At 63.1% G+C, this 56,027-nt stretch carries 57 protein-coding genes and 2 pseudogenes (1 of these 59 running past the window's edge); 22 read left to right on the top strand and 37 right to left on the bottom strand.

All coding sequences use genetic code 11. From position 1 onward, the window contains the following. The 12 genes from AB0O52_RS20390 to AB0O52_RS20335 all read right to left on the bottom strand — a co-directional run. On the bottom strand, positions 1-609 hold the 5' portion of the coding sequence (locus AB0O52_RS20390; protein WP_364541556.1) for a PDDEXK nuclease domain-containing protein. The gene continues 441 nt to the left of window position 1, outside the view; 609 of the gene's 1,050 nt are visible here — the first part of the coding sequence; its start codon is at positions 607-609; its stop codon lies beyond the left edge, outside the window. Between the two features lie 178 nt (positions 610-787). Beyond that, positions 788-1,225 (bottom strand): DUF4913 domain-containing protein, encoded by a 438-nt coding sequence (locus tag AB0O52_RS20385; protein WP_364541553.1) that lies wholly within the window; start codon positions 1,223-1,225, stop codon positions 788-790. A gap of 11 nt (positions 1,226-1,236) precedes the next feature. After that, on the bottom strand, positions 1,237-3,006 hold the full coding sequence (locus tag AB0O52_RS20380; RefSeq protein ID WP_364541550.1) for a TraM recognition domain-containing protein: 1,770 nt from the start codon (positions 3,004-3,006) through the stop codon (positions 1,237-1,239). Continuing rightward, a complete protein-coding gene (locus AB0O52_RS20375) occupies positions 3,003-4,595 on the bottom strand; it encodes a DUF87 domain-containing protein (protein WP_364541548.1) in 1,593 nt (530 codons plus the stop codon). Before AB0O52_RS20375 ends, AB0O52_RS20380 begins: the two co-directional genes overlap by 4 nt. Then, positions 4,595-6,103, bottom strand: coding sequence for an SCO6880 family protein (locus AB0O52_RS20370; protein WP_364541545.1), 1,509 nt, complete (start codon positions 6,101-6,103; stop codon positions 4,595-4,597). Before AB0O52_RS20370 ends, AB0O52_RS20375 begins: the two co-directional genes overlap by 1 nt. After that, positions 6,090-7,355 carry a hypothetical protein gene (locus tag AB0O52_RS20365; RefSeq protein WP_364541542.1) on the bottom strand — a complete coding sequence of 422 codons (1,266 nt, stop codon included), beginning with the start codon at positions 7,353-7,355 and terminating at the stop codon, positions 6,090-6,092. Before AB0O52_RS20365 ends, AB0O52_RS20370 begins: the two co-directional genes overlap by 14 nt. Position 7,356: 1 nt before the next feature. Then, positions 7,357-8,112: a hypothetical protein gene (locus AB0O52_RS20360; RefSeq protein WP_364541539.1), complete on the bottom strand. Its 756-nt coding sequence runs from the start codon at positions 8,110-8,112 to the stop codon at positions 7,357-7,359. A gap of 27 nt (positions 8,113-8,139) precedes the next feature. After that, positions 8,140-8,409, bottom strand: coding sequence for a hypothetical protein (locus AB0O52_RS20355; RefSeq protein WP_364541536.1), 270 nt, complete (start codon positions 8,407-8,409; stop codon positions 8,140-8,142). After that, positions 8,406-9,032, bottom strand: a complete 627-nt coding sequence (locus AB0O52_RS20350) for a DUF6668 family protein (protein ID WP_364541533.1) — start codon at positions 9,030-9,032, stop codon at positions 8,406-8,408. Before AB0O52_RS20350 ends, AB0O52_RS20355 begins: the two co-directional genes overlap by 4 nt. A gap of 33 nt (positions 9,033-9,065) precedes the next feature. Further along, entirely contained in the window at positions 9,066-10,586 is a 1,521-nt protein-coding gene (locus tag AB0O52_RS20345) for a chromosome partitioning protein ParA (protein ID WP_364541530.1), read from the bottom strand. 43 nt (positions 10,587-10,629) lie between these two features. After that, on the bottom strand, positions 10,630-11,172 hold the full coding sequence (locus AB0O52_RS20340; protein WP_364541527.1) for a hypothetical protein: 543 nt from the start codon (positions 11,170-11,172) through the stop codon (positions 10,630-10,632). Continuing rightward, complete coding sequence (locus tag AB0O52_RS20335; protein WP_364541524.1) at positions 11,169-12,248, bottom strand: CHAP domain-containing protein; 1,080 nt, start codon at positions 12,246-12,248, stop codon at positions 11,169-11,171. The genes AB0O52_RS20340 and AB0O52_RS20335 overlap by 4 nt, the downstream gene beginning before the upstream one ends. 515 nt (positions 12,249-12,763) lie before the next feature. On the opposite strand from AB0O52_RS20335, the gene AB0O52_RS20330 reads away from it, so the two are divergent. From AB0O52_RS20330 to AB0O52_RS20300, 7 genes are all read left to right on the top strand, one after another. Continuing rightward, a complete protein-coding gene (locus tag AB0O52_RS20330; RefSeq protein ID WP_364541521.1) occupies positions 12,764-13,096 on the top strand; it encodes a helix-turn-helix domain-containing protein in 333 nt (110 codons plus the stop codon). An 877-nt stretch (positions 13,097-13,973) separates the two neighbouring features. Beyond that, positions 13,974-15,788 carry a helix-turn-helix domain-containing protein gene (locus AB0O52_RS20325; RefSeq protein ID WP_364541518.1) on the top strand — a complete coding sequence of 605 codons (1,815 nt, stop codon included), beginning with the start codon at positions 13,974-13,976 and terminating at the stop codon, positions 15,786-15,788. A 604-nt stretch (positions 15,789-16,392) separates the two neighbouring features. Continuing rightward, a complete protein-coding gene (locus AB0O52_RS20320) occupies positions 16,393-16,620 on the top strand; it encodes a hypothetical protein (protein WP_172465678.1) in 228 nt (75 codons plus the stop codon). Between the two features lie 180 nt (positions 16,621-16,800). Then, positions 16,801-18,120 carry a replication initiation protein gene (locus AB0O52_RS20315; protein WP_364541515.1) on the top strand — a complete coding sequence of 440 codons (1,320 nt, stop codon included), beginning with the start codon at positions 16,801-16,803 and terminating at the stop codon, positions 18,118-18,120. 1,398 nt (positions 18,121-19,518) lie between these two features. Further along, positions 19,519-20,346: a ParA family protein gene (locus AB0O52_RS20310; RefSeq protein WP_364541512.1), complete on the top strand. Its 828-nt coding sequence runs from the start codon at positions 19,519-19,521 to the stop codon at positions 20,344-20,346. A gap of 128 nt (positions 20,347-20,474) precedes the next feature. Then, on the top strand, positions 20,475-21,038 hold the full coding sequence (locus AB0O52_RS20305; RefSeq protein WP_364541509.1) for a hypothetical protein: 564 nt from the start codon (positions 20,475-20,477) through the stop codon (positions 21,036-21,038). A 259-nt stretch (positions 21,039-21,297) separates the two neighbouring features. After that, positions 21,298-21,816 carry a hypothetical protein gene (locus AB0O52_RS20300; RefSeq protein ID WP_364541506.1) on the top strand — a complete coding sequence of 173 codons (519 nt, stop codon included), beginning with the start codon at positions 21,298-21,300 and terminating at the stop codon, positions 21,814-21,816. 19 nt (positions 21,817-21,835) lie between these two features. On the opposite strand, the gene AB0O52_RS20295 is transcribed toward AB0O52_RS20300, so the two are convergent. The 7 genes from AB0O52_RS20295 to AB0O52_RS20265 form a co-directional block, all read right to left on the bottom strand. Continuing rightward, on the bottom strand, positions 21,836-21,985 hold the full coding sequence (locus AB0O52_RS20295) for a hypothetical protein (RefSeq protein ID WP_364541503.1): 150 nt from the start codon (positions 21,983-21,985) through the stop codon (positions 21,836-21,838). Positions 21,986-22,011: 26 nt separating this feature from the next. Continuing rightward, complete coding sequence (locus tag AB0O52_RS20290; protein ID WP_364541577.1) at positions 22,012-23,265, bottom strand: DUF4113 domain-containing protein; 1,254 nt, start codon at positions 23,263-23,265, stop codon at positions 22,012-22,014. A gap of 19 nt (positions 23,266-23,284) precedes the next feature. Beyond that, entirely contained in the window at positions 23,285-23,734 is a 450-nt protein-coding gene (gene umuD, locus AB0O52_RS20285; protein WP_364541500.1) for a translesion error-prone DNA polymerase V autoproteolytic subunit, read from the bottom strand. 84 nt (positions 23,735-23,818) lie between these two features. After that, a complete protein-coding gene (locus tag AB0O52_RS20280; RefSeq protein WP_364541496.1) occupies positions 23,819-24,595 on the bottom strand; it encodes an SOS response-associated peptidase family protein in 777 nt (258 codons plus the stop codon). A 581-nt stretch (positions 24,596-25,176) separates the two neighbouring features. Then, positions 25,177-25,302, bottom strand: a complete 126-nt coding sequence (locus AB0O52_RS20275) for a hypothetical protein (RefSeq protein WP_364541494.1) — start codon at positions 25,300-25,302, stop codon at positions 25,177-25,179. A 458-nt stretch (positions 25,303-25,760) separates the two neighbouring features. Continuing rightward, positions 25,761-26,069 carry a hypothetical protein gene (locus AB0O52_RS20270; protein ID WP_364541491.1) on the bottom strand — a complete coding sequence of 103 codons (309 nt, stop codon included), beginning with the start codon at positions 26,067-26,069 and terminating at the stop codon, positions 25,761-25,763. A gap of 108 nt (positions 26,070-26,177) precedes the next feature. Continuing rightward, positions 26,178-26,372 (bottom strand): hypothetical protein, encoded by a 195-nt coding sequence (locus AB0O52_RS20265; RefSeq protein WP_364541488.1) that lies wholly within the window; start codon positions 26,370-26,372, stop codon positions 26,178-26,180. A gap of 465 nt (positions 26,373-26,837) precedes the next feature. Between AB0O52_RS20265 and AB0O52_RS20260 the strand changes: the two are divergent. From AB0O52_RS20260 to AB0O52_RS20230, 7 genes and pseudogenes are all read left to right on the top strand, one after another. Then, a pseudogene (locus AB0O52_RS20260) lies at positions 26,838-27,319 on the top strand (IS110 family transposase); the annotation flags it as partial. A 132-nt stretch (positions 27,320-27,451) separates the two neighbouring features. Further along, positions 27,452-28,879: an IS1380 family transposase gene (locus AB0O52_RS20255; protein ID WP_364541485.1), complete on the top strand. Its 1,428-nt coding sequence runs from the start codon at positions 27,452-27,454 to the stop codon at positions 28,877-28,879. Then, positions 28,876-29,274, top strand: coding sequence for a hypothetical protein (locus AB0O52_RS20250; protein ID WP_364541580.1), 399 nt, complete (start codon positions 28,876-28,878; stop codon positions 29,272-29,274). Before AB0O52_RS20255 ends, AB0O52_RS20250 begins: the two co-directional genes overlap by 4 nt. Positions 29,275-30,077: 803 nt before the next feature. After that, positions 30,078-30,308 (top strand): hypothetical protein, encoded by a 231-nt coding sequence (locus AB0O52_RS20245; protein WP_364541482.1) that lies wholly within the window; start codon positions 30,078-30,080, stop codon positions 30,306-30,308. 436 nt (positions 30,309-30,744) lie between these two features. After that, the gene (gene dprA, locus AB0O52_RS20240; protein WP_364541479.1) at positions 30,745-31,653 is read left to right on the top strand and encodes a DNA-processing protein DprA; all 909 of its coding nucleotides are present in this window, start codon (positions 30,745-30,747) and stop codon (positions 31,651-31,653) included. 563 nt (positions 31,654-32,216) lie between these two features. After that, the gene (locus tag AB0O52_RS20235) at positions 32,217-33,242 is read left to right on the top strand and encodes a DUF4192 domain-containing protein (protein WP_364541476.1); all 1,026 of its coding nucleotides are present in this window, start codon (positions 32,217-32,219) and stop codon (positions 33,240-33,242) included. Positions 33,243-33,425: 183 nt separating this feature from the next. Continuing rightward, a complete protein-coding gene (locus AB0O52_RS20230) occupies positions 33,426-33,575 on the top strand; it encodes a hypothetical protein (protein ID WP_364541473.1) in 150 nt (49 codons plus the stop codon). A gap of 164 nt (positions 33,576-33,739) precedes the next feature. Here the strand turns inward: AB0O52_RS20230 and AB0O52_RS20225 are convergent, their stop codons facing one another. The 11 genes from AB0O52_RS20225 to AB0O52_RS20175 all read right to left on the bottom strand — a co-directional run bounded on the left by AB0O52_RS20225 (position 33,740) and on the right by AB0O52_RS20175 (position 41,779). Then, a complete protein-coding gene (locus AB0O52_RS20225; protein ID WP_364541470.1) occupies positions 33,740-33,928 on the bottom strand; it encodes a hypothetical protein in 189 nt (62 codons plus the stop codon). A 386-nt stretch (positions 33,929-34,314) separates the two neighbouring features. Continuing rightward, positions 34,315-34,941: a 3-isopropylmalate dehydratase small subunit gene (gene leuD / locus AB0O52_RS20220; protein ID WP_364541468.1), complete on the bottom strand. Its 627-nt coding sequence runs from the start codon at positions 34,939-34,941 to the stop codon at positions 34,315-34,317. Positions 34,942-34,989: 48 nt separating this feature from the next. Then, positions 34,990-35,304, bottom strand: coding sequence for a hypothetical protein (locus AB0O52_RS20215; RefSeq protein ID WP_364541465.1), 315 nt, complete (start codon positions 35,302-35,304; stop codon positions 34,990-34,992). A 69-nt stretch (positions 35,305-35,373) separates the two neighbouring features. After that, entirely contained in the window at positions 35,374-37,020 is a 1,647-nt protein-coding gene (locus AB0O52_RS20210) for a CocE/NonD family hydrolase (protein WP_364541462.1), read from the bottom strand. A gap of 48 nt (positions 37,021-37,068) precedes the next feature. Next, positions 37,069-37,359 (bottom strand): antibiotic biosynthesis monooxygenase family protein, encoded by a 291-nt coding sequence (locus tag AB0O52_RS20205; RefSeq protein WP_364541459.1) that lies wholly within the window; start codon positions 37,357-37,359, stop codon positions 37,069-37,071. A gap of 47 nt (positions 37,360-37,406) precedes the next feature. Then, positions 37,407-37,772 (bottom strand): hypothetical protein, encoded by a 366-nt coding sequence (locus tag AB0O52_RS20200; protein ID WP_364541456.1) that lies wholly within the window; start codon positions 37,770-37,772, stop codon positions 37,407-37,409. Then, on the bottom strand, positions 37,769-38,713 hold the full coding sequence (locus AB0O52_RS20195) for a hypothetical protein (RefSeq protein ID WP_364541454.1): 945 nt from the start codon (positions 38,711-38,713) through the stop codon (positions 37,769-37,771). The genes AB0O52_RS20200 and AB0O52_RS20195 overlap by 4 nt, the downstream gene beginning before the upstream one ends. A gap of 51 nt (positions 38,714-38,764) precedes the next feature. Continuing rightward, a complete protein-coding gene (locus AB0O52_RS20190; RefSeq protein ID WP_364541452.1) occupies positions 38,765-39,577 on the bottom strand; it encodes a citryl-CoA lyase in 813 nt (270 codons plus the stop codon). Then, the gene (locus tag AB0O52_RS20185) at positions 39,574-40,788 is read right to left on the bottom strand and encodes a CaiB/BaiF CoA-transferase family protein (RefSeq protein ID WP_364541449.1); all 1,215 of its coding nucleotides are present in this window, start codon (positions 40,786-40,788) and stop codon (positions 39,574-39,576) included. Before AB0O52_RS20185 ends, AB0O52_RS20190 begins: the two co-directional genes overlap by 4 nt. A gap of 53 nt (positions 40,789-40,841) precedes the next feature. Then, entirely contained in the window at positions 40,842-41,234 is a 393-nt protein-coding gene (locus tag AB0O52_RS20180; RefSeq protein ID WP_364541446.1) for a nuclear transport factor 2 family protein, read from the bottom strand. Further along, positions 41,234-41,779, bottom strand: a complete 546-nt coding sequence (locus AB0O52_RS20175; RefSeq protein WP_364541443.1) for a flavin reductase family protein — start codon at positions 41,777-41,779, stop codon at positions 41,234-41,236. The genes AB0O52_RS20180 and AB0O52_RS20175 overlap by 1 nt, the downstream gene beginning before the upstream one ends. 274 nt (positions 41,780-42,053) lie before the next feature. Between AB0O52_RS20175 and AB0O52_RS20170 the strand changes: the two genes are divergently transcribed. After that, positions 42,054-43,265, top strand: coding sequence for an acyl-CoA dehydrogenase family protein (locus tag AB0O52_RS20170; protein ID WP_364541440.1), 1,212 nt, complete (start codon positions 42,054-42,056; stop codon positions 43,263-43,265). Between the two features lie 76 nt (positions 43,266-43,341). Here AB0O52_RS20170 and AB0O52_RS20165 read toward each other — a convergent pair whose 3' ends face one another. The 4 genes from AB0O52_RS20165 to AB0O52_RS20150 all read right to left on the bottom strand — a co-directional run bounded on the left by AB0O52_RS20165 (position 43,342) and on the right by AB0O52_RS20150 (position 49,205). Then, positions 43,342-44,670, bottom strand: coding sequence for a helix-turn-helix domain-containing protein (locus AB0O52_RS20165; RefSeq protein WP_364541437.1), 1,329 nt, complete (start codon positions 44,668-44,670; stop codon positions 43,342-43,344). Between the two features lie 127 nt (positions 44,671-44,797). Next, the gene (locus AB0O52_RS20160; RefSeq protein ID WP_364541435.1) at positions 44,798-47,266 is read right to left on the bottom strand and encodes a site-specific integrase; all 2,469 of its coding nucleotides are present in this window, start codon (positions 47,264-47,266) and stop codon (positions 44,798-44,800) included. Next, a complete protein-coding gene (locus tag AB0O52_RS20155; RefSeq protein WP_364541432.1) occupies positions 47,253-48,350 on the bottom strand; it encodes a site-specific integrase in 1,098 nt (365 codons plus the stop codon). Before AB0O52_RS20155 ends, AB0O52_RS20160 begins: the two co-directional genes overlap by 14 nt. A gap of 231 nt (positions 48,351-48,581) precedes the next feature. Beyond that, the gene (locus AB0O52_RS20150; protein ID WP_364541574.1) at positions 48,582-49,205 is read right to left on the bottom strand and encodes an ATP-dependent DNA ligase; all 624 of its coding nucleotides are present in this window, start codon (positions 49,203-49,205) and stop codon (positions 48,582-48,584) included. Between the two features lie 354 nt (positions 49,206-49,559). Here AB0O52_RS20150 and AB0O52_RS20145 point away from each other — a divergent pair, with 354 nt between their 5' ends. The 7 genes and pseudogenes from AB0O52_RS20145 (at position 49,560) to AB0O52_RS20115 (ending at position 51,822) form a co-directional block, all read left to right on the top strand. Next, complete coding sequence (locus AB0O52_RS20145) at positions 49,560-49,826, top strand: glutaredoxin family protein (protein ID WP_364541430.1); 267 nt, start codon at positions 49,560-49,562, stop codon at positions 49,824-49,826. Then, the gene (locus AB0O52_RS20140) at positions 49,826-50,026 is read left to right on the top strand and encodes a hypothetical protein (protein ID WP_364541429.1); all 201 of its coding nucleotides are present in this window, start codon (positions 49,826-49,828) and stop codon (positions 50,024-50,026) included. Before AB0O52_RS20145 ends, AB0O52_RS20140 begins: the two co-directional genes overlap by 1 nt. A gap of 14 nt (positions 50,027-50,040) precedes the next feature. Next, a pseudogene (locus AB0O52_RS20135) lies at positions 50,041-50,560 on the top strand (single-stranded DNA-binding protein). A 71-nt stretch (positions 50,561-50,631) separates the two neighbouring features. Next, on the top strand, positions 50,632-51,237 hold the full coding sequence (locus tag AB0O52_RS20130) for a DNA-binding protein (RefSeq protein ID WP_364541427.1): 606 nt from the start codon (positions 50,632-50,634) through the stop codon (positions 51,235-51,237). Next, positions 51,234-51,506, top strand: coding sequence for a hypothetical protein (locus tag AB0O52_RS20125; protein WP_364541425.1), 273 nt, complete (start codon positions 51,234-51,236; stop codon positions 51,504-51,506). The genes AB0O52_RS20130 and AB0O52_RS20125 overlap by 4 nt, the downstream gene beginning before the upstream one ends. Positions 51,507-51,517: 11 nt before the next feature. Continuing rightward, the gene (locus tag AB0O52_RS20120; RefSeq protein WP_364541423.1) at positions 51,518-51,679 is read left to right on the top strand and encodes a hypothetical protein; all 162 of its coding nucleotides are present in this window, start codon (positions 51,518-51,520) and stop codon (positions 51,677-51,679) included. Next, complete coding sequence (locus tag AB0O52_RS20115; protein WP_364541421.1) at positions 51,676-51,822, top strand: tudor domain-containing protein; 147 nt, start codon at positions 51,676-51,678, stop codon at positions 51,820-51,822. Before AB0O52_RS20120 ends, AB0O52_RS20115 begins: the two co-directional genes overlap by 4 nt. A gap of 1,121 nt (positions 51,823-52,943) precedes the next feature. Here AB0O52_RS20115 and AB0O52_RS20110 read toward each other — a convergent pair. The 3 genes from AB0O52_RS20110 to AB0O52_RS20100 form a co-directional block, all read right to left on the bottom strand. After that, the gene (locus tag AB0O52_RS20110; RefSeq protein WP_364541419.1) at positions 52,944-54,029 is read right to left on the bottom strand and encodes an ATP-binding protein; all 1,086 of its coding nucleotides are present in this window, start codon (positions 54,027-54,029) and stop codon (positions 52,944-52,946) included. Positions 54,030-54,095: 66 nt separating this feature from the next. Further along, on the bottom strand, positions 54,096-55,085 hold the full coding sequence (locus AB0O52_RS20105; protein WP_364541416.1) for a hypothetical protein: 990 nt from the start codon (positions 55,083-55,085) through the stop codon (positions 54,096-54,098). Positions 55,086-55,370: 285 nt separating this feature from the next. Next, on the bottom strand, positions 55,371-56,027 hold a 657-nt coding region (locus AB0O52_RS20100; RefSeq protein WP_364541413.1), incomplete at its 5' end, for an IS30 family transposase.

The following is a 56,027-nucleotide window of genomic DNA, read 5'->3' as shown; positions in this document are numbered from 1 at the left end:
GAGGGCCAGTTCGAGGTCTCTCTCGGCAACAGCGCCGGAGAGGCCCAAGAACTCGAAGTTGTACGGATCCTTGGCGATTTGCTGGGCGAGTTCTGAGTCCTGCGCAACAAGCTGTTGCGTAAAGTTCGACGGCGCGGTGCCGGTCCTTTCCAGTGTCCGGTTCATGATCATGTTCAGCAGGACGTTACGTGACCACCCGTGTTCGACTGCTGCCGCCGCGTAGGAGAGTCGGCTTTCCTGCTCAGTGAGTTTGTCCAGCAGGACGGTGATGTGGCCCCACGGCAATTGCGCAACAGGCTGTTGCGCAATTGGGCTGTTGTGCCAGGCACCGGCGAATGTGGTCATGTATTGAATGTTCCGGGCAGATAGGCCTTTCATGTCGGGGAACTCCGCCCGAAGGTCCTCGGAGAGGCGGCGGATGACACCGCTACCCCAGCCTTGGTCCCGTTGTTCCTTGAGCACACCGCGGCCGATGCTCCAATACAACTCGATCAGCTGAATGTTGACTGTTCGAAGTGCTCTAGTTCTTGCTCCTCGAACGGTCTTCTTGAGCTCCTTGAGCAAATGGGCGTAGCCGCCTGGCAGGTCAACATCTCGGGAAACAGTCACAGACTTCATCCTAGGTATAAGCATTCGAAGGAATAGGGATAGACCTCCCCACTTTTAGTAGAGCGAGATAGTCAATCGTGTCGCGGAAATCCTGAAAAGTTTGGGCCGCTTTCTAGCGGCTCATCTCAATCCTTCGTTCCGGCTCGGATCGACCTTCCGTACGGTCGGCCGGGTCGGGTCATGGCTGGATGGTCCGGACATCGGGGAACCAGCCTTCGGGTGCCTTTTTGGGTTCGAGGTGTTCGGGGTCGCGGTGTTTTTGCATGTCGCATTTGTAGAACGGGCCGCGGGGGTCCAGGAGCACGTTCATGTGGTGGTCCGCGTGGTCCCTCCACCAGACGCTGATGCCGGTGGCGCCGTCGAGTCTGAGGTGTTCCCAGGCCCGCCACAGGGCTTCCACGCGGGAGAGTGCTTCGGGGTGGAAGTACCATTCGATGCACCATTTGGCGGCGCGGCCGTCGACGTCGCGGACGTAGGTCGGCAGCAGCTGTTCGTGCAGGAACTCTTCGGCTGAACCGTAGACGAGTTCAGGTGGTTTCTGCTCTTCCGCCGGCCTCTCTGCAGACGCCTCCGTGCCGCCGTTTCCGAGGGCTGTGCTGAATCGTCCGATATCCATGACAGAGTCTCCTAGGTCGTGACCCAGGGATTGGCTACCGGCCCGGCAGCTCCCGGTATCTCCGGTTCTTCGGTGCGGGGGCTGTGGGTCGTGATGGAGGCTTCGACGGCGTCCTGGTGGGGGCCGGTGTACCAGGGCATTGTCCGGACCAGGGTGGCGGGGGCGCCGGAGGCGAGGACGACGGCGCGTCCGCGGTCGAGTTCGGCGAGGTTGGAGACGTCGAAGATGCGTTCCTTGGCTTCCTGGCGTGAGCGGCTGGACCCGGTTTTGCCGGAGGAGATGGAGATGTTGGTGTAGCTGTAGTCCCCGATGAGGTCCGAGAGTGCCCGGAGGAAGCCTTCTTCGGCGACGCCGCCGCCGTAGACCTTGACGTTCGCGGCGGACCAGATTTTCCGCATGTTCGCCTCGCCCCAGAGTTCGACGCCCTGGGACCAGGACTGCAGGATGGCCATGACGATCAGGCCCTTGGAGCCGTAGTGGCTGAACTGGTCAGGGAGCCCGGCCCAGCGGACGACGTTGGCCAGCTCATCGAGGGCGAACAGTGCAGGTTTGGGCAGTCGACCGCCGCTGCGCTCGGCCCGTTCTTCCATGGCCTCGGCGATGGCGACGGTCAGGGCCGTGGTGAGCGGGGCGGCCGAGCCGGCACCTTCCTTGGAGAGGATGTAGATCGTCTCCCGGGAGGCGGCGAAGTCGTGCGGGTTGAACCGGCGGCGCGGATCGGTGGCCACGGAGGCGCCGCGGGCCGGGGCGACCCAGCGCAGCGTGTTTCTGCTCTTGAGGCACTGGATCATTTTCTCGGCGGTGCCGAAGATACCGTCGCGCTGCTTGTCGGCCAGCTTCAGCGTGGACTCCAGGCCCTTGTACTGCAGCTCGTAGTCGTTCTCTTTGAGGATTTCGATGGGTTCCTGGCTGACCTGCTCCGTCACCCACAGGTACACCTGGGTGATGGGCAGCTCCCCCAGCGCGGCGGCCAGGAAGTACGAGGAGAGGATGTCTTCGGCTTTGGGGTCGAAGTACGCATCCGGTTTGGACCCCGGAAGACGCGAACCGACGGCGAAGTGCTGGGTGAGTTTGTAGGCCTTCTCTTCGTCCGTGACGTAGGAGAGCGGGTTCCACCACCAGTCCGGTTCCTCCTGGGCGATCTTCTGGGGATCGAACACCCACACCGGAGCGGACAGAATCCGGACGCCGCGGGTGCCGTCGACGACGTCGCGCTTGTTTGAGGTCGAGACCACGGCACCGGGTGCGTCCAGGATCGCGGGCATGACCCGTGAGGTCGACTTACCTGTCCGGGGCCCCCAGATGTCGATGCTGAGGTCTTCCCAGGACTGGATGAACGTCTGGCCGGTGGAGACCACCTTGCCCACGACGATGCCCGGGGTGTCCTTCACGCCGAGGCGCTCGGCCGTCGCGTGTGCGCCCTTCTCGGAGAACGCGGCCAGGGATTTGCCGCGCCCGAGGTACCGTGCGGCCTTGTCGACCCGGGCCCGCTTGGACGCGCCCTTCTTCCAGGCCAGCAGCACGACGACGGCCAGGACCAGGACCGTGCCGGCCATGAGGGCGGCGGCGACGGTCGACTGGACGGGCCAGGGCACCCGGCCCTTGAGGAGCCCGGCAATCAGATCAATGGGCTGCGCCGGGGGTGCGGCGATGCCGGCCATCCAGGAGCCCAGGTGCGCGGCCGCGTAGGTTCCGCCGCCAAAGACGACGATGAAGCCAATGGCCAACCACACCAGCAGAGCATCACCGAGGCCCATTCCTTTGCGGTTCGGTGCACTCACGGTGTGCCTCCTTCCACGGGCAGAACAGGAGCTGCCGGCTCCATGAGCGTCTCGGCGGGTTTGTTCCAGCGGGTGTTGGTGTCATTCAGTCCCTCGTCCTGTTCGATCGAGGTGAGCCCGATCCGGACGGGGATCCCCGGGCGACCGCCGACCTTGATGAGGAACTTCCCCCGGCCCGGGGGTTCGACGTCGACCCCGCGCGAGTCCCACGCGGGAGGGTCCTGCCAGGAGATGAGTTTCTGCTGCTCCTGGCGGGAGAGGGGGATGGCTGAGGTCAGAAGCGGCATCTCCGAGGCGGGCAGACCGCCGCAAATCACCATGCCGGAACGTTCCACGAATCCGCGGGCCTTCATCCGGTCCTCTTCCGCCGGCAACGCCAACAGATCGGACATGGTGTGGGAAATCATAATCTGCCCGACACCGACCGAACGGTTCAACCGGGTCAGGGCGTCCACCCGGTCCACCATGCCCTTACCTGCGCGCAGCGCCCGCCACAGCTCATCCAGGACCACGAAGTAGTTCCGCCGCGGCTCCAGGCCGGCGTCTGCCAGGGCGTTGGCGACGTTGACCGTCCCGAAGCCGAAGGACCAGCACGCCAGAAGCACGGCGGCCTGCAGGTCCGTCTCGGTCTCGTCGATGCTGGAGACGTCGAAGACCACGGCGCGGTCCCGCCGCATGGGGTTGGTGGTCTGGGCGGAGAAGATTTCCCCCAGCTTCCCTCCCCCGGTCAGGCCCAGCAGGGTTGCCTCCAGCGCCCGGGTTTCCTGCAGGTAGACGGCCATATCCCCGCGGTCCAGGGCGACCTGGCGCAGCTCATCCGGGGCGGAGACGATCACGTCCAAGAGGTCCTTCAGGACCGGGATGCCGTCGAACGTGTCATCGAGGACCCGCAGGGCCCGGTCCAGGATCGTCTGTTCCTGGTCCGTGGGCGGGTTGTTCCGGCTGATCGTGATCAGCGAGACGACCATGTTCAGGCGACGGCCGTGGGCGTCGGCCCGGACCCGGGTCGCGGCGTCGTGGTGGCCGTTGGCCTCAAGAAGCTGGGCGACCTCGACGGCCTGGCCGGGATCAAGAATGTTCAGGTACCCCACGCCGCGGCCCAGAGAAATGACCTGCCCGCCGAGAGCCTGGACCGCCTTGATGTGCTCGCCTTTCAGGTCCCCCAGGACCAGGGGGTGGACGCCCTGGGCGGAGAGCCCCAGGAACATGCGCCGGACCAGGGTGGACTTCCCCAGGCCGGGCTTGCCTAGGATGAACGCCGAGGGGTTGGAAATGAGCCGCGCCCGCTGGAACCAGCTGATCGGGTCACAGCAGACCGTCGCCTGGGTTTCCTCGTGGCGGCCGAGCGGGACGCCGATCATGGGCGAGGACGCACCAGAGGAGAACGGCCACAGCCCGCAGACCTGCACCGTCGTTCCCCGGTACTCCGTCACTGACGGGACGAGACCGGCCATGCCACCGCCGCGCCCTGCCCAGCCCCGGGAACCGGGCCCGGCCTCCCGTGGTTGCCGCCCCGCCGGCGCCGCCGTTACCGCTGTCCGCTCTGGTGCTTTCCTGGACGGGCGGGTGAAGAGTTTCATGCGGGCCATTACAGGGCGTTCTTGATTTCGGAGGGCAGCATGCTGTGCTTGGGCAGGACCAGCCCCACCGGCAGGGAGGCCGCGAACGCGGTGTCCTGCGCACCGTAAGCGCGTCGCAGCAGCACCCGGGCGGTCCCGGAGGTCTGTTCAATGGCCGCGACCGCATCAGGCAGGCGGTCCTTGTCGGTCACGGTGGCCGTGACGACCATCCCGAAGTTCACCAGCCCGGCGCCCCGCGCTTCCTCCTGGGCGGTCTGCACGGCGGAACGGGCATCGACCAGGGCACGGGCGGAGGGCCGGGTCCCGGAAGTGATACGGACGTTGGCGTTGTTCTGGTCCCGCTCGACCACGGCAGCTGCCCGTGCGGAATCCATCGGACGGTACAGCAGCGAAACCCGCTTCCGGTCAATGTCACCGTGCGGGGCCAGCAACCGGGACAGGACCGAGGAGTTCACCGACCCCCGGGGTGCGCCGGTCATGGTCCAGGAGACCGAGAAGGCGCTGTCGTGCCGGTAAGTATCCCAGCTTGCCTGTGTCGCGGTCGGGCCGACCTCCCCCCAGGCCAGGGACACCGGGGACCCGGCGGCGTGCGCTTCATCGATGATCAACGCCGCGGGCGGATCATAGGCGATCCGGACAACTTCGCAGAGTTCCTGCGCTGACATCGGGCGGGCGATCCCGGCGCCGGTGGATTGCAGCCGGGCCGACAGGCCAGGGATCCGGGAGGCGAGATCCCGGGCAACATCTTCGGGTGAGCGTCTCTTCGACCCTGCCCGGAGGGAGGCGTTGAACGTCAGGGACACCCAGGCGCGAACCGTGGCCGATCCTTCCGGGTACGTGTTGACGACCTCGCGCAGAATCGCCTGGGCAAAGGCCGGCGCGTCCGGGTCGATGTTCATTTCCACTTCGTTCCGCAACCGGTACCCGGAATCCGGGGCGGTCTCCACCGTCACGGCCGCGGCGTCCAGGCCGGCCTCATCCGCCAGCCCGGCGAGCCAGCCGCCCCAGTTCGCCACCCACGCATCAACCTGCTCAGGGTCCACCAGTGAGGCCCCGTCGGGTTCGGTGGAGAAAATCACGGTGAAGTGGCTGGTGGCCGGCACGTGCAGCAGCGCGAACGGGCGCTTATAGGAGTCCGTGAACTCGTACAGGGTCGACTTCGCGGCAAGCCCGGGCAGCTGGTAAATGCCCCAGTCCGTCACGCCCAGGGGGCCGGAACGGTAGAGATTGGTTCCGGAGGACCGGGAGATCCGGAAGCTCATCCGTGTGGCGAACCGGTCCACAACGGACTGGCCGTGCTTGTCCTTCACGGTCAGCAGGAGGGCGCTGACCCCGGCGACGGCCAGGACGGCCAGGCCCGGGAACAGACCCCAGATGGCGAAGCTGATGATCCCGGCCAACAGTCCGGCCATGACAATCCCGGTGCCGATGGCGCCGAGGTTGCCCAGCCCGGCCGAGCGCGGTACCCGCCAGTTGCCGTAGGACGGTTCCTTGTACTCGGTATTAATTGCTGCCACTGGGGCCCTCCTGCGGTGAATCATGCCGGGTTGAATCCTGCGCGGTCTGCTGTGCGGCCTGCGAAACCTGGCCGGCTATCTGTGTTCCTGCAAGGACGGCGCCTCCTACGGGACCGGTTCCTGCTCCTTTGCCCGCTCCGGTGGCCGCCCCTGCGGTGCCCGCGGTTGTGGTGGCTCCGCCAGGACCAACTGGACCTGTCGAGGCTGGTGTCGGCTGGCCGCCGTTTCCCTTCTGGCCAGGTGTTCCGTTACTGCCCTTCGGGGGCGTGCCTGGCTGGCTGGTTTGCGTGCTCGCCGGGGTCGGTGCGGCATTGCCCCTGCCGCTGCCGCCCCGGCCCAGGGACACGGCACCTGTAGCCATGGCACCCACGGCCGTGCCTGCCCCGGCTCCCCCGCCGGAGGCGACGGCCCCGACCATCGGGGTCACGAACCGCATGAGTGCCGGCAACGCGAACAAGGCAACGATCATCAGCGTGAAGCCCGTAATGGAACCGGTCAAAGCGTCCTTCCCGGTGTTGTTTCCCATGAGGAGGAACGCGACCGAGTAGACAATGGCCGCAGCGGGCTTGTAGAGGAGGAAGGCAATGGTCCAGCCGACGGCTTTCTGGAACCACTGCTTGCCCATCTCCGTGTTCGTGAAAGCGGCCGTGGTGGGCAGGATGCCCGCAAGGATCACCAACATGCCGCTGCGCACCACCATGAGGACGATCTGAACGAGGGAGGCAAGCAACCCGATCAGGCCCAGGACAATGAGGATGAACACGCCGACCCCCGTCTGGCCGGTCACGACCAGGATCTTCATCGACTCAGCGAAACCCTTCCCGTCAGTGGAGCGCTGGATGATGGCGGCGGAGAAGGCATCTGCCGCGATCACCAGTATCGAGATCACGCCCAGGCCCAATCCCGTGGCGAGGGCGAGCGTGACCAGGGACCGCAGCAGGTCCTTCAACGGTGCTCCACGTTGTTCCCAGATCATCCGGATGCCACCGAGAATGACGGCCAGGACCGCCAGCGTCAGAGTCCAGACCATCAGCTCGTTGTTCACCATGGACACGACGGGGCCCGGCGTCGTTCCGTCCTCACTGGCCAGGTTCACCGCGGGCATGGACACCCAGAAGGTCGACAGTGTCGTCACCATTTGGCTCATGCCCTCCATGATGGACTTCGCCAGATTCGTGATTGCGTCGTTAACGGCTCCGGCTGCGATGTTCCCCGCGACGCACGTTAGCTCCCCCCACTTGCACTCAGCCATCTCAGGCGCCTGACCAGAGGATGAAGCCGCTCAGATCACTGAGCTGGGAGACGCCGCTGAAAGTTACTCCGTCGTCAGCCGGCTTCACTTTCCAGTCACCGTCCATCCAACGCATCGAAAGGATCGTATGGACCAGGACTCCTTTGTTTGTCTCGAAAGCTAGGTCCACATTGGCCTCCGAGGCAGTGTAGGACTTGAGGGAGAAGCCCTTTACCTGAATGGTCGTGGCGGATCCGGTGGAGGCAGTCGAGCTCGCGGCCTCGCTCATAGCAGCGTCGCGTCCCTTGCCCGGAACGAGGAGCTTGTCTGCCAGCTTCACCTCAAGCGGCGGCGAGCCCGCCGAACCCAGTGCGCCAATGTTCATGGCGGAATAGAGCGCGCCCGTCGGTGAATGCGCAAAGCAGGACCGGAATCCGTCTGAGTCGGTCAGTCCCGGGCCAGCAGTCAGGGGATCGGTGGGAACGGCCATTTTTCCGACGAGTTCCCATTTGGACTTCGGTGCTGTTCCCAGGGCTGTCTCCGTGCTTGAGGGAAGACCGCAGATGCTCCTTCCTGCCGCGTCTGCTGACGTCGTAGGTGTCGTGGAGGTGCTGTGCGGCGATGGCGCGGGGGCTGCGTGGGTGTTGTCCTGTCCTTTGGGGAGCAGGAAGATGACGAGGGCTGCTGCGATCAGCGCGACCACCAGCGCGGCAGCAAGGATGAAACCGGGTTTGGTGAACGGATTGCTTTCGGTGGTGCGCTCTGTTGACTGGCTCATGGTGAACCTCCCGTTGTTGGTGCTGGTTTAGACGAAGGCGCGGACGATGCCGGCGGAGCTGGTGATGATGATGCAGCCAAGGAGGACCCAGCCGAGTTTTGCGATGGCTTGGGCGCCCTCGCCGCGTTGGAGCTGGATGACCATGCCGATGCCGACGATGATGACGCCTAGGACGCCCAGGACCAGGCCGATGCCGGAGGCCCAGTTCAGGATCGTGAGGAGCCCGCCGGCCTCCGTCGGGACGACCGGGGTGGGGTTGGGGATGACGCTTCCGTCAAATACGGCGAAGGGGTTCATGGTGAGACCTTTCGGTTGATGGTGCATGGTGCAGTGTCGGTAGCCAGGACGGCCAGGTCGGTGATGAATCGGTGGTACTCGCCGGGTAGCGGTGGTGTTGTGGAGTCCCCGTGCCGCCAGGCCTCTACCCAGGGAAGGGTCCAGAGCCGGGGCGCTCCCCCGCCGACGATGGCGGCGAAGTCCCGGAGGGCTTTGGGGGTCTTTCCCGGCGCGTCTGCCAGGACGGCGAGGCCGAGCAGGTCCAGTTTCGGTGCCGCCCCTGATGCCCATTGGGTCAGGGCGTTCCTGGCGGTTGTCAGGCCACGCATGTCTGCCCGGCAGACCAGCAGCACCCGTGGTGTGCTTCCGTCCGGTAGGACGGGCCAGCAGTGATCGGTGACGCGTGCCCCGGGCAGGAGTTCGGCGATCCGGTTTTCACCGGCTCCCCCGTGGGCGCCGGTGATCCAGAGGGCCGCGGAACCTGGCATGGTGCGGCGGCCCAGGCGGTCTGCTGCGTCCGGTTGAACCATTCCCTTCAGGGGTGCAGTGATCACCGCCGCGGGCGGCAGGTGCGTGGCCGGTGCTTCCTTGTCCGCACTGTCGGCGGCGTCTCTGGTGATCCAGGGGTTCAGGGGCTGTTGCATGGTTCCTCCTTCCAGAGCCTGTTGGTGGGTGTCTTAGAAGCCGGCGGCGACGGCTGCTGCTGCGGCCAGCCATGCCCGCCGGGTGGCGGGTTGGAGGGCTTCGTAGCGGATCGGGCCGTTGACCAGGGCCGGGTCGTAGGGGATCCGGACGACGGCGCGGACGAACGGTTCAAAGCCGTCCGCGATCCGCTGCGCCTCGTCTTTGGCCCGTTTGAGGGCTTCGCCGGTCATGCTGCGCTTGGCGTCGGTGGATTCGGAGACGATGACGACGGCGTTGCGGGCCAGTTCCTCGTTGTGGCCGCCACGGGATTCGAGGGTCTGCAGTGTAAGCCGGGCGGCTTCGGCGCGGTCTTCGATGGCCGTCACGGGGACGACGAGCTGGTTGGTGTGGTCGATCATGCGGCGCCAGTTCGCTGCCCGGGCGGTGTTGCCCGAGTCCATGACGACGAGCCGGTAGTAGCGGGTGAGGACCTGGTGGGCGATATCGACTTCCTCGGCGGTGACTTCGTGGTCGCCTTCTTCGTTCTCGTCCGAGCGCAGGACATCGAACTTGTCGGCGGTCTGGTGATGGACGAACTTGGCGATTTCGGCGGCGTTTGTTGCCGGGGAGAGGAGCTCGGTCGATGAATCGATCAGGTCCAGGACGCTCCGGTCGTGGGAACCCTTTTCGGTGCGCCAGCCCAGGGTGCCTTGGGATTCGTTGTTGTCCCAGGCGACGGTGGCGGCGCCGCTGTAGCGGGCGAGGATTGCCGAGAGCATCACGACGGTGGGGGTCTTGTTCGCTCCGCCCTTGCGGTTGACCACGGCGATGGTGCGGGGACCGGGCCAGTGCTGGCTGACGGTGCGGATGTCCTCCCGTTCGGAGAGTTCTTCCGCTGAGGGGTCCATCCGGAATCCGAGGCGTGTGAGTGTCCCCCTCCAGCCCTGGGTGGCCGGTTCCAGTACCGGGGCGCTGACCAGGAACGAGGTCTCCTTTAGGGTCCGCCGGGTCGGAGGCGCTTTCTCTGCGACGGTAGCGGTCTGCGGTTCCACGGGGTTGGCCGGTGCCGGCGTTGGGCCGGATTCGACGGGGTGGGGCGGAGAGGGCTGCCCGTCTGGTGCCGCAGCAGCGGGGACTGCTGGGGGCTCTGAGAGGGTGGCTGCGGGTCCTGAGAGAGTGGCTGCGGGTTCTGTCGGGGCGGCTGCCGGCTGGGGTGCACGAGCCGGGGCGGTATCGGTCACGGCCGGGGCGATGGTCCCGGGCGTGGTTTCGGGAGCTTCTGCACGGCGGCGGGCGGGGCGGGGCTCGTAGGAGACGGATTCGATCTTGTTGTCCGGGTGCACGATCAGTTCACCGTGCCCTTCGGGGTCCTCGATCTGGACTCTGACGGGGCGCTTGAGTGTTTGTGCCTCGCCCACGACGAGGGCCAGGGCGTTGTTGCGCAGGTCCTGCAGGGTTTCCCCGGCCGGAACGATCCGGGAGTTCCCGGCGACGATGACCTCGGCGGTCCGGTTTTCGCGGACGATGGCGCTGATCTTTGGAAAGGCCAGGACCTCGGTTGGTGCAGTACCCATGAACTTCTTCCTTTACGTGTGTGCGGTGGCAGAGGTGCGGCGTTTAGGACGTTGGAGGTGTGAGCCGGTTGACCTTCCACGGGGCGTCCTTGCCCGTGCGGAGCAGCTGGACGGTGTAGGCCCCGGCGTTGGTGGGGACCGCGGCTGTGACGCCGTATCCGTTGGCTTCATCGACGGACAAGGTGGCGGCCCCGGTGACGTGGCTGGCCGGGATGTTGGCCGGGTCCACCGCCGAGTAGTCGGCGGTGGCCTGTGGTGTCAGCCAGCGGGCAAGGTCGTTGGCCCATTGCTTTTCCTCCACGGCGGGCCGGGCGAAGTCGGCCATTGCGTTCTGGGCGGTTTCGATAGCTTTGTCTTTGCTGGCCTGGTCCCAGGTGATGCCGGTGGCGGCCGGGGCTGTTCCTCCGGGCGCCTGTGGGCCGCTGCCGGCGCTCAGGGAGACGGGCGCGGACGCGACAGGGGTGGTGCTGGCTGATTCTGCCGGTGCCGTGTCCGCTGCCGCGGCGCAGGAGACGCAGAGCAGGGCCACGGCAGCCAGGGCGGCGGTGAGCAGGGGCACTGTCAGCAGGTTCAGGGGCTTTTTCACTTGTTCTCCTCTTGGGCGGGCAGGTACAGGAAGGCTGAGGGGACGTTGTTGGCCACTGTCCGGGTGTAGTAGCTGTGGTCGTTCGGGGGCGGGTTGCCGTTGTAGCCCTCTTCGACGTAGCTCCCGTTGTCCTTGACCTCTTTGACGACCGCGACGTGGCCGAATGTCGGGTCCGCTCCCCCGGCTCCCGGCGCGTACCAGACGACCGCACCGACCCGGGGGGTGCTGCCGGTAGGCCAGCCCTTGGCGTCCCATCCGGCCTTCCACGTCACCGCGGAACCCAACCGTTGCCCGTCCGGGCGGAAGGTGCCGTTGAGGAACCTGAACGGTGCGCTGGTGGAACCCATCTGCTGGTTCACCCGCCATAGCGCGAAGTCCACGCACTCCCGGTAGTACATGTCCAGCGGCGAGGTGCTGGCCTTGTTCACCCCGACCTGCATCCAGGTCGGGAAATTTTTCCACGGGTAGTCATCCCCGGCCCCGGACTGGCCAGGGATGGCGCAGCTGCTGTCGTCCGGGCTGAATTTTTGGTCGGACAGTGCTTGGACGAGTTTGACCGCCCCGGGCCAGTACTTCCGGTAGTGGTACGGATCGGCGTTGCGCTGGACCTTGTTGGCGGCGATGGTCGGCTCCATTAGTTCCCAGCCGGGAACGGCCTGCAGGGCCTTGATGAAGTTCCTCGCGCTGATGGCGGGATTCATTCGGTCCGCGTAGGAGCCCCACGCGCCGTTGCCGCGTTGCTGGAACAACCCCCGTGAGTCCGGGCCGGGCCCGTCGCCGGTATCCAGCACCCGCAACCCCGACTCCCCGAGGGCGACCATGACGCTGATCATCTGACCCTTGACGGACAGGCCCAGCGCCTTTCCTGCACCCATGATCGCCCCGGCGTTCTTCAGCTGCTCCGAGGTGTACCCCTCAACCTTGGTGTCGGCGTCGATGACGACGGAAACACCCGGGCCACAGCTGGCCACCGCCGGCTTCGCAGGGGCCAGCAAGAGCAGCATCGTGAAGATCAGACCAAGGAACAGCCCGGGGATGGCAAGCAGCGCCACCAGGGCAAGTGACTTACGCTCCATCAGAACAGTCCCCGGCCGGCGGCTCCGACCGTCAGGACAACACCACCCGGTCGTACCGGCAGAACTACCCGCGGGCGGCCATCCTTGAAGGCCCCGGCCTCCCCGTGGAAGGTCACGAGGCCCGCGCCCTTCGGAGCCGGGAGGGCATTCCGGAAGGCGTCCCCCAGACCTGTGCAGCGGGCGAGCCCAACCGGCGTCGCGGGCCACCGCACCCCAACGGGCACCACCCCACCCATCTCCAGCACCTCCCCCTTTTTGCCCCGTACGGTCCCATTTCCTTCCAGCCCTCCACGACAAAATCCATCGATTGGAGCCGTGCAATCCTTACGCAAACCGGCGGTATGTTCTTGTCACATCCATTGAAGAGACCCATCTCACTTCCTGAGTGACATATATCCGTCATAAAACAGGTCAACCGGTATGGTTGTTTGCGATTGAAGCGTAGCGCATAGTTTAACTATGCGCTACGCTTCTGGGTATGACCAAGTTCAAAAGGTTGGGGCAAGATATAACTCATGCCCCGCTATGTCCGACCGAAAGCGCCAGCCTCCCTGGAGGCGGCAATTGATGCGTTCGGCGGCAATCACGCGAAGGTTGCCGTCCTTGGCTTCCTTACAGAAAAGGGCCCCGCCACGGCGGCCGAGGTTGCCGACGGCACAGGGCTGGGTCGGCCGACAGTCAAAGCACACCTGTATCAGCTCGCGGACGCAGGGGTGGTCGTTGCCGACCCGGCGCGAGTGCTTCCCGTCCAAGACCGCACCGGGCGGCGGGTCAAATATTCCGTGGTCACGGATGAACTCCGCCGCCACTACGAGGCCCTGGGCAGGTCCTTCGGGCTGGTCGATTAGCCGGGATTCACCGCATGATTTGAATCGCGTAGTCGAGCAGGTCCGAACTCAGATGGGCAGCACCGAGACGTCCAGCCAACTTCAGCTTCTCCGACGGCCGGTAGACGACCATGCCATCATTGGCCGTCGGCGTGCTCAGGCGGGGCAGAGCCGGAGTGACCGAACGAGGCTAACTCGCCACTGGAGGAGACACGAGGACTTGGTGCGGCTGATGTTGATTTCGGTAGAGTGTTTCTGTTTCAACACGCCGAAAGCTGTTTCAGTTTCAATGCCGGGATAGATCACTCCCCGGTGATAGTTTCGGTTTCAGAGATGCCGAATTACCCAGCAATTCGACTCTCAGGGCCCACTAAGACATTCGGCCCGACCAATCTATTGAAGCAACGGCGGCTTCCACTGCCGAGTTCAAAGGACAGGGATGATGGCACCTATAACCCGCACAGGCAGGCGCTCCAAAGGCGACCGCAAATTCGTCGGATTCCGCATCGCTACACCGAAGGCAGACGCAATGGACCTCATTGCCAAAGCGGAGGGGTACCAGTACGTAAGCGACTGGCTGTCCGACTTGGTCGACCAACGTCTGGCCAACACTAACCTTCACGCAATAGTTCAGCAGGAGGAGTTGCCACTTAGGCGCTTAGCCTCATAAAAGAAGAAGGCCCGCAATTAGCGGGCCTTCGACGAAGATTGAGACTTACTTTCTGGATTGCTGGCCGGCGAGACAGTAAGTAAGTCGAGTGGTTGACCCTCACAGGCCCACCTTTTTGCTGCTATAAAACCAGTCTGGCAGGACTGGCCCTTTGTCATTCCATTCGACAGGAACAAAGTTATCGTACCCCAGCACGCTCTCGTGCTGCCAGCTGCCCTCGGCGTTGGCGTGTCGCGCGATTCAGATGACCCCGCAGAAGTGTGGGCTGCACTTGCACCCATGCTTGCAGGCCAGCCGCGCATGCGGCTCTCACGGGACGCAGGAAGAACCTACCCGCAAAAGCACGAACGGAACCTCACCGAAACCCTCCCGTCGTTGCCTGCAGCAGTCCGGATCTTCGGTAAGGACGGCACCTGCGCCGCGATCTTCCTTGACTTCGACTCCTCGGTCGCCGGCATTGATTGTGTCCTGGCTGACGTCCGCGCCGTTCAGACTTGGCTGCACAATTGCGGGGCTCGCTGGATTGAGGACCACTCCCCTAGCGGCGGCCGTCATGTCTACATCCCGCTGGCCGAACGCGTGACTTTCTCGGAAGCGCGCGACTTGGTTGAGGCACTCGGCACACGGTACCGGACGCTGGATAAGACCCCGCACCAGAACATTCTTCACGGTTGCATGCGCACGCCCGGGTCCCCACACAAACGTGGAGGCCACCAGGAACTCGCCATGTCCCTGTCCATGGCTTACGACATTGCACGCCGACCCAATTCGGTCTCGGTCTGGTCCGCGATGAACGATGACCTGGCCAGCGAGATAGCCGCAGTTCGGGCGCTGCGCCTCGAGCAGGATTTCACACCCGCGGCCGACGATCCACTAAAGGTCCAGCACCCCGCAGGCCGGATGTCACGTGCCATGCAGCAGATGGCCCTCACCGGGCTTTACGACGCGAACCGGTACACCTCCGATTCCGAGGCCAGGCAGGCAGTTCTCACCGGGGCCGCAGCTGCCGGTATGGGGCTGGCCGAAGTCGAACGGCGGATTCTGCAAGGGATCTGGCCAGGGCTTGCATCCTTCTACGCTCGGTACGGTTCCCGACACCGGCTGTCGGCGTTGCGCCGTGACTGGGTAAAGACAGTCGACTATCTGAGCAAAAACAAGGAATCTGCGGACCGAAAGAACAATGCCCGTATATTCCCCACAAGCCAGCCAAATACACAGCCCCAGGGGATCCAAGGTATTCCGACTACGTCGAGTTCCGATGCAGAGCATCGGTTCATCAGAACCTGGCAAAATGCTCTCCGTTTGAAAGAACACGCCTACACGGATTCCAGGACGGGACTTGCCCGCCGCATGGTGTTGCGAGCTTTGGGGGAGGCGGCCCACAAGACAGCATCACGTTTTGTTGAATTCGGCGTCCGGTCTATTGCGGTGGCCACGGGCCTGGATCACACGACGGTCGGGTCGCATCTGAGAGCCTTGCGCAGCGAAAAAGATCCTCTGGTCACCCTGGTGGAAGAAGGCCGTGGTACCAAGGGTGACCTCTATATGTTGACGGTCCCTGAAGATGTAAAGCTGGCCGCGGAAGACCTGACATGGCGTAAGGGCAAAGTCCATGCCCTTCGTCCTGTCTTCAGGGAGCTGGGGTTGCCGGCGGCATTCGTCTACGAAACCCTCGAGCAGTCCCCCGGTCTGTCAACGGCGGACCTCGTCCGGATCACCCGACTTTCACGTACCGCTGTCAGCGAAGCGCTCGAAGTAATGGCCGCCTGGAACATGATCGCCCGGGACACCCGCAAAGACTGGTCAGTGGTACCGACAACTTCGCTGAAGGAGCTTGCCGAACATTTCGGGGTTCTTGAATCCGTCGCCGTCCAACTGCAGAAGTACCGGACAGAAAGGATCATCTGGCGGGAGTGGCTGTCCAGGCACGTCAATACCGCCGCCGAGCTCCTGTCACCGGGTGAAGACTATCCGTGGGAGTCGTTTGAAGGGCCTCCAGACGACTGGACCCTGTCACATTTGGCGTTCACGAGTGTCCCATGACGTCCCGGGATGAAACCACGCAGCGCATCTCAGTCATCACCCCGAAGGTTTTAACACTGATGGGCCACAATCCGACACGCCGACACGCCGGATCAAAAAATGATCTTCGAACCCCTCGTCTTCATCCAGCGGACACCAACCAGCCCGCTCTCCCTGGGAGCGCGGCAGTTCCGGTTCCCAGACGCGAAAAAGGTTCCTTTATCGGAAATGGAACCATTCCACTATTTGGACTTGAAATGCTCTTTCAATGACCCGGAAAGTCCGGAAAACCAATGGTTCCATTTGCGCTAAGACCGATATTGGTACCTCGAAATACCGCGTCCGTTCAGATGCCCGCGCGGCCCTACTCCCCCGTCATTCGGGCGATCAAGACCGGGAGGCTACAAACTTTTTCAGCCTCCCGGGACTCGGCTTTAACCGGTGGTAAGTTCAGATGAACCGGAAAAAGTTACAGGAAATCGTGAAAGCGGAGTCCTTAGCTTGGACCACCCGGTCCGGTCCGGCAACAAAGTTCCAGAACATCGCATTAGCATCTGGCCAGCCTGCTAAATCCATCTTGGAAGCCCCAGGCACCAGGCACGAGATTCGAAGGACGTTGGATCACATGGCTACCTCAGGAAACCGTGGAGGCGGACAGCGAAGCAAGGGCGACCGCCGCTTCGTTGGAAGCCGCGTACCGGTGGATGTTTACGATCGGCTGGCCCAGACAGCTAAAGCAGAAAATCTGACGGTCAGCGAGTTCGTGGCTGCCCTAATCGGCGAGAAACTGGGTCCGGAAGGTCCCAATTCCCTACGACTGCAAGGAGAGCTGCCTATCGGCCGCATCGCCTAGACACAAGAAGGCCCGCACTAGGCGGGCCTTCCGATGAAATCAATACTCTGCACCTGACTGCTTCCCGGCTACCCAGGCGCTGAGCGAGGAATGGCTCTTTTGAGGGCTATTCCCTAACAGAAACCCCCGAAAGGGTCCTTTGTTATGCCTGTCAGTCTACACGGGCAGCTGGACTCTTCAATGCGTGGAATTCGGCGCGTCGCCACCGGCGCACCCGATTCCGCACGCCCTGAGGACCTCCACCATGCCGTAAAACAAGCCATCGTCCGCCACCACCGCATTCATGTTTTCCGCGGCGGTCCGACCAAGCATTCCGCCTACCTACACCGTGGTCTCGCCATGGCTCATTTCCAGTTCATCCAGATCAACCCCGGAGACTACCTGAATTTCCTCGTCGTCGACGTGGACCATGACGACGCCCTCGTGCGGCTACTGCACCCTGCCGTGCCTGAGCCGCACTGGATCATCGAGAACCCCGCCAACGGCCACGCACAGGCCGGCTGGATGATCGAGCCTGTCCTCCTTGGACAAGGGGCACGGCCACACCCGATCCGGTACGCACAGGAAGTCCAGCGCGCCCTGGACCTGCTGACCGTCAACGATGCCGCTTTTACACGCTTCCTTGTCCGGAACCCTGCTGCCCACTCCCCCGCGGGGGATGTCCGCTTCGGCCGCCGTGTTCAGCCATACTCCCTTGGTGAGCTCCGGCTTCACATGCAGAACTATCGCGACCCGTTCGACGAGGAGTTCTCGGCCTGGCCCTCCTCCCCGGCCGTGGGCGCTCCACAGAGGCCCCCAGAGGCTGACGCTGCCATCGGGAGAAACAACGCCATTTTCTACCGCACCAGGAGCGAGCTGTGGGGCCGCTACCAGGCCACCGGAAAGTTGCCGGCTCTGGAGGAATCCCTCGATTACGCAAGTTCCCTCAACAGTGCACTGACCACTCCCCTCCCCCACCGGGAAATCCGCGATCTAGCAGCATCGGCGGTGCGCCAGGTCGCCAACGGCAAGGGCCGGTTACGCAGCGGCGCAGTCAATACGTGGTTCGCAGCAAAAGGCAGGAAGGGCGGGCAGTCGACGACCCGTTCCAAGCGTGCAGCAGCCGCGGAGAACGCCCTCAAGGGCACCCAAGCGCGTACGAGCCAAGCCGATACCGGAGCGGCCAGGGCAACAGCCCTAAGGTCCCTGGGACGGACTTTGGCAGATATCGCCAAGGAGATCGGGAAGAGCATCCGGACGATTCAGCGATATCTGTCGCGAGCCCGCAAGCAGGACGACATTACCCAAGCATCAGGTAGTAACCCTCAGCCCTCCTCTGACTCACGATCGTCATCGCAGCCGACCTGGAACCACTCCCCCACCTTCCACCCAGCTCCTTCACGGCGTCCTCAACTCCGTACATACCTCCCCATGCTGCCCGCCTTGTCGCCCGGACCTCAGATGAACGGCTTTCCGGCACTTCTTTACTTGGCGCAAATGCCCCCATTCTGGCTGGCTTAGCCACGACCTCCGGTCTTCCACTTCCCCTCCCCTGTGATGTTGAGGTTTGAAAACTGGGACGCAAAAAGGTTCTATTTGCGGACATAGCCGGAATGGTTCCATATGCGTCCATTGATCCTTAGGTTCCGTTCGGTTCAAGCTCCGCAGGCACCTATTGCTCAAATGGCACCATTTGAGCAATAGGTGCCTGCAGGGGAACCATCGTGCGGGATGTAGAGACTCACGACACAACGAACTACAGAGAGACCTGTAATGGCTGGCGGCAGGTCCTGTCTGATGCTTCTGGGCCACTCGTAGACGCCAGACGCGTCGCGTCAACCGCAACATCGATTCCCAGGGAGCTCAGTCCTTCGCTGGTTGCCACGACGAAGTGGTTCACCAAAGGTACGTAGCCGGGCGCATCCCGGTGTCGGGACGGGGTACTCGCAGGGCGCCTGGGAGATGAGGCTTGCGGGGGCAGCAACGTACCCAAATGGCACCATTTGCGCAGCGGGTGCCGGTTGTTTCAGAAGTGGGATTAGCGTAAAGGGCACCTTTTGCGGATTCAGTACTTTACGCGCAAAAGGTTCTATAAGAGTATTTGGTGCCTTTTGCGTAAACAGAACCGCTCGGCCCACTCAGGACCATTGGCGCATATGGAACCTTTTGAGCATGTGCCACCATTGCGAACCGGGCGCAAATCCCACCATATGTGCATGACGGCCCGAGTCGAGCCCTCGACGCAAATCCCACCATATGCGTAACTGTCACTGGGGGCCTCGTGGCTGATCAGCCAGGTTTCATTGGCGCATATGCCACCATTTGCGTTACCCGGTCCACCACGTCTTAACACGAGTGCGCTACCAAAAAATAGAACCTTTTGCGAATCCTTGTGTTTACGGGTGCTTAGTTCCTCAATGTTGATAGCTTGTCAAAGGGAAGGGTTCGGAGGTGATCCAGTTGGAAGAGCAAATGGAACCATATTCTCTTCGGGATGTTGACACTACCGTTGATCCCGGGGAATTAAACGGAACTATATGCGCAAGGTCGGGACTGCTCGTCGAGGCGACACGGTCCGCTCAAATGCCACCAATGGAACCATTTGAGCAAAGGCCTTCACGATCTACGTAGTGCGCAAAGAGAACCCAAAGCGCATATGCCACCTTCGGAACCTTTAGCTCAAATAGAGGGATAAGAGCCGTTCGCGCAAACGACGCAAAAGGTGGCATATGCGCACAAGGCGGCATTGGCTCCAATGGAACCATTTGCGAATTGGGGCTCTTCGGGCGTGGCGTGCAACCATCCGGCAGGGTGCCAGTTAGGGTTAACCCATCGGTGCCGGCCCGATGCTTCCCGCCACACGTGGGCCTTCCGCACCGTTCTCTGTCTTTGAGTAGTGCAACGGAAGGTACCCCAGTCATGTCGGCAAAGATCATCGCCGTTTGCAACCAGAAGGGTGGCGTCGGCAAGACGACCCTGGTCACCGGGCTGGCAGAGGTGTTTTCTCGGGTCCTCGGCTTGAAGGTCCTTGTCATTGATGCGGACCCTCAGTACAACGTGACCTCTGCCTTCGGAATCAACAGCCCTGATTTCACACTCAACGACGTCCTGTACGGCGACGAATCGAACAACCAGAAAATACTGCCTGGTGTTGCGGCTGACGCCATCATGGCCGCAGGGGAGGCTTGGCAAGCCAAGTCCGAGAAGAAGGAAAACTTCCCGCAGCTCGATTTGATTGCCGCAGAGCGCAACCTGGCCTCCCGTGAACGGGATTCCATGATGGCCAGGGAACATCGTCTCCGTATCTCGCTGAAGGGTGTAACTGACGACTACGACATCATCCTCATCGACTGCCCTCCGTCCTTGGGGCTCTTGACGGTCAACGCGCTAACGGCCGCAACACATGCACTATTGGTGACTGAACCCCGGGTCGCCTCGGTGGAAGGACTTTCCGAGATTGTCACCACCATTTCGGAAGTCCAGGAGAACTTGAACGAAGACATCGAACTTCTGGGTGTCGTTATCAACAAGACCAAGAAGAACCGCCCGGATCAGGTGCACTGGATCGAGAAAGTAAACGTCAACTTCGGGGACCTTGTACTGGAGCCGATGATCCGCGATGCAGAGGTCTTCGCAAAAGCCCAGGCCGCTTCGCTGCCGATGCGTGCATACGGATCTGAAGGTTCCGAGCACCGAGCAGATCTCATCCAGCTGGCCACGGTCGTTTGGAAGGGCGCGAACGCATGAGCCGCCCCGGACCGGCTCCCGAACGGGGAGGAACGCCTGATGCCCTGGCGAATCTTCGCCGTGGTGGCCTGAAGAAAGCACGAGCGACCAGTGTGATCGCTGATATGACATCGGCGGTGGAACCGGATATGAACGCCGAGCGTCAGCCCGAACGACTGTATTCCGTGCCGGCTCCCGCGCCGGAGGTCACAGCGCCCGTACAACAAATCTCTGTCCAGCCTCCGGCTGCCCAGGCACATGCAGAGGCTCAACTTGGAGCTTTCCAGCCCCAGCCCGCCCAGGTGCCCGTTGAACCCCAACCCACGCCCGTGCAGATGCAGCCGGTGCAGACACCTGTTGCGCTGTCCACCCAGAACGCAACACAGCAACAGCCCGTCTACACGCAACCTTTTCAATACGCTCCTCAGCCCGAACAGGCACCGGCCCAGGTCGCGCCTTCCATGCAGGAAGAAGAACCTCCGGCGAAGAAGGTGTACCGGAAGACCAGCTTCTTCCAGTCGAAGGAATCTGGTTCACGGATGCGGGCAGCCTACATGGCGACGCGGCACCTGACGGGTTCCCGTACCCTTTCGGACTTCATCCTGGCTGCGGTTGAACGGGAGGTGGAAGCTCTTGAGCGGGCCCACAATGGCGGGAATGAATTCGCTGTCGACCCCGGTGGCGTACCTCGCGGACGGCCTCTGGAAAGCTAGGGGGCGGGGTGCTGTGCGCAGGAGGCCACGACTGCGGCGCTCTTACCCGTGTCTTGCCATGGACAAACCGAACACCTATTTCGTCGTGGAACCTGCGCGGCGGTTTGAGGTTCTATGTTTGGTCGCGATTCCGACAGCGTCGGGAGACCCTGCACCAGACATGACGTGTGGGCGGCCATCACTTCATCTGTGTCGCGTTGTGCCGCCGGGAATACCATGAAGAAAAGGCGGAAACACCATCGCCGCCCAGGATCACATCATGGCACCTCGCAACGACATCGACGGTAGCAACCAGGGCAACCGCACCCACCTTGCGGGCGCGCCCCGCCTCGGTCACCGCATCCGGGAAATCCGCCAACAGCTCGACCACCGGCACCACGTTTTGACCCGTTACCAAGTTGCCCGGACTTCGCTGCATCCTCCGTCTGGCCGGGCGCTTCTGGTGTCTGTGACCTCCGACGACTATCAGGCGCGCCTCTACAGCAGCTCGCGCGGCAGCAGCATCGGGGTCAGGCTCTCGGCGGTCCGTGAGGCCATCGCGACTTCCCCCTACACATGGGAAGACCTGGCAGCCGACGGTGTGAAGGAATGGGTGGAGGAGTCCATCGAGGATGATGTGCTCCTGGCTTCCGCGCTTGAGTCCTTGGGAGAACTCGAACCCGCCGAGCGCCCTTACCTGGGGAAGTTCACCGTGGAGAGGATCTACGAGATACTCACGAACGCGGAAGCGGCATACTGGCGCCGGATGTACTATGGCCGGCCCCGGAGCCAGGACTAACCCCTGTCCGGGAGCCGGTTCAGTCGGTGTGTTTGCGGATGACGATCTGCCGGTACCCTTCCGGGACGAGTTTCGTGGCCTTGGCCAGGGCGTCTTCGTAGGTGGCGCCGGGGGCGCTGACATGGCTCTGTTCGGCGTTCGGGCTTTCGATGGTCAGTTCAACTTCCACGGCTCCAAGTTTGCCTGATGCGAAGGTTAGGAGGCTTTCACGACGGCGAGTTCGTCCCAGTGTGTGGTGGCTCTGGGGGAGAGGGAGTCGCGTTTCATCTGCCAGGAGGGCCCGGGGCGTAGCCCGCCGTAGCCGAGTCCGACGAGGCCGCGGCCGTGCCGGCGGTTCACGTTCTCGATCAGGGAGCTGATGCTCTGGTCTTCGTGGGCGAAGCGGAACGGCTCGAAGGCCTCCTGCCCGGTGGCGGGGGAGAGGGCCGTGAGCATGATCCCTGCCCGGACGTACTTCACGCCTTCGGCCAGGTTCGGCAGGAGCTGCTGGCCGGCCTTCGCCAACACCACCGGATCCGACGTCGGTGCCGGCAACGGCACCAGCACGGACGGGAAACTCTTCTCGTGGGCGTTGTAGAAGCTGGTCCCGGCGAACGCGGTGAGGATCTTGGCCTTCTGGTGGTGTTTCTCCAGGCGCGCGGATCCCTGCTGCGCGTAGACGGAGAGCACCTGCCGCATGGCCGACCGGGTGGTGATCGGGGTCGCGAAGGACCTGCTGAAGATCAGCTGTTCCTTGCCGAGCTTTTCCTCTTCGAAGTCGATGCACGGCGTGCCCTGCAGTTCGAGCACGGTCCGCATCACGACGACGTTGAACCTGTCCCGGATGGCCACCGGGTCGGCGGCCGCGAGGTCCGCGATCGAGAAGATCCCCATCGCGCCCAGGCGGCGCGTCAGCCTGCCCGCGATGCCCCAGACCTCGGACACCGGCAGGCCCGCGAGCAGCTGCGCACGCCATGCGGGCCTCGTACCTTCCCAGACGCAGACCCCGCCGAACACGGGCATCTTCTTCGCGGTTTTGTTCGCGAGTTTCGCCAGGGTCTTCGTTCTCGCGATGCCGACGCAGACCGGCACGCCGACAAGGCGCCGGATCTCGTCCTTGATCCGCCGGCCCATCGCCGCCAAATCATCTTCGGTTGCGCGGGGGCCGAGTCCCAGGAATGCTTCATCGATCGAGTAGATCTCGATCCACGCGCTGTGCCGGGAAAGGATTTCCATGACCCGGCGGGAAATGTCGGCGTAGAGCTCGTAGTTGCTGCTCTTCTGGATCAGCCCCCATTCCTTGGCCCGCGGGGCGAGCTGGAACCACGGCACTCCCAGCGTGATGCCCAGGGCTTTTGCTTCCGGGCTGAGGCTGACCGCGCACCCGTCGTTGTTGGAGAGCACGATGACGGGTTTGCCCTCCAGCGAGGGGTCGAAGATCCGCTCGCATGAGACGTAGCAGCAGTTCATGTCCACGTGGGCGACGAGGTCATGCACTTTGTGCCCGGCGGTGATCGACCAGGTAGTGAAGGCTCATTTTCACCACCCCCCACACTTCCATTTGTGCCAGTTCGGGCACCCTGATGTCCGGGAACGCAGGGTTTTCCGGGCGCAGGATCACCCCGTGCCGGTCGATGATCAGCCGCTTCACCGTCAGTTCCCCGTCCAGCACGGCGATCACGACGTCGCCGTGTTTCGGGGTGAGGGAGCGGTCAACGATCAGCACGTCACCGTCGCTGATCCCGGCGCCTTCCATCGACGGCCCGGATACCCGGACAAAGAACGTCGCGGCCTGGTCCGTGACCAGCTCGCGGGTCAGATCAACGGGTCCGTCGTAATAGTCCTGCCCGGGGCTCGGGAAGCCGGCCTCGACGCTCACCGGGGCCATGAGGAGCGGTCCGGTGAGCGTTCCGGCTGTGCCCAGGACCGTCACCTGCATGGCCCACCATCCTCAAGGGTTATCGAATATATGTTCGATAATTGATTGTACGGCCGGGACCGACAACCGACCTACCCAAGAGGTCTAGGCGGCCTCAGACGAGGGGATTATCCACTGTTTCCAGGCGCTGCCGTCCGTCCTCGTCCTTGACGAGTTCGACGGGCCGCAGGTCCCAGTCTGCGGCGACGTCGTACGCCTCGCCGCGCACGAGATCCAGCAGGCCAAGGCCGTCCTTGTCCCGCGGGTCCAGCCAGGCGTCAATCGTGCCGGCGGCCAGCGGGATGGGCAGCCGGTCATGCAGCGCGCCCAGCTGCGCCAGGGCGGGCCTTGCCCGGAGTCCAGCGGGGGAGCGGGCATGGTCAGGATGGTGCAGGACAGCAGCCAGGCGTCCGGGTGCGACTCGTCCTCCACGGTTGGGTTGCGCCAGGGCGCATACAGCCCGGCGAAGGCGATGGTCCCGCCGCCGTCGGCAGGCGCGATCTCGTAGCGCTGCTTCGGGTCCGTCCTTTTGGGCCCTGACTTCTTCCACTCGGCGTAGGCGGTGGCCGGAACCGCTGCCCGCCACCGCGGAACAGAGGCCCTGAATGTCGGCTTGTCGCCAACGTCCTCGCTGCGGGCGTTGAAGGTAGCGAAGTTGGATTCAAAAGCCTTGGCGAAGGTGGGGATCATGCCCCAGAGCCCAACGGACAGTTCCCGGCGGACCGTGCCATCCTCGCCGAGCCGGGCCTGCAGGAAAGGCACCTGCGTTGTGGGGCGCACGTCCAGATTCGGTGCGGACTCGCGGACCCCGCCACCTAGCTGTGCGCCGAATTCGATGCCCAGCTGGTTCATGGTCTTGACGTTTGAGTAGCGACCGCACATGCAGATCCTCTTGGAAGGGACTTTGTTGCACTTGATCCCTTGGCCGCGGAACGGCTCTCGGGACGAAAGGTCCCGTCTGATGGGGACCAGACGGGACCTTCCAACGATAACAACGCAGAGCGGGGAACTTGCAGCGGCGTCTTATTATCGCCTTGGCGTCAAGGGGTAATCTGGACGGAATTCATTCAGGAAAGGCCCCCCGGACGGAAGGCGGTATTCGGGAGCGTGAGCCTGAAAGACGAGTGGGACCGGCTCGATTCCGCGACCCGGACATGGCTTCTGGAAAATCCGGCATGTCTTGTCCTGCCGCCCGCACTGTCGGCCAAGATCACCAAAGACGCACGCCCGGAGATTGCGTGTGACCGGCACGGGCGGGTCGTACTCTCCCCGGAGGACCACGATTTCATCCGTGAGAAAGCGAGGCCGCCGGAAAATCGATGCGCCTTCCCGTGAGGGAATACCGGTTCTTCGACACTGCTCCCTTACCGGTCATCAGGTCGGCGCCGTCCGGAAAGCGCGCAGCTTCGCCGGATGAGGCCCATCCATAGGCGTGCGGTCGCGGAACGCCCCGCCGGTGGCTGTCAGTGTCCGATCAGTTGCCACAGATCCAGACCCATCCGTGCCGCCGTCAGCAGCAGCGCTGCAGCTGCGATCCAGACGCCCGCGATCTGCCAGACGCTGGCCCGCGGCCGCTGTTGATCCTCCATGCTTCTCCTTCTCCCTCGCCCCGTCGGGGGATCCATCCTAGAAGCCAGAAGCGACAGCCTTGCGGCCACCTCGTTCAGGCGTGGGTGCTTATGCACGCGTTGCCCACAGTCTCCCGCGCCCAGCCGCCCGCCCCTGTGGACAGCCGGCACCAGACCATCCACAGAAAAGACCCGGCGTGCCGCCATCTCCCGGGCGAGTCGCCAGCCACACCTGCCGTCGTGGCCGCCAGGAACCGCGCAGGGAATGGAGACAGGCCCCTTGACCGGCTGCGCACCATCGCCTGGGGCGCCGGCAGGAACGGGTTACACCCAAGGGGGACAGCTTTGAGCTGCGCGAAGGGCTCCACCTGACCTCCAGTGGGCATAACCCGTTCCCAAGGCCAACCAACATCGTGAACTTTTACGCTGTCACTGGTGAACCGGCGGTGTTGGTCCTGGACCGCCGGGGGCTGCACCGCCTACTGGTCTGCCGACCGTGGCCTCTCCGGTGCTGCTGCCCCGTCTGCGCGGTAGTGCCTGAGCGCGGCAGCCAGAGCCCGGACGGTGGCCGGATCTTCTTCCCAGGAGGAAGTCCCGTTCCGTGTGCGGGCACGGAAGCTGGTCGCACCGGCCCCTTCGGCCGCCTGGGCAAATGCGGCCCGGGCCTGTTCCAGCTCTGCCCGCTTCTCCGGCGTCTGTTCCCCGTGCTCCGGCCCGATCCGCGCGGCCGCGGGCAGGCTGCGGTCCGCCCTGGCCCTGCTTTTCCAGAAAATGTGTCGTAACCCCATCGGGGTGTGTCCCCTCCGACCTTGGCAAGAGTCGTGACGGCTTCGTCTTGCCGCAGCGGCAAGACGAAGCCACGTAGTTCACCCGATGCCCTGCCAGAACAGACGCGATCATTCGGAACCGTCGATCTTACGGAACCCCGCGCGGAGTACGGCGTCCGCATCGTCGTAGGCGTTCCGGTTGCACTGACGCGCCTCGTTAACCGGCCTCATCATCCCGGCCCGCCCACGTTGGGCGTTGGTCAGCGCAATCGCCAACTCATCCCGTTCCAGTGCCAATTCTTCATCGTCAGTCAGGTCACTCATCGTTCTTCCTTCACTGCCGCAGAGAGAACCAACCGTCCTTGTTCGTAAAACCGTTTGGTGAATCCGGAGGAGACCTTTGCCCATTATCAAGCACCTGGTTTGCGCTGCGCTTCAACCAGTATTGGGGCGTCCGCTTCGCGGCCGGCTGTCGAGTCCAGGGCGCGCCGTCGCAGAGCTCCGAACCCCCTGCCCCTGTTTGTCTACGACGTTTTCTGGTTGCTGTCCTTATGTTGTTACCGGGTTCAGTTCCGCGGCCGTTGTAGGGTCGTGGCTACCCAGGGGAGGCGAGTATGGCTCTGGTTGCTGTGCCGGACGGTCTCGTGACGGCTTCGAAGGATTGGCCGCCCGCCACCCCCCGCGATGACCCGACTGCTGATTGAGAGACGCGACATGATCGCCGGATAAGGACACGACGGCGCGGTTATCTGCTGGGCCCTTACTCATCCGACAGACTGGAGGCTGTTCTTGGTACACCTTTGGGCCGGCATCGATGCCGGCAAAGCTCATCATCACTGCGTCGTGATCGACGCCGACGGAAGCCGACTTCTCTCGCAGAAGGTCCCCAACGACGAACCAGCCCTGCTGGACCTCATCGTCAATGTCCTGAAACTGGCTGAGGGCGGCGAGCTGGTTTGGGCGATCGACCTGAATCACGGAGGGCCGGCGCTGCTGATCGCGTTGCTCATCGCCCACGGACAGGACATCCGCTACATCCCCGGCCGGACCGTGCACCACGCCTCCCGGATCTACCGCGGCGACGGCAAAACGGACGCCAAAGACGCCGCCGTCATCGCCGACCAGGCCCGGATGCGACGTGACCTGCAGCCGCTGCGGGCCGGGGACGAGACCAGCACCGGTCTGCGGATCCTTACTGCCCGCCGGGCCGACAAATCCGCGGACCGGGTCCGGGCGATCAACCGCCTGCAGGCCCAGCTGCTGGAATACTTCCCCGCACTGGCCCGGCGTTTTCATGAGGGTTGGCTGTCTGGGGGCGTGTTAAACGACGAAAGGTGCTTCTGAGCTGGGAAAATAGTGTTGTTGACGCACTAACCACCCTGGCAGAAAGAAGCACCTTTCTGATGTCCAAGAATACCGGAGTTTTTCCCTCTGTTGCCGTTGCGCTCACGGGCCAGTCGCTGGTCTCCCACGCCGGCCTGAACGTGCTGACCTCTTTCGTTGATGCACTCGGATTCCGGGGCTTGTGCGAGGACCGGCTGGGCCAGTTCGTCCCGTCCGGGGCCAGGCACCGGCCCGGCAGCCTGCTCGGCTCGCTCGGGGTGATGCTGGCCGCCGGCGGCGAGCACGCCACGGACCTGGACATCCTGCGGTCCTCGCCCGGACTCTTCGGCCCGGTGCCCTCGAACGCGACCGTGTCCCGGTTTTTCGAACGCACCGTCGCCAACCCCGAACTGTTCAGCCACGGCTACGAAACCCTCACCCGGGAACTGCGGGCCAGGGCCTGGGACGCGGCCGGGAACCGGAACCCTGCGGCCAGGGCCACCGCGGCCGATCCCTCGGTCCTGGACCTGGATGCCACGCTGGTGACCTCCCACTCGGACAAGGAAAACGCCGCCGGCACCTACAAGGGCGGATACGGCTTTGCCCCGTTCATCGCCAGCGTCGATTACGGCACCTCCAACGGCACAGGGGAAATCCTTGCCTGCCTGCTGCGGCCCGGCAGCGCGGGCGCGAACAGCGCCGATGACCACATCCGCGTCTTCGACGCTGCCGTCTCCCAGCTTCCCGAGGCGTTCTTCCCCCAGGGCAGGCTGGACGGGCAGCGCCTCCTGGTCCGCACCGACAGTGCCGGCGCGTCGCGGAAGTTCCTCTGGCACCTGCACGCCGCGGGAGCACAGTTCTCTGTCTCGTACCCGGTCCCGGCGGGCAAGGCGCACATGGTCGACTGGATCAACGACAAACAGTATTGGCAACCGGCCCTGGACCAGCACGGGGCCGACCGCACGGACGCATGGGTCATCAACGCCACCGAAGTGATCCCGCTGAAGGACTACCCGCCCGGCACGAACATCTACCTCCGGGCCGAGCCGCTGCACCCCGGCGCGCAACCGACCCTGCTGGACCTGGACGGGCACCGCATCACCGCGTTCCTGACAAACGCACCGCGCTGGCACGGCCCGTTCCTGGACGCACGCCACCGTGCCCGCGGCCGGTGCGAGAACCGGATCAAGACCCTGAAGAACACCGGTCTGGGCAAACTCCCGTTCTACGACTTCGCCGCGAACCAGGCCTGGGCCGACATCGCCGCGCTGGCGTGCAACCTCGTCTCCTGGCTCCAGCTCACCGCACTGCCCGACGGCCACCAGGCCAGGACATGGGACATCAAGCGCTGGCGCTACCGCTTGTTCGCGACCGCCGGAAAAATCATCACCCGCGCCCGCCGCAGGCAGCTGCTGCTCCCGGAATCAGCACCGGAAAAAGGCCTCCTGAAGCTACTCCTGGAAAACACCAGGCGCCTCAAACAGCTCCAGCCCGCCGCCCCGGGATGAACAGGCACGACCCCGTCCCGACGACCAGCCCCATCACCGGAAGTGGAACCAGCGCCAACCCCGAGCGATCCAACGGGCACACCATCCTGCCCGGAAACAGAAAACAACCGCCCATCAACCCGCCCGCCCGAAAAAACGGCCAACCCCACCGTCATGAAAAATCAGGGCTGGAGCGCGCCTTTGACTACAGCCGCTCCAAAGCAGCCCTTTTGCTGCTCACCAAAGTACCGGACCCCGGACGGGATCCGCCGCACCGGTCAGACACGGATCCCAAAACCCACATCCAGGCCATGCTCTCCCTGGCACGGCGAAGACTCAACGTCCTCTGGGCCATGCTCCGCGACGGCACCATCTACACGCCGACGCCCGTGGCGGTACTACCGATTGCGGCCTGACGGCCGGTTGCCTCGCAATGCCGTGCGCTCAAGCACTCAAGCACCGGCAGGGCAGGTGTTCTACCGGATTATCTGCGCTTGTGGTTCAGCTCAGGTATGCCGTCTCGATCCGAGAGAACGCCGCCAACAGGGAAGTCTGCGGCCAGTCCTGAGGTGAAGCGCAGACTTACCCGCATTTCTTGCTTCTTGCTGCCCTTCTTGCTTGTTACGTCTGTCCTCAATTTCGTGCCGCTCGGCGAGCCCTGGCTCGAGGTCAAGGCTGCGTTCATGTTTATCGGGACGGTTGTGTTGATTGTCTGGGTTACCCGGTTCACGCTGTGGCAGCGGGACGAATATTGGCGCGAACGAGGCAGGGACCCCAAGCATCCCGAGCGCTTGCCAGATCCTCCAGCTGAGTAAGATCGGACCGACGTCTGTCTGTCTGTTGATCGAAGGTTGGAGGGGCGGCATTAACGTTATTGCGCTTTGAGGCCGGCAATCAAGGTATCGATCCTTGGTCTGCGACGGACAGCCCACACCGGCGTCCAGATCCCGAAGCAAACAAACGCGGCTGCAGCCAGCCACCAGAACCACACTCCGGGTTCCGTGATGCCGAGGTACAGTTCCAGCGCAGCGAAAAGACCAAACTCGATTGGACCCGCCCACGCCATGAAACGGTCGGAACGCCGCTTGCGCTCCAGTAAAGGAAGCCAGACCTCCGGCTGAACGCCCTCGGGCAAACGGCCCTTTTGATCGCTTTCTCGATGGCTCCGGCGGTGTCCCCGCCCCCATACTTCTTTTGCAGGTTCCGGAAGACGAGCGCCATGCAGATCCCAAACAGGACCCCGCCTACCAAAGACCCCGCCAGCAATCCCCAGCCGGCCCGGTCCGGCCGGATGGCCACCTGGATACCGTACATTCCCGCGGCCCACAGGATGGCCATGATGGCCGCCACTGTCCACCATGATCGTTTCGAGAACCAGTCCCGCAAGCTTTGCATCAGGAAACCTCCGCTGCTCATGTGTCGTCTTGCCGAACCGATGCTGCCATCGTAGAGAGCCAGGCCCCGGCGAGGAAGGGCTCAGGAAGCACGGGAACCCCTCCAGTCCCGAGGGGCCCCGAACGCCCTTACGCGCGATGGGGGTGCCCCTTGGGTCCGGGTCTGTGCCGCACAGGGAATCGGGCCTCGCTGCGCTCGGGCTGTGGAAGCGTTTTTCTTGTCTTTTTGCTGCTGTCCTGCGGATCGTACGTGCCCGCTCCACCGGAGCAACCGTCCTGCGGACGGCGGCGCACCGAATGCCTTGTGTCGGCGCTGCGCTTATTTCCTCCCACAACCCATCCGCTGCTTGCCCCGCGGGTTGCCCCGGTTCCGTCGGGCACAGCTACGCGATGCTCCGCCAGCAGCCAAAAAACAACGGGGGGAGAAGGGGAGCTGGCCGGTCACCTAAGCCGCCCCACCCACCGGAATCCTCAGCAAAGGACACACAGACCATGAATGACCGCATTGCACGCGCCGCACTCACCCGACTCTTTGACCCCCAGGACGCAACGGGCCGCACCCTCGTGGGCACGCTTGGCGCGTACGCGGCCCTGCGCATCGTTACCGGGGACCAGTCAGCCCACATGTTCCGGCACATCACTGACGCCGAACTGGCCGAAGGGCTCCAGCGTTGGGCAGCGGGCCTGCCCGACCTGGATCCTGAGAAGGACTTGTCCACCATCGAACGACTCGGCGGCGGGTTCCTGATTCCGGGGGACGAGTACTGGCCGACCGGGTTGGAGGACCTTCCGGACGCCCCCTACGGTCTCTGGTACGTGGGCAACCTCGTGCACGGGATCCCGGCCCCGGAACGTTCCGTTGCCCTGACCGGCTCCCGCGACGCCACCAGCTACGGCGCATCCGTCACCGGAGAGATCGCCTACCAGCTCGCGCAGCGCGGACTGTGCGTCGTCTCGGGCCTGGGTTACGGCATCGACTCCTACGCCCACCGCGCCGCCCTCGCCGGAGCGATTGGGGAAGGGCCCGCGACGATCGCCGTCGCCGCAGGGGGCCTTGACCGGGTCTACCCGTCCGGGAACGCGGAGCTCGCGGCCGCGATCCGCGCCAACGGGTTGATCGTCTCGGAACAACCCCCGGGAACGGCCCCGACCCGGCACAGGTTCCTGCAAAGGAACCGCATCATTGCAGCCCTCGCGGGGGTGACCTGCATCGTGGAGGCCCGTTGGCGTTCCGGGGCTCTGAACACCGCGAACCATGCCGAGACCATCGCCCGGCACGTGGCGGCCGTCCCGGGCTCCGTGCACAGCGCCAATTCCGCGGGATGCCACCGGCTCCTGAGGGACGGCGGCGCGGTGCTCGTCACCGAGGCGGCCGAAATCACTGAACTCCTCGCCGGGTAGAACACCTGGGGTGGCCGGTCCGTCCGGGGCCGGCCACCGCGGGCGGTCCGCCGTCGTGGCCGGGTTGCGCTGTTGGTCTCCCCCGGCGGACCGCCAACGCACAGAGTCCTTGGGTGGGAATCTGGGCGGCGTGGGCCGCCGGCCGCGGCGCGAACCCTGGGGGATTCGTTCGGGTGCTGGATGAGTGGTTCGCAGCGCTCACCAGAAAGGGCGTCCGCTTCGCGGCCGGCTGTCTGGCCCGGTCCCGGCTCCGCAGAGCTACGCCGTGCCCGGTCCTGTGTGTTGACGACGTCTTTTGGCTGCTGTCCTGACGGATTGTACGTGTCCGCTCCGGCCCGTCCAGCCCCTCCTTCGTCGGGGCCTGCGGGCGGGAAACCTTGCTCCGGCGCTTCGCTTATTTCCTCCGCAAACTTTCCCGCCCTTGCCCTCACGGGTGGACAGGCCTCCGTCGGCCACAGCTCGCAAGCTCCGCCAGCAGCCAAAAAACAACGGGGGGAGAGGGGACGCTGGCCGGTCACCTGAGCCGCCCCGCCCGCCGGATCCTCAGCAAAGGACACAAAACCATGAACGACGCCATCCGCATTTCCACCCCGGCCGACATCCTCGGCTTCATCCCGCACACCCTCGGGTTCGCACCTCGGGAGTCCTTCGTGTTCGTCACCCTCCGCGGGAACACCCTCGGCGCGACACTGCGCGTCGATGCCCCGGTGACAGGGGACCCTGCCGGGTTCGCCCGCGCCATGCTGGAGTACATCGCGCTGGACACCCACGCCACCGCGGTCCTGCTGGCTATCTACACCGGCGACGCCCCGGCGGCCGGGGCGCCGCGCCCGTTCCACGACCACGTAGAGGCATTGATTCAGGAACTGGAGATCGCGGGGACCCCGCTCAAAGACGCGTGGCTGGTCACCGCCGAGTATTGGCAGAACCTGCTGTGCGATCCCGACGCCGGGTGCTGCGGGCCCGAGCCGCTGGAATCCATCATCGACGGGCAGTTGAACGCCGAAATGGTGTTCCGCGGCAGCAGTTACCTGAAACAGCCCGGCACCAGCTACGCGGCATTCACGGGCCCGGCGGACACCGCGGAGCGCATCCGTGAAGCCGTGCCCGGAGTCCTCGCCTTCGAGCTGGGCACCGGGCGGGCGCTGTGGGCCGAGGCTCTCGCTGGGAACGGCTTTGCAGACCCGGAAACGACGGTGCAGCTGCTGGCATGCTTTCAGCGTCCGGACCTGCGCGACGTGTTGTTCTGCAACGTGATCGAGCCCGAACGGCCCGACGCCCAAGACAGCGGGGACCTGCTGATCGGGCAGGGGATCACCCCGGACTGGAACCGGGTGGACCGGGCACAGGAAACGGCAAGATCGTTGATTGGCGCAGCCCCGGAAGGCTACCGCGCAGCGTTGCTCACCTTGATCGGCTGGTTGGCATACCTCAAAGGGCAGTCCTCGGTCGCGGCCGACCACTTCGCCGCCGCCCTCGCGGACACGCCCGGCTACCGGCTCGCTGAACTGATGGATCAGCTTGTCAGCCGGGGAACCATCGCCCCCGTCGCCAGGGAGGAGCACACCTCCTACAAGAGGCACCGCTAAAAGAAGCCGGAGGCCGGAACCGTTCAAGGTCCGGTCCCCGGCGCGGCGGCGGCCTCCCCCGCTGGCGCTCCTCCGGCCGCCGATCAACGCTGACGCGGGCGAAGCACCCACAACAACGTCCAAGCACCCGCCGCCGGGCTACAGTGGAAGGGCAACAGCCACCACTCGCCAGGGAGCGGCACCATGAGCCACGACTTCGTCCTCACGGACGACGACGCCGCACCCGCCGGCGCGACTCACGCCCAGGATGTCCTCGAAATGTCCATGCTGACCCTGGACCAGGGTTCGTCTGTCGTGGACCTCTCCTGGGAAAAATCTCCGCTGGACCAATAACGCCGCAGCACCACCAGGTTTCCTTTAGCTGAGGGAAAAACTGAGGCCGGCCCCTAAAGGGCCGGCCTCAGCCCTTTAAAGCTGCTCAAAAGGGCCTCGCAGCGCTCGGTAGGCATCGGCATGACAAACGATTCAGCCTGACTGAACCCATGGATTTCCTGTTTCTACGACCCGGGCAGATGGCCGGGGAATTGCACAGCTGCGGGATCCAGCTCCGGGCGGACCCTCACCAGGCGCACGGGGTGCCGGAACGCACGCCCGGACCAGGCGACGTCGGCCGAAACCTCCACGACCAGCGGCTCCACGAGAGTCAGGCGCACCGTGCCGCTTTCCTTGATGAATCTGTCTACCACCCTCTCGCTGATGTCTTCCGGCCACGGATGGTCCCCCCCGCGGCGGGTGCAGATACCGCGCCAGATCCCGGCCCGCCCGAGCCGGCAGGGGAGTGGAGCGGCCGGCAATCCGCAGCCTGCCGCGCATCGGCAGGCCCACGACCACCGTCTCCGGCCGGGCCATCGGGCCGATGACCGCAGCACACACCACATCAAGGACGTTCCGGGCCTTGACCTTCAACCTTATCTGCACTAACACTCGGAGGCTAGGGTCGCCCGTCGGCACGAGATCTTGTATCGGCTCTATTGAGTCTGCTTGGGGCGGGAGGCGGCGGCCTGACTTTCAGGTTTCGTGTTGCGAACGAGTGCTCGCCTCCCGCCCCAAGAGCATTTGGTTGTGCCTAAGGCTATTTTGGATGCCCTGTTTTGTAGGCCTGTTTTGGCGTCGTGGTTGGTAGCCAGGCCTGCCTGGTTCGCTCGAAGGAAGTGATGTCATCTTGGTGTTGCAAAGTCAGGTCGATGTCGTCCAGGCCATTGAGCAGTCGCCATCTGGTGTCGGGGTCAACACTGAAGTTGATAGTGAGACCCCCGGCAGAAATGGTTTGTGCGTTTAGGTCCACGTTGAGGGGACGTTCGGGGTGTGTTTCCACAGTTTCCCATAGCTGCTCGACGTGTTGTGGGGCCAGTTGAATGGCCAGGAGACCTGATTTTCCAGCGTTTCCTTTGAAGATGTCGGCGAAGCGTGGCGAGATGACGACCCGGAAGCCGTAGTCCATCAAGGCCCAGACGGCGTGTTCCCGTGAAGACCCGGTGCCGAAGTCGGGTCCGGCTATCAGGATGTTTGCTCCTGCGTGTTCGGGGCGGTTCAGCTCGAAGGCGGGGTCCTTGCGCCAGCTGGCGAATAGGCCGTCTTCGAATCCTGTTCGGGTGATGCGTTTCATGTAGACGGCCGGGATGATCTGGTCTGTGTCGACGTTAGTGCGCCTCAGCGGCACGGCGGTGCCTTTGACCGTGGTCACGGGTTGGAAGGCCACGATTCCCTCTCTTGTTCGTACGGGCGGGCGGTGCAGGATTGGGCAGGGTCAGGTTGATCGTGGGTCGACGAGGATTTTGTATCCGTCGGAGCGGTAGAACAGCTGCCTGTCCCTGCCGTGGCCTTGGCGCAGCCAGAGAAACGCGCCGTCCTTAGTGACGGCGTCGACTACTCCGGCGATGCACTCCTTGTTGCGTGCGACGAGGACAACCGTGTCGTCCGGGAGCAGTTCGCGCCAGTTCGCGACGACTGTGCGTCGAAAGCCGTGGCGGGTGGGGGTTGTTTCCCCGATTGTCGGGATGGTGGCGGTGTCTGTGGTGGGATCTTCGGCGATCTCTGCTGCCCTGGCAGTAGTGGTGGTCATCGTGTCTCTCTTGGGCGTTGGGGAGTATGGGGTTGCTGCCATCGGTGAGGCGGCAGCAACCCCACAGGGTTAGGGGATGGTGGGCAACAGCAGGTGTGAGTCGTGTCCGTTGCCTGAGTGGATGATGTGGCGTCCACTGTTGCGGGTGTAGGTGTGGCCCTGAGCAAACAGGCCCTGCTCGTAGCTGTTGACGTCGTGGCCCTGGACGACGAGACGCAGAGTTTCACCGGCACGGAAAAGGGTGCTTGAAGGCCAGATTTCGATGTCCACCGGGACGATTTCGCCCTCGGTGAGCAGCTCCTCGGTTTGGTGGGTGTAGCGGGGCTGTTCCGGCTGTGAGTCGTCTGCGAGCTGGCGGCGGCTGACCCGCAACCAGCCGAGGGCTACGTTTCCGTCGTCAAAGGTGGAGAAGAACGGGAAGTTCACTTCTTTGCCCGCAGTGTCGATTTTTTTGAGGGCCACGAAGAGGTCCATGTCGTTGGAGCCTTGGGCTTCAACCCACAGCCGGAGCTTCGTGTAGCCGGTGACTTCGGTGTCCTTGTTAAAGGTGTGGTCAAAAACCACTCTTCCGGACTGGGCATCGTAGGAAATATTTTCCGGGGCCGGGGCGGGATCCGTCGTGAGGCTTCCCTGGCCGGTGTCGAGGTAGAGAGGCGTGTACTCGGTGCGGGCAAGGGGCCATTCGTTTTCCGCACGGTTTTCGCCTGAGTATGCTCTCTGGCGGACTTCGATCCTGACCTTGGGCCAGGATTCCACGGTGTTTTCTTCCCCTTTGAGGAAGTGGTCGAAGAATTCGCGCTGGCGGGCCAGGCTGTCCCGGTCGTAGAAGTTCTGCCATTTCTTCCGGCCGTGCACTTCGAGCCACTTCTGCTCGGAGGAGATGCGCCGGAAACCTTCGAGGGTTCCCCTGGTGTGCAGACCGTGGTCGGACCAGCTCGCCACGACGTAGGCGGGCACCTCGATGGCGGCCAGATCCGGCGCTTTGGACTGCCAGTACTCGTCGTAGAAGGGGTGGTTCATGCTGTTGGTCAGGATGTCCTCGACACGTCCGTGGGTGTTGGCGATCAGCGGGCCCAACGCAGCACCAAATTGTGTCTCGGGGATGCCGCCGTGGGTGAGGACTTCCTTGTAGAGGTCCGTCCATCCTTCCCAAGGGTTGATGGCGGCCAGGTGCGCCGGACGGCGTGCAGCGACGGCCCACTGGATGACGGCATACCAGGAGACCCCGGCCATGCCGACCTTGCCGTTGCTCCAGTCCTGTTCACCGGCCCATTCGATGAGATCACAGCATGCGTCGGCCTCTTCGGGCGCGCACATGGTGACGTCCCCCTCGGATCCCCAGGAGCCGCGTGCGTCGGCCATGATCACGGCGTAGCCGTTGCGGGTCCAGAAAGCCGGGTCGGGTGTTTCGAAGGCCGCGTACTTGGAGAGCTGGTCCAGGTCGACGTCATGACCGGGCCAGCCGGCGAAGCTGAGAGCGCCGTGTTTCCCGTAGGGAGCCCACGCAACGAGAATGGGAAGATCCGTGGTTGTTTCCGCAGGACGATACAGGTCCACGAGGAGATTCTTGCCGTCCCTCATCGGTACCTTGACGTTGTAGTCAATCTGCATGTCGTCTGCAACGGTACGGGAGTACTCACCTCCAGGCCACCCGGCGTTTTCGGGAGGGTTTCCCGGAAGGAAGGCAACATCATTGTTAACCGCTTGCTGGGTCATGTCTTTTCTTTCTCTCGTAGTGGGTAGCGCTGGTGACGAGTGGAACGCTCAGAGGGTGTCGGCGTCGAAATGGGCGACGTCGGCGGCTGCGAGAAAGGGCGCGAACGTGGCTATGACGTCTTTGCCTTGGTCGGTGTCCGGGAACTGTTCGGTATGGTGGGCGACAGTGTCCCACCCGACCTGGAGAAGATAAACACCTCGCTGCTCGGCACTGCGGTGCAATTGGGCCGAACGGCACCCTGGTGCCAGGAGCAAGGTTCCGCGGACGCTCCGGTATGCGTCTTCGAAGGCGAGCTCCTCACCTGGGTTGATGGTGAATTTGGCATGTTCAAGAATCATTGGTGCCATCTCCTTTCTCCGGCGTCGTCGCCGGCCGGGCCCTCCAGCTACAGCGCGACGGACGGGTAGGGTTTACCGATCCACGGCGCGAGACGCCGGGCCCACTCCAACTGGTAGGACAGCGGACCTTTCTCCTCGGTCCAGTCATCGGCAAACAGCCCGATGAACAGCGTGAGGTAGAGGAAGAAGTGCGCGCCGTAAGCGAAGAGCCACTCGTAGTCATAGGCTATGAGCGCCCGGCGTTCCTCTTCTGTGAAGGACAACCAGGTGGTCTTCTCGGCACTGTTGAGCCAGATGCCGACTTCCTTTTCCCATCGGTCGATGGTCGCGGCCGGGTCCTCCTTGTATCGGGCGACCCATTCAGGGTCACGGTCGATGGTGTAGAGGAACTTGTTCACGTAGTACTTGCTCATGCCGTCGCTCCTGTTTTTGATGTGTACATCGGGCCGGTGACAGCGCCGACTCCGGCGGCTGACCGGGCTGCCGCTTCGGCCATTTTGTCGTTCTTGTTCGGGTACCAGGTCATGAACATTTCACGGGTGTGGTAGAGGTCCAGCTGGTCTACGTAGTCGGCGTTCTCGGGCCCGGCGATGCCCATCATGAGGATCAGGTCCATGAAGCCGTGGGTGGCGTTACCGGAGCCGGCCATGGATTCGTGGGTGACGTTTTCCAGGATGGCTTCGATGTTGCCGGTGGAGAGCCATTCGATGGCTTGGGCGTCGAATTCCGGGTCCGGGCCGTGCTCGCCGAACATCAGTGGACCACCGAGCTCCAGGGACAGGTGGCCGGTGCCGATGGCCGCAACCTTCTTATCGGAGGGGTAGGCGTCGATGATTTTGCGGATGGCCCGGCCCAGGTCCCAGAACCTCTTGGGGGAGGGCAGGGGAGGGGCGAAGATGTTCGTGTAGATCGGTACCACGGGCAGGTCGGCGTCCGGGCGGACGGTGATGATCGGGCAGATGATGGAGTGGTCTATCTTCAGTTCATGGCTGAAGGAAAAATCGAACCCTTCATCCAAGAGTCCTTGGTGCATGAAGTTCGACAGATCCACGTCACCATCGAGGACGTACTTGGGGATCCCGAATTCGCGCTCCTCGTTGTAGAACGTCGCGTCGTACTTCCTCTGCTTGCCGATCATGAACGTCGGGTAGTTGTCCAGGAAGAACTGGTGGAAGTGGTCAGCGCCGACCATGACCAGAATGTCTGGCTCGGCCGCTGTCAGGGTTTCGCGGTACGCCTCGACTTTGCGTTTCCATTCGTCTGCCTGGGGCATCCGTTCCTCGGCCGGCGCGGTGGTGGCCTTGAGGTAGAAGGGGTGGTGGGTACTGGCCAAAACGGCGGTCAGTTCTGCCATGATTTACTCCCTGTGATCTTCGCTGCCGTCATTGGCAGCGGGGTGGTGTGGCTAGTCGTTGTCCGGTGTCACGTAGGCCGCGTTGCGGTCCACGGTCATGTAGATGTCGTTCGCGATGGGGTTCCGGCGTTCTTCGGCGATCTGTCCGAGCAGGCCAGCCGCGCGGGCCAGCAGCGCGAACCCCCGCAGCAAATCGGTGGGAAGCCCCAGATCAGCCAGAGCGGCCCCGCATACCCCGGCACCGTTCAGCGGGAGCTTCCGCCCCAAGGCTTTTTCGCTCATCCGGCCGATGGCCTCGAACAACCGCAGATGGGGTCCGCGCAGACCTTCCTCCTCGGCAATCCCGATCAGCACGGGCGTGCGTGGATCCCCGTCCTTGTGGTTGGGGTGCCCCAGACCCGGAACGAACTTGCCTTGGGCGCGTTGGCCGGTGATGGCTTCAAGCGCGAGCTCGTCCCACTGATCGTCAGTTTCCGGCTGTTCGCCCTCATGCGCGGCCAGGACGTTGGCGAGGAACTTGCCGCAGTCCTCGGTGACACCGAGAAAGCGGGAACCGCCGCCGAGGAGCCCTGCGGCCATAGCACCCTGGATCGAGTCAGGGGCGCTGAGGTAAGTCAGGCGCGCGGCTATCGCGGTGGGAGTGAAGCCGTGGTCGGCCAGAGCGACGAGAACTGATTCGAAGACCCGTACCTCACCAGGGGTGGGGCGGCGCATGGCGACGAGCCAGAAAGCCAGCTCTCCAAAGCCGACCTTGCCCATGAGGTCCGAGGCCAGGTCGTGCCCGAGCAGGCGGATTTCCGTGGCGGTGGACGTCCCGAGCGAGGTGGGGAAGTTCAGTTCGTGTGTGTTTGCTGTGATGGTCATGCTTTTTCCTTCGTCGAGGCACCGGCAGTGGTCGGTGCGGCAAGCCACGCGAGGATTTCCTCGGTGTGCTCGCCCAGCTTCGGGGGTGCCAAGTCATACTGTGGCGGGGTCGCGGAAAAGGTGATCGGATTCCGGACCCCTGGGACCTGATGACCGGGGGCGCCGACCTGCACGACGGGTTCCAGGCCCAGTTTCTGGGCGTACTCCACACCCTGTTTGATGCTGTTGATTGGGCCGTTGGGAACGCCCGCTTCGTTGAGCTTGTCGAACCAGTACCCGGCGGATTGGGTCCGGAGCCGGTCCACGAGCAGGGGCCGGAGTTCTTCACGTCGTTCGGTACGGTGCTTGTTCTCAGCGAACCGCGGGTCATCGGCGAGTTCCGGCACACCAAGGACCACGCACAGCTTGCGGAACTGTGCATTGTTGCCCGCGGCGACGATCAGATCGTCGTCGGCTGTGGGAAGGGGCTCGTAGGGGAACAGGCTTGGATGGGCGTTACCCATCCGGTGCGGGGTGACACCGCCGGCAACGTACGCAGAGGTCTGATTGACCAGCCCGGACATGGCCGAGGCCATCAAGGACGTTTCAACGCTCTGACCTTCTCCGGTCTGATCGCGGTGACGCAGGGCAGCCAGGATGCCGATGGTTGAATGCAACCCGGCCATGACATCGAAGACACTGATTCCGGCCCGGTAGGGTGACCCTTCAGGCCCGCCTGTGAGGCTCATCAACCCGGACATCGCCTGAACGATCAGGTCGTAGCCCGGCAGTGAGGAACCCTCGGTCGTGCCGAATCCGCTGATGGAGCAGTAAATGACGGACTCGTTGCGCTCCTTCACCGAGGCGTAGTCGAGTCCGAACCGCTTCAGGCCTCCGGGCTTGAAGTTCTCTATGACGACGTCCGCACGGGCAGCCAGGGCTTGGGCCGCGGCGAGGTCGTTGGAGTCTTTGAAGTCCAACACGACGGACTTCTTGTTGCGGTTGATCGCGGCGTAGTAGGTCGAGACGCCGTCAGGGCGGACCGGTGGAACCCATGAACGGGTATCGTCACCGGCGGGGCTTTCAACCTTGATGACCTCGGCACCCATGTCCGCGAGAAGCATCGTGGCGTAGGGGCCGGCCAAAACCCTGGAAAAATCGGCGACGACGAGACCGTCGAGAGGCCGTGCCCGGGGTGTGGTCTCCGGTTGCTGGGCCAGGGGGAACATCATGTGGATTCCTTTGTACAGGTAGGAAGGGGGTTTGATACGCGGTGCAGCGGCCGTTAGGCCTGCCAGGCCCGGGAAACTTCAAAGGAGGTGAACCTCCAGCCGTCCGGCGAGGATGTGAATGTGGCGCGGTAGTCGCCCAGGGCGACCAATTGCGCTTCAGGATCAATGGCCCACCGGCTATAGCGGCAGCGGGCGCTGGCGGTGAGATCTGCATGATCGACGATGATGTTGGTAAGCAGGTGCCGGCTGGGCGGGGCCGCCGCGAAGATGCGGCCGTAGTGGTCTGAAATTTCATCCGCTGTACTCAGTACTGTCCCGGCGAAACGGACAGCCGCGTCGCTGAACAGTCTGCTCATGCCGTCGGCGTCGCGTTCGTCGGCGTGCTCGGCATACCGTCCCAGCAGGTTCTCAACGGCGTGCCGGATCTCGGCGGGAGAGTTCGACATTAGTGAGCCCACCAGTCGAAGCGGTTTGTCTTGGCGTGACGACCGGTGGAGGGGTGCAACCGGGAGATCAGACCGCGGTAGAAGACCATGGGGCGTGTGTCAGCTGTCTGCAGATCGGTCAGCCGGGCCATGAGACCGTAGTGATCTCCGGCTTCATATACAGAATCGACCGTGCACTCCATGGAGATCGAGGCTGTGTTGAGGACAGGGGCGCCTGCGCCGTCCATGTCCCAGTCTCCGACGGCGAATTTCGGCCCGGAAGAGGACGCAAAAGCAAAGCACACGTCGGCGTGATCTTCATCCAGGACGTTGATGCAGATGCGGTCTAGGTTGCGCAGGGCGGCGAAGGAGCGCGATTCCTTCATGGCGAAGAAGGTAACCAGGGGCGGATCCAGGGAGACCGTGGAGAGCGAACCGACGGTCATGCCCACGGGACCCTCGGGGCCGTGCCCGGTCACCACGGCCACGGAGGTGGGGATGCGGCCCATGGCCCGGCGCAGTGACGATGCATTCAAAGCTGCAGGGCGATCAATCATGATGGTCATCAGGACTCCTATGTCGTGGTGAGCGGTGGGGCTGATGACAGTGAAGCAGCTCACAGCCCCGCTTCTCGTTGGCTGCCCTGACAACTCCGGGAGGCCTGTTTGTGCTCAGAGCCAAGCTGAACCGCTCTCTTTGTCGTGTGGCGCAGCTCACGGGATCATTTTTGGTCGCTGAGCATAAGAGTTGCCGGGGATCGGGGGGCAACCATGGTGGAACAGCTTCTCAAGGAAGCACACCGGTTTTCGCCTCAACCACTGAGGACCCCCTGGAAGGACAATGATGACCATTACCGCGGAGCAGACCTCCCCAACTACCGGCACCGACACCGATTTGGTGGCCAAGGCCGCTGATCTTCTGGACCTTCTTCGGAAGAACGCGTTCCAGACCGAAACTGACCGCCGTGTCGTGGAGGAAAACATCGAAGCCCTTGCCGCGGCGGGGCTCTTCAAGATTGCAGTCCCGAAGCGTTTCGGCGGACACGAAGCCGATTTCTCCACCTTCCTGAAGGTCACTTCGACCTTGGGTCAGGCGTGTGGGTCCACCGCATGGGTCACCAGCCTCATCAACGTTTGCGGCTGGATCATGGGCCTCTACCCTGACCAGGCGCAGCGCGACGTTTACGAGGAGAACCCCGGGGCACGCGTCTGCGGTGTTTTCGCCCCGAGTTCCAGCACTGTCGCGGTTGACGGTGGGCTGAAGGTTACCGGCAAGTGGGGCTTCGCCTCCGGTTCCCTGCACTCCCAGTGGGCCATCCTCGGCGTACCCGTCGTGGATGAAGCCGGCACCCAGATTGACCAGGGCCTGGCCTTGATTCCGATGAGCGAATTGAGCATGGAAGACACCTGGTACGTCGCCGGTATGCGCGGAACCGGCTCCAACACCCTTGTCGCGGAGGATGTCTTCGTGCCCAACCACCGGATCATGTCGCTGACTCAGGCCGTGGAGGGTAAGGTACCGACCGAACACACCGACGAAGCCCTTTACCGTTCCGCTTTCGTTCCGGTCGCCTCCCTCATCCTCGTCGGCCCCCAACTCGGTTTGGCCAGGGGCGCCCTGGACTTCGTCAAGGCATCCCTGGCTAAAGGCAAAGGAATTGCCTACACCTTCTACGACCGCGCGACCGACGCAGGATCCACCCAGATCAATATCGCCCAGGCTGCGTCCCTGATCGACTCGGCCGAACTGCACATGCTCCGGGCCGCAGCAGACATCGATACCGCCGCCAAGGGAACCGACTACCTCGACTTCGAAACCCGGGCACGGGTACGGATGGATGTAGGAACCGTTGCCACCCGTTCCCGTGAGGCCATGGACCTGCTCCTGAGCGTGCAAGGTGCCGGCTCCTTCGCAGAAGCCAGCCCGTTGCAGCAGAAGTGGCGTGACCTGGAAACCGGTTCCCGTCACGCCGTCGTCAATCCGGCCATTGCAAGTGAGGCATACGGGCGTGCACTGCTGGGGGTGAAGGAACAAGTCACCCCATTGATCTAGCCGATCCTTACGAAAGAGGGGCAGAGCCGCGACAGGCTCTGCCCCTCTTTCGTCGTACGGGCTGGAGACGGTTCTGCTATCCGCCTTCAGCCACAAGGACCTGGGAGCTGAAAGTGTCAGCCAGGACCAGGGCTGTCTGGAGTTCAAACCGCCGTTCGGCTATGTCGTACCCCAGTAGTTCACTGGCGCGCTTTACCCGGTACGCCACGGTATTGCGGGAAACGAACAGGCGCTGCGCGGCGGCATGTGGGGAACTTTCTTCCTGCAGGTAGCACAGCAAAGTGGATCGTAGATCGGCGGCGTTGGCATTGTCCTTGGCCAGAACCCCAAGTTCCCTCACCACGAAATCTTTGGCAGCTGCCATGTCAGCTGACAACAGAGACGCTATTGCAAGGTCAGCGTAGTAGGCATCCCAACCCGTCGGCCGGGTGATCATCCTGAAGGTCTGCTCGGCCGCTTTCGCCTCGCGATGGGACCGCCGGAACCCGGGAATGTCCTCCCCTGGTGTTCCTACTGCCATTCGCACGTCCGCCTTGGCAGGCCTGTGGTCACCTGCGGTGGGTCGGGCCGGGAAACCGGCGCGGCTGCCCCAAGCCCATACCCTTCCGCCGCCGACCGGCATGACCAGCGTCTTGGTGGCACCCATCTGGGCTAGAGCATCCATAGCAGCGGCTTCAAGTTCGGGTGTGTCGGCGCTGTTTCGCATCGGATCAAACCACAACGTTAGTGCGACGTGTTGACGTGAGAGGTCATATCCGAGTTGGCGGCTGGCCTCTGCTCTGTCGGTGCGGCTGCCGTCCAAAACGTGACGGATGATTTCAGCTTTGGCGGCTGCGGCGCTGACGGTCCAACGCTCCCGCTCCGAGAGGTACGTTGCTGCCATTTCGCCGGAAAAATCGTCAATGTAGCGGAACAAGTTCTCGGAAATGATCTGCATCTGCTCAACGCGTTCAGCTTCGGGAACCAGCTCGCGGCACGAATCCAGGAATGCTTTGGTCATCTGGGCGTGCCCCAAACGCACACCCCGCAAAACCTTGTCCAAGGATATGCCCCGGCGGACGAAATCAACGTCTCCGCGCAGAGCTTCCTCGGTGATGGCTGGTAGCCCCTCGCCTTTGCTGCTAATCCAGATCAACGAGCGGATGACTGAGGACTCCGGGCCCATCCGCAGCGATTCGAACTGTTCTGGGCCGCCACCAAAGTCGGGGATCTCCGCAATGATTCTCTCAGTCATCGCGTAACCGACCTGGCAGGCCCACTCGACCGGGCCCTTGCCGAGCCTCTCAACGGCGTCTGCTACCGTCGTCGGACGACTTGCAGGCTCCGGGATCGCCACGCCGGGAATTGGGCGAAGTCTTTGAAGCCACAGATCAGCATCGGTGGCATCAGCGTCATTGCCGGGCACGTCCCACATCCTCTACAAAACTAATTAGAACCACCCACGACCTGCGTCCGCGCAGGGCCGCAAATGTTGGGCATCAGCCAGAAGCTTAGCGCTGACTTTCGGCGGACGGCGGATTGCAGGTCGGGAGTCAGGTCAGTCCGGCCTCTTGGCTTGTCGAATTCTGGCTTTTCATGCGCATCGCTCGGCTACGTTTATCGCGGAGATGGCCCAGAGTTAGTTCCAGCCCGTCGACCTCGCCTTTCCAGCCTTCCTTTTCGGCTCGTTCTCGTCTGGCGATCAGGTCGGCTTCGAGTTCGTCCAAGCGAAGGATCATCCGTGGTTCAACATGGAGCATGGGGCAGCGAACGCAGGCGTGCTCGTGCGCGCAGGGCGTTCCGTAGGGGCGGCCGCAGGCGCCCAGTTCAACTTTGCGTTTATCAAAATGATCCTCGAACTCCTGCCACTCGGCATCGGTGACGCGGGCGTATTCATGGTCCGGACGCATCGCCCGGCGGTTGGCTAGGTGCATCTGGTAGTGCCGGACGACGTCTTCATCGAACACGGCAACGTAGCCCCTGGTGGTCTGCAGGTTCGCGTGCCCCAACAGGGCGGCTCCGATGTGGATCGGAAGGCCGTTGTTGACCAGGTCGGTCGCGAAGATCCGCCTGAAGTCGTGCGGGGTGAACGCGAGCCCTTCAAATTCGGGCCGGTCTTCGGCCGCCGCGGCGCAGGCTGTGCGCAGGAGTTTTGCGATCCGGCTGGTGCTGAACACTCCGCGCAGCGGCCCGCGGGAATGCTGGAAAAGGAAAGGAAGTGGCTCGCTGTGTTCTCGCTCCTGTGGGTCCCAACGGCGAATCAAGGGGATGATCCCAAGATTCTCCTCGTGCCGGCGGATCATCTCGGCGATGACATGCAGCAGCTCGGGCGACATAGGGATGACTCTTTCCCTGTCGGTTTTTGACGGTGTGATCACCAAGAGGCCCACGATCTCGCCGTTGGGTCGGCGGTATTGCCTGATGGACAGGTGACTGAGTTCGAGCAGCTCCTCGTGGCGGATCCCGGTGAGCCGGAGAACTTCGATGGCCGCCCAGGTCCAGAACCCCCGTTCTTCCTGGTCGGTGATGTTGATCTTCTGCCCTGCAGGGCCCGACACCCGCAACTGCTGTTCCGGCTCGGGAGGAGCTTCAAGTTCAATCCCCCGACGCGCCCGGGGACCCTTGGCTGGTGACCTTTGAGGTTTGCGGCGGGTCACGTGCGTGTAGCGGGACCCGCCAAAATCGAAACCGTCATCGTCCAGGGAACCGGCGGCAGCTGCCCGAAAAGCGTGCAGGCGTTCCTTTTCCGAGGTGACATATCTGACGAGCAGGTCCAGGAGGGGCTGGCGTGCCCTGGTGCGGTCGGCAATGCGCTCGGCCATCCGACGGCGGCCTGCCTTGTAGCCGCGGGAAGCGATCGGCGGGATGGGACACTTCGTGGCCCATGGTCCCCACCTCGAGGGGTCCTCCAGCGACCAAGCCTGAAGATCCAGATACAGGGCACGCACGGCGATCAGCAGATCCCAAATGCCCTGCCGTGGCCTGGGACCCTCAGGGGTCCGGACTGTGTCGACCTCCTGCCGCCAGGCCTCGTAAAGTTCCTCGGTCAGGTCAAGGTTCTGCTGGCCTGGGCTTATGCGCTCGATCACGCACCAGAAATTGCGTACCAGGAGCCCTGTCAGGCTACGGAGGGTCGAATGGTCCATGCCCAGGGCAGCGCGCTGCTTGATGTAGTCGATGAGCAGCTGCCGCATTCCAGTGTTCTTGACCCCGTGGTAATCGACGAACTCCTCCACCGTTCGTGGGCCGCCGCGTCTGGCTGCCCGGATGGTGGCCGGTGTCCCTTCCGGGAACCTTCCCATGGAATGAAGCACTTCCCAGATCAGGCCTGCAATTTGCCGCTCGCAGTTGCCCTTCTTTCGAACGGCCCGCAGCTCGTGATCGAAGTGGACTAAGGCGCCCGGGCTCAAATCGGAGGCAGGGATTCCCTGGCTGGCCAGAACGTACGAAACTTCGGTAAGTGCGCGGTGCTTCTGTGTGTCCGTCGTTGGAGTGCCCCGGATGCGGTCTGCGACCTGATCCAAAAGTCGGTCTTGCTGGCATTCGCGGAAGATCATCGAGAAATCAGAGACCACGTCACGGTGCAAGGTCAGCACAGAAGGGACAATGACGCGCATGGCCACCAACCAGGTCAGCCCGCTGGTCATGGTCCAGCTCTTGGTTGGGGGAGGATTCAAGGAGGCAAGCCGCTCCGCGGAGGTGTCCCAGCCACTGGCATCCCAACGTTCCTGCCAGGTGCTTCCTTCGAAACCCGAGAGGTGTTCTGCAACCTTCCGGATGGACCTTCGGCGCTTCTCCAGCATGACCGGTGAACGCGGAAGAAAGGTGCACGCAGCGGTTTGCAGCTCGGCAATGGATGCCTTGCTGAGATTTCCCAGAGGCAATGGCAGGTTCCGAGGCGGGGCCGATGGGCTGACCATGGTGCCCTTTCCACCGATGTGGCGTGAAGCGGGCGGAATCTCGTCGTCGGCCAGTTGCCGACGGGACCAAATACTCGTGGTGGCAACACTAGCCCTGGACATGGTCGGTCCTCTTCCGTGCACCAAACACGGCGCTGATGTCCTCGGCCGCGTACCCAGGGCTGTAACCGGGCGACGGCTGGTGTGCACGGGCGTGGAATTCCTGCATCTTGGCGATGACTTCCTCGGCCCGGGGCACGGTGTAGCGGCTGGTGGTCTGCAGGTCAGCGTGCCCTAGCACAACCTGGACCTCGGGCAACGTCAGGACACCGCTGTTGACCATGCGGATGGAGGCAGTGTGCCGGAGATCGTGCAGCGTCCAATTCGTCTCCGCAGCCGCATTCGCTCGCTGCACGATGCGCCGCGCGGCGGAATAGCTCAACGGCCTCTGAGGGCCGCGAAGGGTCCGCCACAACGCATCATCGGGATTTACTCTGCTGGATCGCAGATACCGTCCTAGCCATGTCATTGCCTCCGGTGACAGCGGAACCCACCGTCTCTCCCTGGTGCCCTTCGAAATTACAGACAAGCGCTGGTTCGCCCAGTCGATGTCATTGGTCCGGGCGCCCAGGAGCTCTTCGGCCCTTGCTCCTGAAGAGACAAAGCACTCAAGCAGTGCCCGGTCCCGGTCACAAGTCATCGACCCGAAAAGCTCCACCCACTGCGCGTCGGGGATTGACCGGGGCAGCGCGTGACTGGCGCGGCGACGGTAAGGCGCCCGACGGAAGGGCTGCTTCGTTTCCAAGGGACTGCGGTGCGAGAGCGCCTTGCGGCGATGCACTGACGCCGGAACAGGATTCACCACAGGTCCGCGGGACCACCGGGCATGGAAGTCATAGAAGTTTCTCACCGCAGCCAGGGTCAGATTGACCGTAGCTGCCCCGTATCCGGCCTTGAGATAGGGTTTCCCGGTCTTGATATTGACTCCACCTGGCAGCCCCGAGGACCGCCTGCGCTGCGGGTTGGGGGCGACCATGAGCCAGCCGACCAGTGCTGCCGTTTCGGCCTCTGTGGCGTGATCCCAGGAGACTCGAAGTGTCCACAGGACCCGGAACCATGTCAACGACGCGTAGCAGTACGAGCGCATCGTTCGGGGACTCAGATCAGCTACAGCTAGGTCTCTCATCCAGATGCTGACCTCGGCCACTACCTCACCATCCGGATCCCAAAGGCGGTACGGTTCGTACAGGCTAGGTCCCTGTCTGACGCAGCCAACTCTGGCAAGCTCAATCGACCCGTCTCGCAGGCCTCGGCGCGTGTCGGAATCTGACCATTGCTCTGACATTCGGCATCACCTTTGACGGTTGCAGCAGCTGGAGATAACCCTGCCTTCATGCCTACAACTAAGAGAGCCGGACTGGCTGGCGGCGCGCGGACACTAAGTGCAGTTAACTAACCAGATCCTCCGGGGCTCATAGGCTTGCTGCCCGCCCTTGACCACGAGCCCTTCCACTCCCGTGGCCGTCATCTCCTTGAACCAGGTCTCCGCCACCGCACGGTCCCTGGTCACCGGTGACAGATTCAACGGTGGAACCCAATGCCTGGCCAACTCCTCCAGCAGCGCGCGCCGGTCCGTGAACGGCAGCCCGCGGGTATCGTGCCCGGCCACGCCCAGGACATCAAAGGCCACGAATGAGGCTGGCCGGTCGCGTACGAGCGCGGGCAGCGCCGCTCTCGCCGTCACCAGGCGCAGCTGCAGCGCATCGAAATCCAGCCGCTCACCAGACCACATGACCAGCTCGCCATCGACAACACAACCCGGCGGGATCTGCCCACCCGCGGCCGCCAAGACGTCCGGGAAGTACCTGCTCAAGTCCTTGTTTTGCCGCGAGAACAACGACACGCCATCCGCGCCGACCAGACAAACCGCGCGGAAGCCGTCCCATTTCATCTCATACACCGAGCCACCGGGCAGCGCATTCTCGTGCGGGATCGACTCCACGGCCTTCGCCAGGGCGAGAGCCACAGGAGGACGCAGCGCAGCCGGCACACCCTCAAACATTGTGGGCACAGCCTAATCCCGGCACGGCACCGCCGGTAGCGGCGTTCCGCCGCAGGAAAAGCATGGCCGTGGACGAGGTGAATCGAAGGACAACGGTGTGGGGGCAGAACGTCACCGACGGTGCGGGCCGGCATTTACCGAAGGCTCTATTCCGAGGACCACGCATGGTGCGGCTATTCGCCGGGAGCTGACGGGCTCACCATGTCGACTTACCAATTTTCGTCTACAAAGAACAGTCAAAAAGCGCTTGAAATAGGCGCAAAAGGCCTTTTTTCATATGAAAAAAGATAGACTTGAGATAGAAAGTCAGCCAGACGAACGCAACTAGAACCGATACGAAACCCAGGACTGAAAATGACTTCAACCCCAGCCGTCTACACCGTCTACACCAAGCCTGACTGCCCGAACTGCGACAAGACGAAGGCCTACTTCGATTCCAAGGGCATCACCTACCGCGCGGTGGACATCACCGAAGTGCCCGCGGCGCTGGAATACATCACCCAGGAACTCGGCTACTCCCAGGCTCCCGTCGTCGTGAACAACTCCGATGACGAAGACCACTGGGCCGGGCTGCGCCGCGACAAGCTGGTCCAGGCGGCCATGCACCACAAGGCGGCCTGATGGATGCCGAGCGGTTTGCCCTCAGCCCACGCCGGTTCGACCCTGACCGGGACTGGTTCGGACTCGAAGCCAACCCTTCCAGCACCATCAACGTCCCCCTGCTCGACCCCTACCTGGTGGAACCGGACCCCGCGGCCCCCTGGTACGACACCGTCCAAGACGCCCCTGAACCGACGCCACCACACTCAACCACACCCTAAGGAAGGTCCACATCATGGCCGGCGAAACAACCATCACAGTGATCGGAAACCCAACAGCGGACCCTGAACTGAAATACTCTCCCAGCGGATCCGCCGTCGCGAACTTCACTGTCGCGTCAACGCCGCGCACCTTCGACCGGCAGTCCAATGAGTGGAAAGACGGGGAGACCCTGTTCCTCCGGGCCTCGGTCTGGCGTGAAGCGGCCGAGAACGTCGCCGAATCCCTCACCAAGGGCATGCGCGTCATCGTCTCCGGAAGGCTGAAGTCTCGTTCGTACGAGACCAAGGAAGGCGAGAAGCGCACCGTGGTGGAGCTCGAGGTAGAAGAGGTCGGAGCCTCACTCAGGTACTCAAAGGCGAAAGTCACCCGCACCCAGCGCAGCGACAATCCAGCCGGGCAGGGCGCTCGGTGGATCCGGCCGGCAGGTCGAGGCCCAATCGGTCCCGCAGGGTGACCCGTGGGCTGCCCTCGCAAACCACACCGGCGGCGACGGGTTCTGGGGCAGCGGACCCGACACCGAACCGCCATTCTAAGCTTCAAAATCCGTAGTAGTAGGAGTATCGTTACTACTCCTACTACTATGAAAGATCGAAGAGGTGCTTTGATGACGTCGAGCGTGAAGGACCGCGTCTACGCCGCGGCCGAACAGATCAGTGCCGAGCGCCGTCCCACCGTCTCCACGGTCCGCGCGGCCGCCGGCGTGAGCAACGCCGACGCCACCCGGTACCTGAAGGAATGGACCGAGGAAAAACACGCCGCTGGCGGACAGGTCGCCGCCACCCCCGCGGCCCTGCTGGAACAGGCAGCACGCCACGCTGGAGCATGCTGGGCCGAAGCATCCGCCCTGGCTGCTGAACGCCACGCCGCCGTCGAAGCTGCCTGGGCACAGGAACGCAAAGACAAAGACCAGGAAATCGCCGAACTCGTCGCCGACCTGGACCAAGCAGCCGCCGACAAAGACGCCGCCGCGGCCGCCCACGCCGAGGAGATCACCCGCCTCGAGGCCCAACGGGGCGCGCTCGAGCGCCAGCTCGCCGTGATCGGCAAGCAGCTTGAGGAGTCCCGGGAGGCCGAGCGGTCCGCCGCCAAGGACGCCGCGGACGCAGCACGAAGACTGGCAACGGCCGAGGCCCGCGCCACCACCCTGGAACAGGTCCACAACGCCCTGCTGCAGCGCGTCTCCCCGGAGACAAAGGATGCGGGGGAGTGAGCAAGGCCAAACCCGAGAGCTTTTCCCCGTACTTCGCGACCGCCGACGCCGGCCAGGTCCGGGCCGCCTTCGCGGCCGCCGGCCACCTCGAGGGATACGCATCCATCTCGGAACTGATCGAGGCCGCAACCCTCAAGGAAGTCCGCAGAATGCAACGTCGGCACAACAACGGCAAACCCTGGGAACCTCTGCCGCCGGGAAGCGCCCGCACCGGACGCCGCGCTAAAGACGAACTCTCCCGCCACTCTGGCGCCGCTACAGTCGATTGAAGGAGAACGAGATGCAGAACCACGTCGAGACACTGGCCATCGCCTGGGCGGAACAGGACGGCCTAGAGAGCTGGATGCTCGCTGCGCCGGATGCCCGGCCCCTTTCGCAGGCAACCCTGCGGGACACTGTGTCCGACTACCTCGCCAGTCACGAGCCTTTCCCGGACGGATGAGTGTCGAGGTCGCGCGCCTGGACGGCTCTGGCTGGGAGCCGGCCGTCATCATCGGGCGACCGGGCACGGATGAATGGACCGTCGAGTACGACGACGGCACCCAGGTCTGGCACGATCACAGCGAGCTGCGCCCACGCCGTTAACGAACGTTTCCAGCGGGCCCGGGGCCTGATCCCGACACGCCGAGGGAGGGTGCGCCGAAACGCCACGCCGAAACCGCTCCTCCGCAGAAACGGTCCCATCCCGTTAGCGGATCCCTCACCGGACGTCGCCGGCTTTATCGGGCGGCAGCTCACGCGTCAGCCTGGGAAGATGCGAACTTTCTCGTCACAGACCGTGACATCGCTGAGGCTGGCTGAGTGTATGGCGGGTGGCGTCGTGCGAAATGTTAGACAGCCTAATACGCGGCCCTCTGCGTCTTTCACACGCACGGCCGGGGGATCGTTATTCGAATTAACGGTGAGTACCGTCTTCTGACCCGGGGACAAGTAACGGTTCGGGTGCGTGTCCAGCGTCGCCGGTTTCGATGTCGTGTTTGTGACCGTGACCTCCATCCATTGATCGCCATCGACGGTGGCGCCGCATGCGGTCGCAACGAGCGACAGCCCCAAAGACAACAGCAGGCTTGCGAATTGGCCTAGCTGCGTCGTGCGGCGGTTCCTTGGTTCGAACGGACCGCCGGATGGCTTTGCCCTCACAATCATGGTTCGGAGCCTAGCGCACTGCGCGGGCGGCAAAGGCGCCTTCCCTAACCGAAGCGAACCAACACCGGCCAGCGTTCGTTGGAGGATCCGCCTGCGGGCGGCCGACTCCTTCTCCTAATCCGACTCGGTGTCTCGAAACCTCTGAGTCTTGACGCATGTGATGCAAGACGACGCAACGAACGAAATTGTGGTTCAATGGCCCATATCGTTCACAGACCCCCTTGGGCCGTGGGGGAGTGTTGTAGCCGTAGCGCTTTACCTGATCTCACTCGGGATTTCGATGATTCTTTCAGTCCGAAATGTTGAGAAAAGAGAAACGCCTATGACCACATGCGCAGCTTGGATTTCAAACCAGTTCGGAAATATCGCCGCAGGCATGGCCGCAACACTCCTCCTAGGGGAGGCCCGACCAAGCTGCCGTGCCGGTGGCCAGTATTCCCCTCGTTGTGAAATAGCTGGAGTCCGCCACAGCGGCCCTGACCGTCAGCGGTCAGCCTCCCGGCATTTTAGTGCCCGGCGCCAGCCAGGAGATGTTTTGATGAGCTGGGTGCGGTTTGATTTTATGCCAGACCACTCAGTACCCCTTCAATGACCTCGAGCAGGCCGCGTTCGGTCGCATCAATTGCCGGTCGAAGTGGGCGACGAGTACCGATCCCGCTGACCTGGCCATTCCATACAGCATCGACCTCATCATTGGAGAGAAGCTGTGAGGCCATTTGGCGAAGTATGAGATCGGGAGATTCGTCATCCGAATCGGTCCAGGACACGAAGATGCCGGCATCGCGTTGCCGTATCGCCTTTAGTTGGATTCTGCCTAAAAAAGCAGCGCACAACCTGTATTGCTGATATAGGCCATTCGGAATGTGCGGTCTGACGACGCTTACGCGCAGTTGCAATTCATCTATCTTGGATGCGAGATCGCCTGGAGTAATATGACCTCTTGCCGCGCTGAGCTCAGGTCGGGTTATTACCAATTTGTACTCGCTGTCGGCGAGGATGTCATAGAGAAACTCGATGCCACTCAGAAGCCTTCTCTGATCCAGAACCGATGCCCACAGTTCATTGACCGCTCGAACTTTCTCTTCCTGGACGACGGTACTTGTCAGGAGACGTCTTACATCGCCTGAGTTCGCTCTAATGCTGGCGGCGCCACGGCGAATAAGGATGTCTCCGGAACGGAACAGTGGTGACTTGCTATTAGCGATATGCCCGTCCTGTGCTGCCAGGACAGGCTGGATGGATCGTCGAGCCAGATACACAATGCCATACCGCTTCGACTCGCGTTCACCGTCTTCGACGAGCAGATGCTCCGCGGCTAGGACGATGAAGTCGCCGTCGATGTACTTCTCGATTGCTTTTCGGATTGCAGTCGTGTCAATGTGGTCACCAGCATTTAGACCGGTGCGCATGTAATCACTATCGACACCAACCACGAGCGTTCCGCCTGTGGGCAGGTTGCAAAAGGCGAGTGCATCCTTGGCGAGGTTCACCCGCGCAGCGTTGTCAGCGAGGTCGCCTAACGTTCTCTTGAAGTCCCATTCGTCGCCTTCTCCACGAACATGCACAAGCTGTTCAAGGGCTTGCCGCGAGACGCGGCCCTGATAGCCCGTAGCAGATGGGCCTGCCTGACTTGGAACCGTGTTCAATGCGGACTGTCCTCTCCATATGGGCTTGACGGGGTCCACTTCACTATCTTCCCAGGGTCGCAAACGTCAATGCCGTAGGTTGTTCTGAGCCAAGTCCAAGGCTTTCTCAACCACCGAGAAACTGCCCGACGAGGCCGGCTCCGTCTTGGTCTTAGGAGGTTCGCCGAACACGTGAGAGGCAAAGGCAATCCTAAGCTGATCCTTCGCGCCGTCAGATTGGACGGGATCCATGAACGCGTCGAATGTCTGCAGCTGCACTGCCAGTGCCCTCGCCCAATTGGCCGTAGTGCGATGCTGATGTGCCTGCTTCGCGAGGTATCCGGCCAATGCGAATATCGCGCCGGTGGCGATAACGCGCTGCGCTAGGTGAACGTAATCGCCTGCGTCAATTGCGAGAGCCTTCACACCAACCTCGGGGCCAAGAAGTAGCCAAGCGGCTAGGACGCCCCCTGAGAGCATCGCCCCAATGGTGGATCCTCGAAACCAATTGGCGGTCCGAGCTTCTTTCGTGGCCAAAGAGTCAAAGTGTGCCGACATCGCGCTTTCACCCGCGGTACCAGCAGCTTGAGAAGCGCGTGACGCTGATTCCTCGGCTGTAGAAGTTGCCTTCTCGAGGCGTTTCAGTTGGCTTCGGGCTTCCACCTCACGCTTGATAACTCGGACGCGCTCAACGGCCCACAACATCGAGTTATTGTCAGGTCCCGCGCGCCTAATCGTGGATTCGAGCTCAGAAAACAGCTGCTCAACGTGGTAATTCACCAACCGGAGGTCTTGCAGAGACTCCAGATACCCCCAGATTGTCTTGACCTGGGCCCTAATTCTTTCGGCAGACGCGTATGGCAGAGTAACGAATTCTGAAGGTTCTGTCTGATCAGGAAGGTTATCCATCAGGTCAAGCCAGAGTCTAAGTACGCCTTCCAGCAGCTCGATATCTACACCGTCATCAGGAGTGAGTCGGTTCGAAAATTTCTGAATGTTATCGAGTAAATACCTGAAAAGCTGTTTCAGATCTTCCCGAACAGCCCCAGGCGACTCCAGACTTGAGTCCTCCGCCATGAGCAAACGCATCCCCCTCTATTTGGCAACCCGAGCCATGATCCGCCAAGAGTCATCTTATAGACAAGTGGGTGTCGACTAACGTGACGTAATCGGCCGCGCAGGCAATAAGACGCCTGCTAGTCCACGACGTGAGAATGGGCAACAGACATGTCCCGATGAACATGTCCGCAAGCCGGTCGATCATCGGGCCCCCAGCTCCCTAAAGACTGTCTGTGCGGATGCTGGAGCTGATATGCCCGTATACCCGGCCCGACTAAATGGCCGGAAAGGTACCGGCGGATTCTAGGGATCGACGCAACGTTCGAGTGAGTCCGGCAGTTCAGCCGGCTGCTTTCGAGTGTATCCGGAGGTGGCAGGCATGGTGTTTTTTTCGGCCTGGAACAGTGCCTTGGGCGTGAGGTAACCGAGGGTCTTGCGGGGCCTGGTGTTCAGCTCGTCGCAGACGCTCTTGACATATTCATGGGTGTGTTTTGACAGGTCGGTGCCTTTGCGGAAGTACTGGCGTGCCAGTCCGTTGAAGTTCTCGTTGGCTCCCCGTTGCCAGGGGCTGGAGCGTTCTGCGAAGTAGATTTGGATGCCTGTCGCTGCGGCGAGCTCTTGGTGTCGTGCCATCTCTACGCCCTGGTCCCAGGTGAGAGTCTGCTTCAGGTGCGGCGGGAGGGGAGCGAAGGCGGCGGTGATGGCAGCGTTGGTCCGGGCCGCTGTGTGGTCGATGGGCAGATTGATGATGATTCCGTATTGGGTCTTGCGTTCCCGCAGGGTCACCATCGCCGAGGTCGAGCCGGGCCCGACGATGAGATCTCCTTCCTTACGTTTTTGTTGTGGGTGATTTCCGAGCTGTCGTAGTGTTTCGATCACCCTCGGGCGGCGGGCATGGCAGAGATCTCCTTGCCGCTTGGACGGCTCACTGGGAATGGCCGCCCGCTGCCCGCCGATGAC

It is taken from the genome of Arthrobacter sp. NPDC080073 (assembly GCF_040686575.1).
In the GTDB taxonomy this organism is placed as follows: domain Bacteria; phylum Actinomycetota; class Actinomycetes; order Actinomycetales; family Micrococcaceae; genus Arthrobacter.
This window is presented reverse-complemented; position numbering and strand designations above follow the sequence as displayed.

Excerpts from the sequence above, each read along its gene's own strand:
- AB0O52_RS20385 (WP_364541553.1), bottom strand. The coding sequence starts at position 1,225 with ATGGATATCGGACGATTCAGCACAGCCCTCGGAAACGGCGGCACGGAG.
- AB0O52_RS20375 (WP_364541548.1), bottom strand. The coding sequence starts at position 4,595 with ATGGCCCGCATGAAACTCTTCACCCGCCCGTCCAGGAAAGCACCAGAG.
- AB0O52_RS20365 (WP_364541542.1), bottom strand. The coding sequence starts at position 7,355 with ATGGCTGAGTGCAAGTGGGGGGAGCTAACGTGCGTCGCGGGGAACATC.
- AB0O52_RS20360 (WP_364541539.1), bottom strand. The coding sequence starts at position 8,112 with ATGAGCCAGTCAACAGAGCGCACCACCGAAAGCAATCCGTTCACCAAA.
- AB0O52_RS20355 (WP_364541536.1), bottom strand. The coding sequence starts at position 8,409 with ATGAACCCCTTCGCCGTATTTGACGGAAGCGTCATCCCCAACCCCACC.
- AB0O52_RS20350 (WP_364541533.1), bottom strand. The coding sequence starts at position 9,032 with ATGCAACAGCCCCTGAACCCCTGGATCACCAGAGACGCCGCCGACAGT.
- AB0O52_RS20345 (WP_364541530.1), bottom strand. The coding sequence starts at position 10,586 with ATGGGTACTGCACCAACCGAGGTCCTGGCCTTTCCAAAGATCAGCGCC.
- AB0O52_RS20335 (WP_364541524.1), bottom strand. The coding sequence starts at position 12,248 with ATGGAGCGTAAGTCACTTGCCCTGGTGGCGCTGCTTGCCATCCCCGGG.
- AB0O52_RS20330 (WP_364541521.1), top strand. The coding sequence starts at position 12,764 with ATGCCCCGCTATGTCCGACCGAAAGCGCCAGCCTCCCTGGAGGCGGCA.
- AB0O52_RS20320 (WP_172465678.1), top strand. The coding sequence starts at position 16,393 with ATGGCTACCTCAGGAAACCGTGGAGGCGGACAGCGAAGCAAGGGCGAC.
- AB0O52_RS20315 (WP_364541515.1), top strand. The coding sequence starts at position 16,801 with ATGCGTGGAATTCGGCGCGTCGCCACCGGCGCACCCGATTCCGCACGC.
- AB0O52_RS20310 (WP_364541512.1), top strand. The coding sequence starts at position 19,519 with ATGTCGGCAAAGATCATCGCCGTTTGCAACCAGAAGGGTGGCGTCGGC.
- AB0O52_RS20305 (WP_364541509.1), top strand. The coding sequence starts at position 20,475 with ATGAACGCCGAGCGTCAGCCCGAACGACTGTATTCCGTGCCGGCTCCC.
- AB0O52_RS20300 (WP_364541506.1), top strand. The coding sequence starts at position 21,298 with ATGGCACCTCGCAACGACATCGACGGTAGCAACCAGGGCAACCGCACC.
- AB0O52_RS20290 (WP_364541577.1), bottom strand. The coding sequence starts at position 23,265 with ATGAACTGCTGCTACGTCTCATGCGAGCGGATCTTCGACCCCTCGCTG.
- umuD (WP_364541500.1), bottom strand. The coding sequence starts at position 23,734 with ATGCAGGTGACGGTCCTGGGCACAGCCGGAACGCTCACCGGACCGCTC.
- AB0O52_RS20280 (WP_364541496.1), bottom strand. The coding sequence starts at position 24,595 with ATGTGCGGTCGCTACTCAAACGTCAAGACCATGAACCAGCTGGGCATC.
- AB0O52_RS20275 (WP_364541494.1), bottom strand. The coding sequence starts at position 25,302 with ATGGAGGATCAACAGCGGCCGCGGGCCAGCGTCTGGCAGATCGCGGGC.
- AB0O52_RS20270 (WP_364541491.1), bottom strand. The coding sequence starts at position 26,069 with ATGGGGTTACGACACATTTTCTGGAAAAGCAGGGCCAGGGCGGACCGC.
- AB0O52_RS20265 (WP_364541488.1), bottom strand. The coding sequence starts at position 26,372 with ATGAGTGACCTGACTGACGATGAAGAATTGGCACTGGAACGGGATGAG.
- AB0O52_RS20255 (WP_364541485.1), top strand. The coding sequence starts at position 27,452 with ATGTCCAAGAATACCGGAGTTTTTCCCTCTGTTGCCGTTGCGCTCACG.
- AB0O52_RS20250 (WP_364541580.1), top strand. The coding sequence starts at position 28,876 with ATGAACAGGCACGACCCCGTCCCGACGACCAGCCCCATCACCGGAAGT.
- AB0O52_RS20245 (WP_364541482.1), top strand. The coding sequence starts at position 30,078 with ATGCAGATCCCAAACAGGACCCCGCCTACCAAAGACCCCGCCAGCAAT.
- dprA (WP_364541479.1), top strand. The coding sequence starts at position 30,745 with ATGAATGACCGCATTGCACGCGCCGCACTCACCCGACTCTTTGACCCC.
- AB0O52_RS20235 (WP_364541476.1), top strand. The coding sequence starts at position 32,217 with ATGAACGACGCCATCCGCATTTCCACCCCGGCCGACATCCTCGGCTTC.
- AB0O52_RS20230 (WP_364541473.1), top strand. The coding sequence starts at position 33,426 with ATGAGCCACGACTTCGTCCTCACGGACGACGACGCCGCACCCGCCGGC.
- AB0O52_RS20215 (WP_364541465.1), bottom strand. The coding sequence starts at position 35,304 with ATGACCACCACTACTGCCAGGGCAGCAGAGATCGCCGAAGATCCCACC.
- AB0O52_RS20210 (WP_364541462.1), bottom strand. The coding sequence starts at position 37,020 with ATGACCCAGCAAGCGGTTAACAATGATGTTGCCTTCCTTCCGGGAAAC.
- AB0O52_RS20205 (WP_364541459.1), bottom strand. The coding sequence starts at position 37,359 with ATGATTCTTGAACATGCCAAATTCACCATCAACCCAGGTGAGGAGCTC.
- AB0O52_RS20200 (WP_364541456.1), bottom strand. The coding sequence starts at position 37,772 with ATGAGCAAGTACTACGTGAACAAGTTCCTCTACACCATCGACCGTGAC.
- AB0O52_RS20195 (WP_364541454.1), bottom strand. The coding sequence starts at position 38,713 with ATGGCAGAACTGACCGCCGTTTTGGCCAGTACCCACCACCCCTTCTAC.
- AB0O52_RS20190 (WP_364541452.1), bottom strand. The coding sequence starts at position 39,577 with ATGACCATCACAGCAAACACACACGAACTGAACTTCCCCACCTCGCTC.
- AB0O52_RS20185 (WP_364541449.1), bottom strand. The coding sequence starts at position 40,788 with ATGATGTTCCCCCTGGCCCAGCAACCGGAGACCACACCCCGGGCACGG.
- AB0O52_RS20180 (WP_364541446.1), bottom strand. The coding sequence starts at position 41,234 with ATGTCGAACTCTCCCGCCGAGATCCGGCACGCCGTTGAGAACCTGCTG.
- AB0O52_RS20175 (WP_364541443.1), bottom strand. The coding sequence starts at position 41,779 with ATGACCATCATGATTGATCGCCCTGCAGCTTTGAATGCATCGTCACTG.
- AB0O52_RS20170 (WP_364541440.1), top strand. The coding sequence starts at position 42,054 with ATGATGACCATTACCGCGGAGCAGACCTCCCCAACTACCGGCACCGAC.
- AB0O52_RS20160 (WP_364541435.1), bottom strand. The coding sequence starts at position 47,266 with ATGTCCAGGGCTAGTGTTGCCACCACGAGTATTTGGTCCCGTCGGCAA.
- AB0O52_RS20150 (WP_364541574.1), bottom strand. The coding sequence starts at position 49,205 with ATGTTTGAGGGTGTGCCGGCTGCGCTGCGTCCTCCTGTGGCTCTCGCC.
- AB0O52_RS20145 (WP_364541430.1), top strand. The coding sequence starts at position 49,560 with ATGACTTCAACCCCAGCCGTCTACACCGTCTACACCAAGCCTGACTGC.
- AB0O52_RS20140 (WP_364541429.1), top strand. The coding sequence starts at position 49,826 with ATGGATGCCGAGCGGTTTGCCCTCAGCCCACGCCGGTTCGACCCTGAC.
- AB0O52_RS20130 (WP_364541427.1), top strand. The coding sequence starts at position 50,632 with ATGACGTCGAGCGTGAAGGACCGCGTCTACGCCGCGGCCGAACAGATC.
- AB0O52_RS20120 (WP_364541423.1), top strand. The coding sequence starts at position 51,518 with ATGCAGAACCACGTCGAGACACTGGCCATCGCCTGGGCGGAACAGGAC.
- AB0O52_RS20115 (WP_364541421.1), top strand. The coding sequence starts at position 51,676 with ATGAGTGTCGAGGTCGCGCGCCTGGACGGCTCTGGCTGGGAGCCGGCC.
- AB0O52_RS20105 (WP_364541416.1), bottom strand. The coding sequence starts at position 55,085 with ATGGCGGAGGACTCAAGTCTGGAGTCGCCTGGGGCTGTTCGGGAAGAT.